32 protein-coding genes and 2 tRNA genes (1 of these 34 cut by a window edge) are annotated in these 43,254 nt (G+C 69.2%); 18 read left to right on the forward strand and 16 right to left on the reverse strand.

Going from position 1 to position 43,254, the window contains the following annotated elements; genetic code table 11:
* From Q0672_RS05005 to Q0672_RS05030, 6 genes are all read left to right on the forward strand, one after another.
* Positions 1 to 76: the end of an ATP-binding protein gene (locus tag Q0672_RS05005; protein WP_298620387.1), read on the forward strand. The gene continues 1,835 nt to the left of window position 1, outside the view; only the last 76 of its 1,911 coding nucleotides appear in the window; its start codon lies beyond the left edge, outside the window; its stop codon occupies positions 74 to 76.
* Positions 73 to 966 (forward strand): hypothetical protein, encoded by an 894-nt coding sequence (locus tag Q0672_RS05010; protein WP_298620390.1) that lies wholly within the window; start codon positions 73 to 75, stop codon positions 964 to 966. The genes Q0672_RS05005 and Q0672_RS05010 overlap by 4 nt, the downstream gene beginning before the upstream one ends.
* A 75-nt stretch (positions 967 to 1,041) precedes the next feature.
* Complete coding sequence (locus Q0672_RS05015; RefSeq protein ID WP_298620392.1) at positions 1,042 to 5,952, forward strand: polymorphic toxin type 4 domain-containing protein; 4,911 nt, start codon at positions 1,042 to 1,044, stop codon at positions 5,950 to 5,952.
* A gap of 23 nt (positions 5,953 to 5,975) precedes the next feature.
* Complete coding sequence (locus Q0672_RS05020) at positions 5,976 to 7,115, forward strand: DUF4157 domain-containing protein (RefSeq protein WP_298620394.1); 1,140 nt, start codon at positions 5,976 to 5,978, stop codon at positions 7,113 to 7,115.
* A 3-nt stretch (positions 7,116 to 7,118) separates the two neighbouring features.
* Complete coding sequence (locus Q0672_RS05025) at positions 7,119 to 12,776, forward strand: DUF4157 domain-containing protein (protein WP_298620395.1); 5,658 nt, start codon at positions 7,119 to 7,121, stop codon at positions 12,774 to 12,776.
* Positions 12,777 to 12,793: 17 nt separating this feature from the next.
* The gene (locus Q0672_RS05030; RefSeq protein ID WP_298620397.1) at positions 12,794 to 13,948 is read left to right on the forward strand and encodes a hypothetical protein; all 1,155 of its coding nucleotides are present in this window, start codon (positions 12,794 to 12,796) and stop codon (positions 13,946 to 13,948) included.
* A 76-nt stretch (positions 13,949 to 14,024) separates the two neighbouring features.
* Here the strand turns inward: Q0672_RS05030 and Q0672_RS05035 are convergent.
* Positions 14,025 to 14,101 (reverse strand) — tRNA-Pro (locus tag Q0672_RS05035).
* Positions 14,102 to 14,268: 167 nt separating this feature from the next.
* Positions 14,269 to 14,448, reverse strand: a complete 180-nt coding sequence (locus tag Q0672_RS05040) for a hypothetical protein (protein WP_284187665.1) — start codon at positions 14,446 to 14,448, stop codon at positions 14,269 to 14,271.
* Between the two features lie 250 nt (positions 14,449 to 14,698).
* On the opposite strand from Q0672_RS05040, the gene Q0672_RS05045 reads away from it, so the two are divergent.
* A complete protein-coding gene (locus Q0672_RS05045; protein WP_298620399.1) occupies positions 14,699 to 17,557 on the forward strand; it encodes a transporter substrate-binding domain-containing protein in 2,859 nt (952 codons plus the stop codon).
* A 9-nt stretch (positions 17,558 to 17,566) separates the two neighbouring features.
* Here Q0672_RS05045 and Q0672_RS05050 read toward each other — a convergent pair whose 3' ends face one another.
* The 4 genes from Q0672_RS05050 to Q0672_RS05065 all read right to left on the reverse strand — a co-directional run bounded on the left by Q0672_RS05050 (position 17,567) and on the right by Q0672_RS05065 (position 21,890).
* Positions 17,567 to 18,142, reverse strand: a complete 576-nt coding sequence (locus Q0672_RS05050) for a nucleotidyltransferase family protein (protein ID WP_298620401.1) — start codon at positions 18,140 to 18,142, stop codon at positions 17,567 to 17,569.
* Between the two features lie 3 nt (positions 18,143 to 18,145).
* A complete protein-coding gene (locus tag Q0672_RS05055) occupies positions 18,146 to 19,144 on the reverse strand; it encodes an XdhC family protein (RefSeq protein ID WP_153159600.1) in 999 nt (332 codons plus the stop codon).
* A 72-nt stretch (positions 19,145 to 19,216) separates the two neighbouring features.
* Entirely contained in the window at positions 19,217 to 21,421 is a 2,205-nt protein-coding gene (locus Q0672_RS05060; protein WP_298620403.1) for a xanthine dehydrogenase family protein molybdopterin-binding subunit, read from the reverse strand.
* 10 nt (positions 21,422 to 21,431) lie between these two features.
* Positions 21,432 to 21,890 carry a (2Fe-2S)-binding protein gene (locus tag Q0672_RS05065; RefSeq protein ID WP_298620405.1) on the reverse strand — a complete coding sequence of 153 codons (459 nt, stop codon included), beginning with the start codon at positions 21,888 to 21,890 and terminating at the stop codon, positions 21,432 to 21,434.
* A gap of 344 nt (positions 21,891 to 22,234) precedes the next feature.
* Between Q0672_RS05065 and Q0672_RS05070 the strand changes: the two genes are divergently transcribed.
* A complete protein-coding gene (locus tag Q0672_RS05070) occupies positions 22,235 to 23,155 on the forward strand; it encodes an AraC family transcriptional regulator (RefSeq protein WP_298620407.1) in 921 nt (306 codons plus the stop codon).
* Positions 23,156 to 23,296: 141 nt separating this feature from the next.
* On the opposite strand, the gene Q0672_RS05075 is transcribed toward Q0672_RS05070, so the two are convergent.
* From Q0672_RS05075 to Q0672_RS05090, 4 genes are all read right to left on the reverse strand, one after another.
* Positions 23,297 to 23,373: transfer RNA gene (locus Q0672_RS05075), tRNA-Pro, on the reverse strand.
* Positions 23,374 to 23,464: 91 nt separating this feature from the next.
* Complete coding sequence (ispB, locus tag Q0672_RS05080) at positions 23,465 to 24,433, reverse strand: octaprenyl diphosphate synthase (RefSeq protein WP_298620409.1); 969 nt, start codon at positions 24,431 to 24,433, stop codon at positions 23,465 to 23,467.
* 77 nt (positions 24,434 to 24,510) lie between these two features.
* Positions 24,511 to 25,266, reverse strand: coding sequence for a glycerophosphodiester phosphodiesterase (gene ugpQ / locus Q0672_RS05085; RefSeq protein ID WP_298620411.1), 756 nt, complete (start codon positions 25,264 to 25,266; stop codon positions 24,511 to 24,513).
* Positions 25,267 to 25,276: 10 nt separating this feature from the next.
* Positions 25,277 to 26,581 carry an extracellular solute-binding protein gene (locus Q0672_RS05090; protein ID WP_298620413.1) on the reverse strand — a complete coding sequence of 435 codons (1,305 nt, stop codon included), beginning with the start codon at positions 26,579 to 26,581 and terminating at the stop codon, positions 25,277 to 25,279.
* 145 nt (positions 26,582 to 26,726) lie between these two features.
* On the opposite strand from Q0672_RS05090, the gene Q0672_RS05095 reads away from it, so the two are divergent.
* Positions 26,727 to 27,194: a hypothetical protein gene (locus tag Q0672_RS05095; RefSeq protein ID WP_298620415.1), complete on the forward strand. Its 468-nt coding sequence runs from the start codon at positions 26,727 to 26,729 to the stop codon at positions 27,192 to 27,194.
* Here Q0672_RS05095 and Q0672_RS05100 read toward each other — a convergent pair.
* Genes Q0672_RS05100 through Q0672_RS05110 form a run of 3 tightly spaced genes read right to left on the reverse strand, consistent with a single transcriptional unit; the run spans position 27,182 to position 31,605 of the window.
* Positions 27,182 to 28,984, reverse strand: a complete 1,803-nt coding sequence (locus tag Q0672_RS05100) for a bifunctional diguanylate cyclase/phosphodiesterase (RefSeq protein WP_298620417.1) — start codon at positions 28,982 to 28,984, stop codon at positions 27,182 to 27,184. The genes Q0672_RS05095 and Q0672_RS05100 overlap by 13 nt on opposite strands.
* Positions 28,985 to 28,989: 5 nt before the next feature.
* On the reverse strand, positions 28,990 to 30,519 hold the full coding sequence (locus Q0672_RS05105; RefSeq protein ID WP_298620419.1) for an HD-GYP domain-containing protein: 1,530 nt from the start codon (positions 30,517 to 30,519) through the stop codon (positions 28,990 to 28,992).
* A 48-nt stretch (positions 30,520 to 30,567) separates the two neighbouring features.
* Complete coding sequence (locus Q0672_RS05110) at positions 30,568 to 31,605, reverse strand: aldo/keto reductase (RefSeq protein ID WP_153159609.1); 1,038 nt, start codon at positions 31,603 to 31,605, stop codon at positions 30,568 to 30,570.
* A gap of 190 nt (positions 31,606 to 31,795) precedes the next feature.
* Here Q0672_RS05110 and rlmM point away from each other — a divergent pair, with 190 nt between their 5' ends.
* Both rlmM and Q0672_RS05120 read left to right on the forward strand, forming a co-directional pair.
* Positions 31,796 to 32,884 carry a 23S rRNA (cytidine(2498)-2'-O)-methyltransferase RlmM gene (gene rlmM, locus Q0672_RS05115; protein ID WP_298620422.1) on the forward strand — a complete coding sequence of 363 codons (1,089 nt, stop codon included), beginning with the start codon at positions 31,796 to 31,798 and terminating at the stop codon, positions 32,882 to 32,884.
* 80 nt (positions 32,885 to 32,964) lie between these two features.
* Positions 32,965 to 34,476 carry a DEAD/DEAH box helicase gene (locus Q0672_RS05120; RefSeq protein WP_298620424.1) on the forward strand — a complete coding sequence of 504 codons (1,512 nt, stop codon included), beginning with the start codon at positions 32,965 to 32,967 and terminating at the stop codon, positions 34,474 to 34,476.
* 102 nt (positions 34,477 to 34,578) lie between these two features.
* Here the strand turns inward: Q0672_RS05120 and Q0672_RS05125 are convergent, their stop codons facing one another.
* Entirely contained in the window at positions 34,579 to 35,886 is a 1,308-nt protein-coding gene (locus Q0672_RS05125; protein WP_298620426.1) for a magnesium and cobalt transport protein CorA, read from the reverse strand.
* A gap of 136 nt (positions 35,887 to 36,022) precedes the next feature.
* Between Q0672_RS05125 and Q0672_RS05130 the strand changes: the two genes are divergently transcribed.
* From Q0672_RS05130 to Q0672_RS05150, 5 genes are all read left to right on the forward strand, one after another.
* Complete coding sequence (locus Q0672_RS05130; protein ID WP_298620428.1) at positions 36,023 to 36,859, forward strand: UDP-2,3-diacylglucosamine diphosphatase; 837 nt, start codon at positions 36,023 to 36,025, stop codon at positions 36,857 to 36,859.
* Complete coding sequence (locus Q0672_RS05135) at positions 36,859 to 38,058, forward strand: glycosyltransferase (protein ID WP_298620444.1); 1,200 nt, start codon at positions 36,859 to 36,861, stop codon at positions 38,056 to 38,058. Before Q0672_RS05130 ends, Q0672_RS05135 begins: the two co-directional genes overlap by 1 nt.
* Positions 38,059 to 38,107: 49 nt before the next feature.
* Positions 38,108 to 38,365, forward strand: a complete 258-nt coding sequence (locus tag Q0672_RS05140) for a hypothetical protein (RefSeq protein ID WP_298620430.1) — start codon at positions 38,108 to 38,110, stop codon at positions 38,363 to 38,365.
* Positions 38,366 to 38,417: 52 nt separating this feature from the next.
* Positions 38,418 to 38,576, forward strand: a complete 159-nt coding sequence (locus Q0672_RS05145) for a hypothetical protein (protein ID WP_298620431.1) — start codon at positions 38,418 to 38,420, stop codon at positions 38,574 to 38,576.
* A 344-nt stretch (positions 38,577 to 38,920) separates the two neighbouring features.
* Positions 38,921 to 39,688 (forward strand): hypothetical protein, encoded by a 768-nt coding sequence (locus Q0672_RS05150; protein ID WP_298620433.1) that lies wholly within the window; start codon positions 38,921 to 38,923, stop codon positions 39,686 to 39,688.
* A gap of 19 nt (positions 39,689 to 39,707) precedes the next feature.
* On the opposite strand, the gene Q0672_RS05155 is transcribed toward Q0672_RS05150, so the two are convergent.
* Positions 39,708 to 40,775, reverse strand: a complete 1,068-nt coding sequence (locus Q0672_RS05155) for an ATP-binding protein (protein WP_298620435.1) — start codon at positions 40,773 to 40,775, stop codon at positions 39,708 to 39,710.
* Complete coding sequence (locus Q0672_RS05160; protein ID WP_153159619.1) at positions 40,775 to 41,509, reverse strand: response regulator; 735 nt, start codon at positions 41,507 to 41,509, stop codon at positions 40,775 to 40,777. The genes Q0672_RS05155 and Q0672_RS05160 overlap by 1 nt, the downstream gene beginning before the upstream one ends.
* Positions 41,510 to 41,764: 255 nt before the next feature.
* On the opposite strand from Q0672_RS05160, the gene Q0672_RS05165 reads away from it, so the two are divergent.
* Positions 41,765 to 42,799, forward strand: a complete 1,035-nt coding sequence (locus Q0672_RS05165; RefSeq protein WP_298620439.1) for an efflux RND transporter periplasmic adaptor subunit — start codon at positions 41,765 to 41,767, stop codon at positions 42,797 to 42,799.
* 13 nt (positions 42,800 to 42,812) lie between these two features.
* Positions 42,813 to 43,254: efflux RND transporter permease subunit (locus Q0672_RS05170; protein ID WP_298620441.1), on the forward strand; the 442-nt coding region annotated here is incomplete at its 3' end.

The following is a 43,254-nucleotide window of genomic DNA, read 5'->3' on the forward strand; positions in this document are numbered from 1 at the left end:
GATCGACGCCGCCGTGGCCGAAGAGTTCAGCAAACTGGGCCGGCCGTTCCCGCGCCGGCAGGGAGCCTTTTCATGACCGACATCGCCACCACCCTGAGCCAGGCCAGGGCCAAGCTCTCCACCTGGCAGGCCGAAGCCGCCACCGCCGCCGCCAGCGGCGCCTCCCAGGCCCAGTCCGCGGACGCCGCCTGGGACGCGGTGGCCGCCATCGAGGCCGCCACCGCCCAGGCCGAGGGCCTGCGCGGGCAGATCCTCGCCCGCGACGACACCCTCGCCGCCGCCCTCGCGGCCCGGGCAGCCACCCTCTCCGAAGCCGAAAAGGCCCGCAGCGACGGCGCCACCCCGCCCCTGGCCGACGCCTCCGCCACCGCCCTGCGCGCCGCGGTGGCCACCGCCGCCGGCGTCACCCCGGCCACCAAGCTCGACGGGGCCGACTACAAGACCGCCGTGAGCACGGTGGACACCGCCATCGCCGCGCTGGACGACACCGCCATCAGCGATCTGGCCGCCGCCCTCGTCACCCTCGAAGCCAAGCTGCAGGATTACGAAGACAAGGAAGCCCTGGCCGAAGCCGCCCTCGCGGCCGCCGAATCGTCCTCGGCCATCATCGCCGACGATCTCTCCAAGGCCCTCATCCAGCGCGAAGCCGCTGCCAGGCTGGCCACCGCCGGCAACAAACCCGGCGCAATCCTCGCGTATGTGGATTACCAGGCTGCCCGGGCCCGGCTCACCGCCGCAGCCGCCGGCGCCGCCGCCACCAAGCTGCAGACCGACTGGAACACCGCCCGCGACGCCCAGCTCTCGGCCGCTGCCGATCTCCTCGCCGCCCAGGTGGCGGTGATCCAGGGCCAGCTCGCCCTGGCCCGCAAGCGCGCCGAGATGACCGCCAAGCTCGCCACCCGGGATGCCGTGGTCACCGCCGCCGTGGATGCCGTGCTCAACCCGCCGCCCGCCCCGGGCCCCTGACGCCCGCCGCGGCACCGCCACCACCGTCCGGCGCCACCACGCCGGACGCCGTCGCGCCCGCGCCGACGCATCGCCATGAGCCGCGCCCTCGCACCCGCGCCCCCAGCCCGCCCGGCCTCCGCCCGGCAGGAAAAACACGCCACGCCGCCCAGCCCTGCGCCTCCCGCTACGGTCGACCGGGCGCCAGCTGCGGCGCCCGCCCGTGCGCCTGCGGCCGCCCAGCCCCCACCGCCAGCAGACGCACCGGCCTATTTCCAGCGCCGTCTGGGCACCGGGGCGTCGCTTCCCCGGCGCAGCGAGCTCGAAAGCCTCGTCGGCGCGGATCTAGGCCATCTTGACGTGGCGCTGGGCGTCCCCGCGCCTGGCGGACGACCGGACGCGCTGGCCGCCACCCGCGGGTCGCGCCTCGAGTTTGCCGACACCCGCCCCTCCCGGCGCCTGCTCGCCCACGAGACCATCCACGCCCTGCAGGCCCGGCGTGGCGCCAGCGGCGCAGTGGACGGGCGCGCCCAGCTCGAAGCCGAAGCCCACGGCCTCGCCGCCCGCGCCCAACTCGGGCAACCCATCCGTCCCCTCGGCCGCGCTCCCCAGACTTGGCTCTACGACGCCCCGCCGCCCGACGCCACGGCCCTGCGCGCAGCGCTCCACCCCGAGGGCGACAACGGCGTCTCCACCACCCGGGTGCTGGCCATCCTGCGGGCCAACGCCGCTCCCGCCGACATGGCCCAGCTGCGCGCCAGCTACGGCCCCGACTTCTTCCGCGATCTCGACCGCTGCTTCGGCGACACCAGCTGGGGCGAAGCGCGCGGCTACCTGGGCAACCAGCTCACCCTGGCCGAGAACCTGCAAACCCGCACCGGCATCCTCGTGCGCGATCAGGCAGGCATCCTCGACACCCTGCGGCGCTGGCCCGACGACGACGTGCTGCGCATGATCGAAGAGGCCAACGGAACCCCAGCCGCCGCCGCGCCCGCCCCCCTCTCCACCCCGGCCAGCCCGCCCGCGCCCCGCCCGGCCTCCGCCACCTGGGCCGACGTACAGCGGGCCTTGAACGATGCCCTCGCCGCGGAAGACGCCTTTCGGGCCACCCAGCTGCTGCTCGACAAGGCCGAGCGCGCCCGGGCCACGCGCCCGGCGCCGCCCCCGGGCACCGCCGCAGCCCGTCCGGACGCCGTCTCCGCGCAGCGGGTGGCGGTGGCCTATTCGCGCATCGCCGCCGCCGAATCGGCCGACCGTCCCGGCGACGCCTTCCTCGCCATCGCCGACCTCAACGGCCCCCAGCGGGCCGCCCTCGCGCCCCGGCTGGCCGGCGGCAGCTGGCCCAACATGGGCGCCGACATGGCCCAGCTGCGTGCCATCGCCGCCGACAGCGACGACGCCCGCGCCCTGGAACGCGCCATGCGCGAAGCCGGCAACCGCACGAGCGATGTCTCGCCGGCCATGCTCGAGAACGCCGCCACCCGCGCCAGCGAACTCATCAACCGCGCCCGCGAACGCCTCGCCGCCCTGCCCCCTGCGTCCAGCGAGGAGCGCACCCGGCGTGAAGCCGAGCTGGCCGCTCTGCAGGCCCGCTTCCACGAGCGCACGCTGGTGCAGGCGATGTACTTCGCATCCCACGAAACCGGCGCCGCCACCCTCGAAGCCCTCGGCGTTCCGCCGGAACGCTCGGCCGAGTTCCTCATCAATCAGGTCAGCACCTTCGACGAACTCATCACCTTCATCCGTCGCGTGCCGGTGCGGGCCCGGCTCGAGCTCACCCACTCCCCCTGGTACCAGGCCAAGCTCACCCAGATCCTCGGCATCAACCCCAGCCCCGCCCGCGAGGCGCTGCTGCTGGCGGCGCTCTACGAGGGGCACCCCGACCTGACCGGCAGCGCGTTCCTGATCAGCCAGCAGGCCCTCCTCGACGCCAACGACATCGAAAGCGCGTGGCGGGCCGGCAACCAGAGCCGCGTCTGGATCGCCCTGTCGCGGATGGCCGAACCCCGCCGCGCGGCCCTGGCCCAGCTCGTCGAGCATCCGCCGGCACCGCCCGCCGACGCCCATCCCCGCCCGCCAACGCCGCCGCTGGTCGAGCTGCTGCGCAGCCTGGAGCGGGGCACAATGCGCGAGCGCCTCGACGCCTCACGCCTGCGGCGCGGGCTGGCCGGCGAAGCCGAAGCCCTGATGCGCGGCGACGCGGTGGAGCTGGTGGTGCGCGGCGGACGGATCACCCAGCGCATCGAAGACCCGCGCGCCTTCATCGAGCTGGTGATGCGCACACCGGCCGCCCAGGCCGAGCTGCGCCGGGGCATGGTGATCCGCCGTCAGCTGCAGGCCAACCCCAACCAGTCCGTCAGCGAAACCGAACGCGCGCTGGCCGAACGCTACGATGCCGCAGTGGTCGCCGCCGAGCAGATCGGCGAGCGCGACCACGACCTGCGCCTCGCCTTCGAGACCGTGGCCTTTGGCGAACCCGACCTCAGCGGCGCCACGGGGCAGGACCCGGCGGTCGAGGCCGACTTCATGCACTACCGGCTGGAAGAACGGCTCGCGGCCATTCGCACCACCGGCTCCCGGGCGACCACCGACACCCTGAGCTGGGCCGGGCCCAACGTGGACGAGAACGCCGCGCGCTTCCGGGTGTATTTCGACCAGGTGCGCCTGCGCGGCATCGGCCGGGCCGAGCTAGCCCAGCTGGCCGATCTGTACTACCGCACGATGGCCGCACTGGACGCCTTCGCCCCGGCCAATCGCGCCTTCGCCTCAACCGCCGCACAGCTGGTGGCGGCCGTCGCCGCGACGGTGGTGGTGTCGGCGGCCAGCGGCGGCAGCATGGGGCCGGCAGCGGTCGTCGCGCTGGCCGCCTTCGCCGGTGGCGCAACGGCCGGCCTCACCGGCGCGGTGATCCGCGGCCGCTCCACCGACGCCGAGATCCTCACCGATGTGTCCACCGGCGCAGTGGAAGGCGCCGTCTCGGTGGTCGGCTCGGCACTCGCCGCGCGGGCCGTGCATGGCGCCACCGCCGGCCACGCGGCGGGCGAAGCGGCGCGGCTGGCGGGTGGCACCGCCGTCCGTCGGGCCACCGGCGGGGCCGGCGCAGCGATCGCCGAAAGCATCATCGACGGGGCCATCGGCGGCGCGGCGGGCGAGCTCTTCCAGACCGCAGTGGACGAAGCCACCTGGGACCGGGGCGTGGCCGCCGCCATCGCGGCGCTGATGGCCGCACTCACCCGCGGTGCCGCTTTCGGTGCGGTGGGCGGCCTGGTTGGCGGGGCGCTCTTCCAGGGCGCCAGCGCCGCCTGGCAACGGATCACCCGCCTCCACGGCCAGGATGCGGTGCGGGAGGTGATCGGCGCCTTCGACTCCATCGCGCTGGGGCATGCCCACACGATGGAGGGCTGGTCCGAGGCGCAGCTGGAGGGGCTCTTCCACGCCCGGCGGCTGGCCCTGGCCGGCGAGGACGAATCCGCCGCTGCGCTGCTCCGCCAGTTCGACGTGGTGCCCGAGGGCCGCGCGGGCGACCTGATCGCCGCCTTCCGAGCCCGGCGCGAACTGGTGGTACGCACCGCCGCCGAGATGGGCGTGCCGGTGGACGATCCGGGCATCGCCCAGCGGCTCGGGCTCGACAACGTGATGGTGGGTGGCGGGCTGGCCCCGGGCACCGCCGAGGTCCGCTACGCGATGGGGCTCGACGGCGTGCAGCGGCTCGAGCTGTGGGTCGGGCCGGGCACCCGCCTGGGCGACGTGAGCATCCACCAGGAAACCGTGCAGGCCCTGCGCCGCTGGGGCGACGAGACCGGCAACCTGCGCGGCATGCTGGAGCGGGTGCGAGCGTGGGCACGGGGTGGCACCCTGTCCAACGAGGAAGAGGTGATCCTCGAACTCCAGAAGCACGCCCGGATGATCGAGGCCCGCGAGCACGCCATGTCGGGCCTGGCGCCGGGCAGCGACACCGCCAACCGGCTGCGGCAGGAGATCGCCAACCTGCAGACCGCTGCCGACGCCATCCAGGCGCGGCTCACCGGCTGGGGCGTGCCCGAGGGCGTGATCGCCGGCGAGGGTGGCCGCGGCGGCAGGGTCGAGCCGGAGGTGAGCTTCCGGGGGTCCACCCGCGTGTCGTCCGAGCCGCCTTTCGATTACCGGGTGCGGCGCTTCAACGACATCTCCGAGCTGCCGCGCAACCTGGACGGCACCATCGCCCCGCTGCCCGAGGGCGTTGTGTACACCTTCCCGGACGGTACCCGGGTGTGGCGCGAAAACGGCTTCACCCGCCACGACACGGTGGTCCGCCGGGGCGTTGGCCGGCGCGAAACCGAGCTGGAATTCCTCAGCGCCGGCGAGCACGGCCGGCCGGAAGTGGCCGGCATGGAGCGCGCCCACACCCTCGGCCAGGGCACCGGCTTCGAGAGCCCCTTCGGCATCCTGATGGCGCCGGCCGAGGTGAACCAGATCATCCAGAACAACGGGATCGAGGAGCTGTTGCGCGGTTTCCGGGATGCCGCCCGCGGGGGCGAACGCTTCCACCTGTCCACCCTCACCCAGGCCCACTGGGGCACTTCGCGGCTCGCCGAGGTGCGCTACCGCGTATCGGTGTCGCGGGGCGGCGGCTCGCCCGAGTTCCTCTTCGAATACCGGATCACGGTGGGCCGCAACGCCCCCTTTGCGGTGGAGCACGGGCTCGCCAACATCACCGAGAGCCCCGACCTGTCGAACTACTTCGACCTGGTGGACGTGCCCGCACGGCTGCGCACCCGCTTTGCCATGCGGGCCGGGGGCGGCACGGCGCCCATCGTGCACGCCGAAAACTGGGCCAGCGTCGAACCCCTCATCGACACGCCGGTGGCGACGGCAGTGCTCCCGCCGGGCTACACCCGCGTCAGAAGCAGCGACGGCGGCTGGATCATCCGCCGGCGCGACCCCAACGACCTGCGCTTCCAGCGCCTCACCGTGCGGCCCGGCCCGGGCGGCGAGCCGGTGATCGCCGTCTGGCGACCCTTTGAATGACCTACCGTGGCGGAGACTTGACCATGGAAAACCCCACAAAACGGCAAAAAATGCCGCTCATCACCCGCGACAAGCCCGCCGAACATCGGGCCGACCGGGTTGCCCGGGGCGAGCGCCCCTCTCCCGCCAGCCGCGCCGCCCGCGATCCGGCCCCCGCCAGCCTGGGCCTCGGCCCGGGCCAGCCGCTGCCGCGGGCCGAACGCCGCTACTTCGAGAACCGCCTGGGCGCGAGGCTCGCCGACGTGCGCGTGCATCCCGATGCCACCGCCGCCGTCGAGCTGGGCGCCAACGCCTTTGCCGCCGGCCGTGACATCGGCTTCGCCCCCGGCCGCTGGCAGCCCGGCACCCACGAGGGCCGTCGCCTGCTGGGCCACGAGCTGGGCCATGTGCTGGAGCAAGGCGCGCGCCGCCAGCCGGCCATCCAGCTTGAGGAAGCCGCCAAGCCCGAAGACGGCGACAAGGCCGCCGAGGTGCTGACCGAAGGCGTCAAGACGGTCGTCGAACAGGCGAAGGAGAACGAAGGCGTCAAGCAGACCCTCCTCGACCCGGCCAAACGTTACGCCCTCGGCCAGTGGAACGCCCTCGGCACCGGCGAAAAGGTCGGCGTGGCCGGTTTTGGGGCCGGCACCTACGGCCTCGCCCTGGGCGCCGGGCTGGCCGACCCGGCCGGGCGCAAGCTGCTGTCGGATGTAAACCTCGTCGCCCCGCTGGGGCTGATCCCCTATTCCACCCTCACCGACTTCCGCTACATCCTCCCGGCCACCCCGGGCGGGCCCACGCAGCTCAAGGCCTCGTTCTCGGGCGACGACCTGCTCGGCCTCGCCCACCAGAAGCTGTCGTGGATGCCGCCCATGACCCTCAGCCTCGACCTGGGCTGGAGCCTCGACCCCTCCGGCGGCGTCAGCCTCAGCTCGGCCAAGGCCACCTGGGGGGTGATGCCGGGGGTGTCGCTGCAGGCCGGCAGCGGCGTCGGGCTCGACTGGAAGCCCACCGTCACCGGCCTCGACGGCCAGACCTCGACGGTCATGAAATCCCTGCCAGCCCCCGCCGGCGCGGGCGCCACGCCCGCCGGCACCGGCGTGTTCGTGACCATCGACCTGCTCAAGGCGCCCTTCGTGCCCGCCCCGATCCGCGCTGCGCTGGGTGGAGACGTGAAGAAGTAGGCCATGCCGGCAACCCACGCCGCGGTTGAGCCGAAGCACGGTAAAGACGCCAATTCGCGGGTGGGCGCGGCCCATGCGCCCGAAGAAGCAGCGGCAGACCACCTCGCCGAAACCCTGGTGGGCACATCGGCGCCGGTAAAGCTCGACTGCCCCGCTTGCGCAGCCGGCCCGAAGCCATGCCCCGCCTGCGCGGCGGCGGCAAACCAGATCCGGCGCAGCGCCACCGGCCCCGGCCCGACTGCAGCGCCGGGCTCGGTGGGCAAGGCCCTCGCCCAGCCCGGCGTGCCGCTGCCGGCCGGCCTGCGCGACCGCTTCGAACGCCGCCTGGGCACCGATCTCTCGCCGGTGCGGCTGCACACCGGCCAACCCGCCGCAACCGCCGCCCGGGACATCCAGGCCCGCGCCTTTGCCGCCGGCCCGTCCATCGTCCTCGGCGCCAGGGCCCCGGCGCCCGACACCCCGGCGGGCGAACGCCTCCTCGCCCACGAGGTGAGCCACATCGTGCTGGGCCACGGCGGTGTACGCCGCAATCCGGACGACGCCACCAGCGGCCCGGTGTGCGAGCCCCGCGTGGGCACCTTCGTCCTCGACCCGGCCCTGGCCAACGTCGAGGCGCCGTCGAACATGAGCATCTCGGTGAAGGTCGAGGGCCCCAACCTCACCGGCGCGCCGACGGTGCATCACGTGACGCTCGACCGGCACGTGCTGTCCACCCAGCGGCTGCAGGTGTTCCTCACGCCCGCAAGCGCCGTGTTCGAAACCTGGGTGGAGGCCCAGTCCCAGCCACCGATGACCTCCGCCGGGCCGGTGGCGCCGCGGGTCATCGACCCGCTGGCCCCGGCCTTCACGGCCAGCGGGCCGATCCAGGTGATCGAGCAACGCGGCGAGCACGTGCTGACCGTCACCGCCAACACCGAGACGGCCGCCGCCGGCACGGTGGTGCTGATCAACACCAGTGGCGGCACGGTGCTGCTCGACGCCGGCATGCAGTGCCTGTCGCCCGCCGACGCCCCGGCCCTCGGCGAGGCCGTGGCCGACCGGCTGGTGGGCCTGGTGGGCAGCACACCGATCTCCGAAGCGGTGCTCGCCCCGGGCGCCCCGTCGGGCCACCTGCTGCCCCATCTGGCCGGCAGCGTCGGGATTCTGTCGATCCGCGGCACGGCCGGCCAGGAGACCGACGGCAGCATCAACGCCGTGCTGGCCGCCCAGCAGGGCTACCGCAGCTGGTACGCAGGCGCGCTGCGGGACCAGCTGCAGGCGCAGCGCAGCGACTGGGAACGCACCCAGCCCCTGGCGCCAACCCAGGACGTGCGCGACCAGCGCTGGGCGGCCTACGTGCAGTCGGTGCTGGCCGCCGATCCGGTGCTCGGCGGCACCACAGTGGGCATCGCCCGCAACAGCGGTAGCGCCGCCAGCGCCGTGCTCGACGAGGCCTCCGAAACCCGCAGCCCACCTGCCGCCGACGCCAGCGGCGCACTGGACCTCACCGATTCGGCCTGGGAGCCCGACCCGACTCCGGGCCAGATGATCGTCTATGGCGGCGGGCGGATCACCACCTTCCCCGCCGCCGGCTTCGTACTGCGGCCAGCCGCCGCGCCGCTCCACGACCCGGTTCCGGGGCTTCACGCCGCTGGCCCCCAGGGGCTCGCCCCCGCCAGCCCGCGGGCCGTCACACCCTGGCTGGCCCTGCCGGCGGTGGGCAAGGAAGGGCTCACCCAGGCACGGCTCGGCATCGGCCTGTCGATCCTCATCGACGCCGGCGGGCCGCGGGCCATCACCATGGCCGCCGTGGCGCAGATGCAGACCCAGCTGGGCGTCACCAACATCCAGCAGATCCTGCTGACCCATGTCCACGATGACCACACCCGCCAGCTGGTCGAGCTCATCAAGGCCCACAACATCCGGGCTGCCGATCTGGTCACCTCCAGCGGCTGGCGCCAGGCCGGCACGCTGCGGGAACTCACCACCACCACCGACCCGGTGCTGATGGGGCTGGGCTACGGCGCCGGCTGGAACCCGACCATCGCCGTGGGCGGCAGCGGGGTCCAGCACACCCGGGTCGGCACCGGCGCGGGCCAGATCGACGTGTACGCCCGGGCCTCGGCCCACCAGGATCTCGACGCTGCCTACACCGCCCGGGCGACCGGCGCCCGCCGCTCGGTGCCCTCGCCGATGGAGGACAGCGCGGGCTTCCTGTACGTGCATGGCAACGAGAGTTCGCCCACCCGCCACGCGGTGTTCGCCGACTTCCGGGGCGAGGACATCACCGGCCTGCGCGACGGCATGGGCGCCACCGGCTTTGCCGACGCGATGCGCAATGTGCGGGTCGTGTCGGGGCTCGGCCATCACCTGAGCAGCGCCGCCGGGCGCACGCCGGGCGACATCGAGGGCATGAACCTGCTGCTGGAGCAGACCCTGCAGCGCAACGGCGAGCTCACCCTGCTGATCCAGAGCCGCGAGGGCTTCGCCTTCGACGGCCCGTCCACCCGCACGGGCTCGGAGGGCGCGCTGCTCGACTACCTCCAGCGCCAGGGCGTGCGGGTCGTCTTTGCCGGTGCGCCGACCGGCACCAACAGCACCGACACCGCCACCCTCGACAGCAACCGCGGCCTCAACGCCCCGGCGCCCGGGGCCAGCGGCACCGGCATCCAGGTCTTCAACGCCGATCCCCAGCTGCAGGCTGCCTATCGCCGGCTCAACCTGCTGCGCGAAGCCCTGCGCACCGTCGGCGAGAGCCCGGAGTTCGCCGCCCAGGCGCTGGAGCAACCGGGCCAGACATCCGCCCAGCTCCAGACAGCCCTGCAGGCCGACATCACCCGCATCGAAACCCTGCTGGCCGAGCTGCGTGGCGTAGCGGCAGCCGATCTGCTGGATGCCCGTGCGCCCAACCCCGGCGGCCGCGACCAGACCTCTGCCACCAACCGGGCCGCATTCCGCAGCCGCATGTCGCCCGGCGGACGCAGCGCCACCGACATCCTGACCGACCTGGCCCAGGTGCAGCCGGCCGAGGCGGCCCTCAATCCCGCGGTCCAGGCGCGGCTGCAACTGGCCCTCGACCACGGCCGGGCCATCAGCCTGCCCACCGCCTTCGCGGCCATGCCCCGGGATCTGGCCACCGCCGCCGAAGCCCTGCCGCCCGCCCAGCGGGACGCCCTCGGCCGCCAGTACCGCGAACTGGCCGACCTGACCCGGGCGCTGGAATCCGGCCAGGTGCCGGCCGACCGGCGGGTGGACGTGCTCGCCCGGGCGATGGCCCTGCGCGACCAGCTGCAGCAGTGGCAGGGCAGCGCCGCCGAAGGCCAGCGGGCCACGATCGGGGGCGAGCTGGCCCGCGTGGAAGGCATCGTCAATACCCTCAAGGCCCAGGCCCACACCGACGTGATGACCGGCCGCGACGCCCAGGGCCGCATCACCCGCACCGAGTTCATCCGCATGGGCGGCACTGCGCCGGCCGGCGCCGATGCGGCGGTGCGCGGCTTCCACGCCGTCGGCCAGGCCATGGGCGCGATGATGGTGATCCATTCGGTGCAGGAGGCGGTCACCGCCGTCGCCGGTGGCCCGGACGGCAACGCCAGCGTGCCCGAGCGCCTGCTGCACACCGCCCACGCCGCCTACGGCATGCACATCGGCGTGAGCATGGCCACCGCCAGCCTGCGCCAGGCGGCCGCCGGCAGCGGCGGCGTGGCCACCTGGGAGTTTGCGGTGCTGGCGGTGTTCGAGGTGGGCGCCGCCGCCACGGCCGACTACCAGAGCGCCGAAGAACGCAACGCCGCGGTGGCGAGCTCCGCCATCCACGCCTCGGTGAACATGCTGTGCATGATGGCCGGCCAGAGCATCATGGTGGCCGGCGCCGAGATGCCCAGCCATCCGCTGATCAAGGCGGGGGTGATGGGCCTCGGCCTTGCGGTGACCATGGCCGGCGAGAAGATCCTCCGCCTGTTCGGGCTGGACGAGCGCGTCGAGCGCTGGGCATCCTACCCGCCGGGCTCGGTGACCGAGGTCAATCAGAACATCAACCGCGTCCTGGGCGATTACCGCGCCCTCATCGGCAACCGCCGCCTGCAGGCACGCACCGACGAAGAGCTGCGCCAGCTCGGCGTGACCGACGTGAGCGCCTTCCGCGCCGCGGCCCAGCGCGACGCCGCCAAGCTGCGCGCCGATCTCAGCGCCAAGGAATCCGAACTCACCGGCCTGTTCGAATCGGCCTACGGCGACGCCAGGGGCGCCTGGGTCGGCCTGCCCGTGCTCGACCAGCAGGCCGCCGAATTCACCCGCCTGCGCGCCGAAGCCCGGGGCAACGACCCCGACCCGAACCGCGAGAGCCTCGACGCCCGCTGGCGGGCCATCGACGCAAAGCTCGACATGAGCCAGGCCGGCACCGGCGAGATCGACCGGCTCTCCCAGTGGGCCACCCTGGACGAGGAGCTGGACACCGTGGAGTCGCTCCTCAACACCACCCCGGTCGACCATGCCAAGCTGTTCACCCACCTCGAACGCGTTCATCTGACGCTTGAGAACGCCCGCTACCGCCTCGCCCCCCACGGCGGCCCGCGCAGCACCGCGATGCTGCCCGAAGGCAGCCCTGGCCGGGCCCGCTACGTGAATCTGCTGGAGAAGCGGGAGCGGCGCGACCTGAATCTCCAGGTGGCGCTCGCCAGCGCCTCGGGCCACGAGCTACCCGTCCAGGCCACCCTGTCGGACATCTCGCCACCCGCCGCCCTCGCCCGCCTGCGGGCCGTGCGCGCCGCCTACGACGCCAAGATCAACGAAGCGGCCGGTCAGCTCCCCAATCTTGGCAAGCGCGAGCTGTGGAACGACCTCGCCGCACTCACCCGGGCGGCGGAAGACGCCAACAACGCCCACCCCGACCTGTTCAACCAGCTGCGCATGGCCGAAGCCGCGCTCCAGGCCGCGGCAACCCAGGCCCGCAGCGCGCCGTCCCAGGTCCAGCCACCGCCCGCGCCCGACATCGGCCCGCCGGCACCGGCCTTCGTACCGGCCAATCTGCGTTTCGAGATCGACACCGAGGTGAACGCGGCCTTCCTGGCCATGGAGCAACGCCGGACCCACCATGGCCTGATCTTCCGCACCGAAATCGATGCGTTGGTCCTGCAGCAGAGTGCCCGGCAAGACACCCTGCTCGCCGCCCGCATCGACGCCGGTAACGCCGCGCCGGGCACCTCTCAGGCCCGCCCGTTCTCCGAAGAGGAAATCAACGCGCTGCGCCAGGGCGATCTGGCCGATCAGGGCAGCAGGCTCACCTCGACCGCGCACCAGCTCGGCGAACAACGCCGCCTGCTGATGCAACTTCGCAGCGACGAGGCGCGGACAATGGATTACACACGCATGAACCGCTCGATGGAGCGCCAGTTCGCGGGGGTCTCCAACCCCTACCGCTACCTGAGCACGGGCCTGTTCGACACCTACCCCGAGGCCAGCTACGACGCCAGCCTCAATCCTGTGGTGACGGGGGCCGGCAAATCAACCTGGGGCGCCAACGGCACCTTCGGCGGCCCGGCCATGTACACCGTCGTGATGCCCATCAACGCCGACGCGGTCAAAGCCTTCGGCCCGCAGCCCATCGCCATCCGGCACACTGACTTCAAGCGCCTGCGCCCCGAAGACGAGGCGCGCTACAACGCGCCCGTCCGCCAACCCTGAACCCACCTCGTCGCCCCATGAACCCAGCCGCCACGCCCAACCCCGCCACCACAGCCGCCTGGAAGATGCTCGAACTGGCCCGGGCCGGGTTCGCGCTGCCCGTGATCGACGTGGAAACCGCAGCCTGGGTACTCGGCCTGCACGGCGAGGTGACGCCCCCGCTGCCGGAGCCGGCCCACACCCACGCCCGGCTGGCGGCAGCCCTGGTCGCCGACGACGCCGCAAAAGCCACGGCGCTCCTCCACGACCGGCTGCCCCGCCCGGGCATGGAACGGCTGCTCATCCACGCCTGCCACCTGGGCGGCCACCGGCATGCCGACGCCCTGCTCGACGTGGCGCTGGCCCATCCCGCCGCGTGGTTCAACGGCGCGATGCTGGCTGGCACCAGCCGACCGGCCGAACTGCTGGCGCGCCTGGATGTTTCCCGCGGGCAGCCCCTGTCGATGCCCGACATCGTCACCATCGCCGAACTCGTCCTGCGCGGCCTGGACGCCGGCCAGCCCTGCCCCGCGGCCGAAGCCCTGTGGCAGCCGCTGGCAGATGCCCCCGACGCCCTGGCCCGTCACCCGCAGTTCCGCACGGCCCACCTGCGCTTTCTCGCCCGACGCGATCCGGCATCCGCCCGCACCCAGCTGCTGCGCTACGCCGAAACCTACCCCCGGAGCGATCTGTATGTCGGCGCCGTGGCCGTGCTGGCCCGGCTGCTCGCCACCGATCCGGCAGCCGCGGTGGCGCTGGTGGCCGCGTCCGACGAAGAAGCCGATGTGTCCGTGTGGCTGCCCGCCCTGTGCTGGCGATTCGAACTGCCCGCCGCCGCCCACCCGCTCGTCACCCACCTGCTCGATTCCACCGACCCGGAAACCGGCCTCGATCTGGTGACGGCGCTGGCCCGCACGCCCGAAGTGACATGGCTACAGCGCGCATGGCAGAACACGGAAGGTCTGGCCGATCGGGACGAGCGCATCGTGAGGGCCATCGCCCCGGCCCTGATGCAGCTCCACGCGGCCGGGCTAACCGCTCAGGCCGATACATTGACCGGCCTTGCAGACAAATGGCTGGGGGACGCCCGGGTCATCGACGGCCAGCTGCCGGCCACCGGGCTGCTGCGGGTGCTGGGTGCGCCCGGCCTGCCGCCCCTCGTGCCCTGGGGCAAGGGATTCGCGCTGCCCTGAGCCCGCCGGGCCGGCACAAACCGGACGCACAAAATGAAAAAGCCACTCGTCTGAGTGGCTTTTTCACGGGAATTTATGGTCGGGGAAAGAGGATTCGAACCTCCGGCCCCTGCGTCCCGAACGCAGTGCTCTACCAGGCTGAGCTATTCCCCGACTCGACCCTGACTACCATGCATCTGCAAGGCTTCAAGGTATTTCGCGTAACGCCGTTATTACTTGTGGCGCCCTGGAAAGACCGCGATTATGTACGAACTCTGCAGAAGGTGCAAGAAGATCGACACATTTCTTCGAGTCGGCGGGATACCCTGCCGTGCCGGCCATCAGGCCAGCTTGGTGCCCGGGTGGGTTGCCTCGACTTCCTCGTGTTCCCATTCCTTCACGGTTTCGGACAGGAGACGGGCTTTTTCGTGGGCGTCCGGGGCGTGGTGATGTTCGCGCTCGAAAGCCTCCAGCGCATCGTGGCAGGCCTCGGCCTTCGAATGGGCATGGGTGTGGGGCATGATGAACCTTCCTTCTGGATGACTGAAACACGGCGATGCAAACAGTATGCTGCACCGCACAACGCAATTCTAGCCACCATTCCAGGACAATCGCAAGCACGTTTTGCACTGCAACAACGCGCATCGCCGCCGCCATCGTGACAAACTCGACACCCGACCCCTGCTAGTGCAATACCATCCCCAGCAACACTGACTCATCGAACCCGGTCGCCGGAGGCGGCACCATCTTCCACCGACCGACGAGGCAAAAATGTCCGTCTCAGCGCTCAGCCGGATCATCCTCAGGTTTATCGCTGTCGTTCTGGCCTGGCTGGCCGGCAATGCGCTGGCGGCCGATGCCGCGCCGCGCTCGCTCCATGTGGTGAGCGACGACAACTATCCGCCTTACCTCTTCCGCAACGCCGACGGCAAGGTCGAGGGCTATCTGGTGGATCTGTGGCAGCTTTGGCAGTCGCGCACCGGCATCGACGTGAACCTCACCACCACCAACTGGGCCGAGGCCCAGCGGATGATCGCCGACGGGCGCGCCGACGTGATCGACATGATCTACCGCACGCCCCAGCGGGAAGCCCTCTACGAGTTCTCCTCGCCCTACGCCGATCTGCCGGTGGCGATCTACACCCACACCACCATCGGCGGCATCAGCGGCGTCAGCACCCTCAAGGGTTTCGAGATCGGCGTTCAGTCGGGCGACGCGTGCATCCACCGGCTCAACGCAAGCGGCATCACCACCCTCGTCGAGTACCCCAACTACACCGAACTGATCGCCGCCGCCCAGCGCCAGGAGATCAAGCTGTTCTGCCTCGACGAGATTCCGGCCAACTTCTACCTCTACAAGGCCCAAGCCCAGGCCGACTTCCGCAAGGCCTTCGACCTGTACCAGGGCCAGTTCCGGCGGGCCACCCGCAAGGGCAACATCGCCACGCTGCAGATCGTCGAGAAGGGCATGGCCGCCATCACCCCGGCCGAAGACGCGGCCCTGCGCAAGAAGTGGTTCGGCACACCGCTGGATCTCGGCAGCTACGGCCGTTACATCATCTGGGGGCTGATCGCGGCGGGCGGCATCGGCCTGCTCCTGATCGTCTGGAACATGACCCTGCGGCGTCAGGTTGCCAGCAAGACGCAAACCCTCAACGCCACGCTGAACGAACTGCGGCAGGCCCACGCCGCCGCCAGCGAGGCCGAGCAAAGCCTCGCCGCCACCCTGCAGGCGATCCCCGACCTGCTCTTCGAGTTCGACACGGGCGGGCATTACCTCAACGTGTTCAGCAACCAGGACGAGCTGCTGGCGGCCTCGCGCAGCAACCTCATCGGCCTGCACGTCTCGACCGTACTGCCGGCCCCGGAGGCCTGCACGGTGGTCGAGGCGATCCAGGCTGCGGCCGCCAACGGCCAGGACTACGGTCGCACCATCCGGCTCGACCTGGGTGGCAGCGACCACTGGTTCGAGCTTTCCGCCGCCCGCAAGCACACCGAAGGCGGCGAGCCGCGGGTGCTGATCCTGTCCCGGGACATCACCGAGCGCCGCGACGCCGAGCGCGCCCTCCTCGCCGCCAAGGAATCGGTGCTCATCGCCCAGAGCACCCGCCACTTCCAGGCCCTGTTCAACGCCGCGCCGGTCGCCTTGGCCTACTGCAAGGGCGAGCACATCGAGTCGATCAATCAGCGCTTCATCGAGCTGTTCGGCTACCAGCCGTCCGACATTCCCACCCTTGCCGACTGGTGGCAGCGCGCATACCCCAACCCGGCCTACCGCAGGCAGGTTCAGGAGACCTGGAACGCCGCCCTCGACCGGGCCGCCGCTGCCGGAGGCATGCTGGACAGCATCGAATATCAGGTCACCAGCAAGGATGCCCAGGTGCGCAACCTGCTGATCGGTGGCCAGCTGCTGGACGGCGGCTTCGTCGCCACATTCACCGACATCACCCTGATCCGCGAAGCCGAGGCAGCCCTCAAAGCGGCCAAGGACGCCGCCGACGCCGCCAACGTGGCCAAGAGCTCCTTCCTGGCCAACATGAGCCACGAGATCCGCACGCCGATGAACGCCATCCTCGGCTACACCCATGCCCTGCGGCGCGGCCAGCTGCTGCCCGAACAGGCCGACCGGCTCGACAAGATCGAGGACGCCGGCCACCACCTGCTGGCGATCATCAACGACATCCTCGACATCTCGAAGATCGAGGCCGGCAAGCTGGTGCTGGAACACACGCCCTTCCACCTGGGCTCGATCGTCGATTACGTCCGCTCCCTGATCGCCGAATCGGCCGAGGCCAAGGGCCTGCAGCTGCGGGTGGATTACGACGACGTGCCGCCCCAGCTGGTGGGCGACCCGACCCGCCTGCGCCAGGGCCTGCTCAACTTCGCCAGCAACGCGGTCAAGTTCACCACCGGCGGCACCATCACCCTGCGCAGCCGGCTCGAAGCCCGCGACGGTGACCGCCTGCACGTGCGCTTCGAGGTGGAAGACACGGGCATCGGCATCCCCGCCGACAAGCTGCCCGACCTCTTCCAGCCCTTCCGGCAGGTGGACGCCTCCACCACCCGCAAGTACGGCGGCACCGGGCTCGGCCTCGCCATCACCCAGCGCCTGGCCCGGCTGATGGGCGGCGACGCCGGCGTGGAGAGCACCCCGGGTGTGGGCAGCCTGTTCTGGTTCTCCGCCAATCTCGAGGTCGGCACCGGGCATGTCAAACATCTGGCCCTCGCGCCCTCCGGCGCCGAGGCCGGGCTCCGCAGCCGCCACGCCGGCGCGCGCATCCTGCTAGTCGAAGACGATCTGGTGAATCAGGAAGTCGCGTTGGAGCTACTGAGTGAAACCGGGCTGGTGGTGGATCTGGCCGAAAACGGCCGGGTTGCCCTCGACAAAGCGTCTGAATCGGGCTACGCCGCCATCCTGATGGACATGCAGATGCCCGAAATGGGCGGCCTCGAGGCCACTACCCGCATCCGCGCCCTGCCCGCCCACCGCCTCACGCCCATCATCGCGATGACCGCCAACGCCTTCGACGAAGACCGGGAGCGCTGCAGCAAGGCCGGAATGAACGACTTCATCGCCAAGCCGGTGGAGCCGGAAATCCTCTTCGAAACGCTCTTACGCTGGCTGGGCTGACCCGGCGCCTCAGCCCAGCGCCGCCAGATCGGCCGGCGTATCCACGTCCTGCAGCACACCGGGGTCGTCCGTTCCGATGACGTGCAGCAAGCCAGCGTTGCGCCGGATGATCGAACGGGCGCCTTCGTCGCCCTCCAGCGCCATCAGCGCATCGCGCCAGCGCGCCGCAAAACCCACCGGATGCCCGCGCTGGCCGGCGTAGGTCGGCGCTGCCAGGGCGGCACCGTTGGCAATGGCATCTGCGACCGAGCGGAGCGTCGCCACGCGGATGCGCGGCATGTCGGCAAGCGCCACCAGCCAGCCGTCTGCATCCGGGCTTGCCGCCACACCAGCGGCCAGGCTGTAGCCCATGCCGTCATGGGCGGCGGCAGAGCGGATCACCGTCAGCCCCTCGGCTTCGATCAGCCCGGCGAGTTCATCCTGCTCCGGGCGCAGCACCACGATGCTCTCGGGGCACGCGGCATTCAGCGCGCGGGCGGCGGCCACCGCCACCGGCGTGCCGTCGGCCAGCGGCTGGCGCAGCTTGTCGGCCCCGAAGCGCCGCCCCTGACCGGCCGCCAGCAGCAGGCCGACGATCCGCGCCACCGGTTAGCCCAGCCCGCAGCCAGCGCTGGCCGGCGTGGCGGGTTCGGGGCGGATCACCGCCGCGCCGTTCTTCACCGCGGTCATCTCGGCGAGGATGGACACCGCGATCTCCGGCGGCGTGCGGCTGCCGATGGGCAGGCCGATGGGGCCGTGGAGCCGCCCGACCTCGCCTTCCGACAGGTCGAAATATTCCAGCAACCGCGCCCGCCGAGTCGCGTTATTGACCCGCGAGCCCAGCGCCCCCACGTAGAAAGCCGGCGACTTGAGCGCTTCGAGGAGCGCCATATCGTCCAGCTTGGGGTCGTGGGTGAGTGCGACGATGGCGGTGTGGGGATCGGGAAGCATCGCCGTCACCACGTCGTCGGGCATGCCGGGCACCAGCGGCGCGCCGGGCACGTCCCACTCGGCGGAGTACTCCTCCCGCGGGTCGCACACGCTCACTGCGTAATCCAGCGCCTGAGCCATCGGCGCCAGATAACGCCCGATCTGCCCGGCGCCGATGATGAGCAGCCGCCAGCGCGGGCCGTGGATCGTCGACAGGCGCCGCCCGTCCCAGACGAGCGCCTCGCCCCGGCAGGCATCGGCAACACTGACCGCGCCGGTGTCGATGTCCACGTCGCGCCGCACCAGCTGGCCGGCCTCGATGCGGGCCGCCAGATCGGCGAGCCGGGCCATCTCCAGCGCCGGCTCCACCACCAGCTCCAGCGTGCCGCCGCAGGGCAGGCCAAAGCGCGCCGCCTCGTCGCGGGTCACGCCGTAGGTGAGCACGAAAGGCTGGCTGCCGGCGATGCGGCCATCGAGCATTCGGGCGACGAGGTCGTCCTCGATGCAGCCGCCAGACACCGAGCCCTGCACCCGGCCATCATCCCGCAGGGCCATCCATGCCCCCGCCGGGCGCGGCGCCGAGCCCCAGGTGCGGGCCACGGTGACGAGCGCCGCCCGGTGGCCGCCCGCCGACCAGCGTCGCAGGGCCGCGAGCACCTGCAGATCCTGGCTATCCATGATTTGCCTCCTTTTGGCAAAGCGCGTGCTGTGGGCGACCGAGGCCGCCCACAGCACGCGCGGCAGTCATCGTCAGACCTTCAGCGCGTTGGCCTGGAAAGGCAGCCGGGTAAGCCACCGCCCGGTGGCCGCAGCGATCGCGTTGGCCACGGCCGGCGCCACCGGCGGCACGCCGGGTTCGCCGATGCCGGTGGGGTTCTCGGCAGACTGGACGATGTGCACCTCCACCTTCGGCATCTCGTTGATGCGGATCGGCGCGTACTCGCCAAAGTTGCCCTGCTCCACCACGCCGTCCTTCAGGGTGATCTCGCCGTGCAGCGCAGCCGACAGGGCAAAGCCCACCGAGCCTTCCACCTGGGCCCGCACGTTGTCCGGGTTGATCGCCATGCCGCAATCCACGGCCGAGACGACGCGATCCACCTTCACGCTGCCGTCGGCGGCCACCGTCACCTCGGCCACCTGGGCAACAAAGGAGTGGAAAGATTCATGCACCGCCACGCCGCGACCGCGCCGCTCGCCCGGCTTGCCCGCCGCCAGCGGCGTGCCCCAGCCGGCCTTCTCGGCCGCAAGCCGGAGCACCGCCGAATGGCGCGGATGCTTGGCCAGCAGCTTGAGGCGCATCGCGACGGGATCCTGCTTCGATTCGGCGGCCAGCCGGTCGAGGAAGGTTTCGGTGGAGTACGCCGTGTGGGTCGAGCCCACCGAGCGCCACCACAGCACCGGCACGCCGATGTCCTTAGGGGTGTGCAGCTCCACCTGCAGGTTGGGGATCGCGTAGGGCAGGTTCGCCGCGCCCTCCACCGACACCGCGTCGATGCCGTCCTTCACCATCACCGACTCGAAGGCCGAGCCGGTGATGATCGACTGGCCCACCAGCCGGTGGCGCCACGCGCGGATGCTGCCGTCGTCGTCCAGCGCGGCTTCGATGCGGTGGTGGAACATCGGGCGGTAGTAGCCGGCCTTCATGTCGTCCTCGCGCATCCACACCAGCTTGACCGGGGCCTTGGTGCCGCTGGCCTTGACGATGGACGCGGCCTCACGCAGGTAGTCGGACTGGGTGCACGCCCGCCGGCCGAAGCTGCCGCCGGCGTAGAGCATGTGGATCGTCACCTTCTCGGGGGGCAGGTCGAACATCGCCGCCAGCGTGGCCTGATCGACGGTCTGGAACTGCTCGCCGTTCCACACCTCCAGCCCGTCGGTAGTGCGCTGGACGACGCAGTTCATCGGCTCCATCGCCGCGTGGGCGAGGTAGGGGAAATCGTAGCTGGCAGTGACCACCTTGGCTGCGCCAGTGATGGCGCCAGGGGCGTCGCCCTGGGTGCGCGCCACAAGGCCCGGCTTGCCAGCCAGCTCGTGGTAGCGGGCGAGGATCTCGTCGGAGCCCAGCTTGAAGGCGGCGCTGTCATCCCATTCGACCACCAGCGCGTCGCGGCCCTTCTTGGCGCTCCAGGTGTCGCGGGCCAGCACGGCCACGCCGGCGGGCACCGTCACCACATCCACCACGCCCTTGATGGCCTTGGTCTTGCTGGCATCCACCGACTTCGCCTTGCCGCCAAAGCGCGGCGGGTGGGCGACCACCGCCACCAGCATGCCGGGCAGGTGCAGATCCTGGGTGAACTGGGCCGAGCCGTCGGTCTTGGCGGCGCTGTCCTTGCGCGGGGCGCGCTTGCCGATCAGGCGGAAATCCTTCGGGTCCTTGAGGGCGACCTGGGCCGGCACGGCTTCGAGGGCGGCGGCTTCGGCCAACTCGCCAAAGCTCGCCTTGCGGCCGCTGGCGGCGTGGCGCACCACGCCTTCGGCCACGCTGATCTCGGCGGCCGGCACGTTCCACTTCTTGGCTGCGGCGGAGACCAGCATCGCCCGGGCGGTGGCGCCGGTCTGGCGCATCTGCCCCCAGGAGTTGGCCATCGCGGTGCTGCCGCCGGTGCCCTGGGCAGCACCGAAGAACAGGTTGTTGTAGCGCTTGGCGTCGGCCGGGGCGCCCTCCACCTTCACCTGCGCCCAGCTGGCGTCGAGTTCTTCGGCGACGATGGTGGCGAGGCCGGTGTAGGTGCCCTGCCCCATCTCCAGGTGCTTGGAGATCACGGTGACGGAGTTGTCGGCGCCGATGCGCAGGAAGGGCGTCGGCGCAAAGCTGGCTGCCGCGGCGCCGGTCGTCGCAGTTTTGGCGGCGTGGCCGATGCCCGGCACGGCGAGGCCGAGGGTGAGGCCGGCAGCGCCCTGCAGGAAGCCGCGGCGGGAGAGGTTTTCGATGGGGATGTGGCGTTCGATCGTCATGCTGGGCTCCTTACGCCAGGGCCTTGGCGGCTTCGTGAATGGCAGCGCGGATGCGCACGTAGGTGCCGCAGCGGCACAGGTTGCCCGCCATCGCGGCGTCGATGTCGGCGTCGGTGGGCTTACGATTGGCTTCGAGCAGGCTGACCGCACTCATGATCTGGCCGGACTGGCAGTAGCCGCACTGAACCACGTCCAGCTTGCGCCACGCCTCCTGCACCGCCTTGCCCACGCGGGAGCCATCCACGGCCTCGATGGTGGTGACCTTCTTGCCCGCCACATCGGCCACGGGCGTGATGCACGAGCGCACCGGCTGGCCATTCACATGCACGGTACAGGCGCCGCACAGGCCGGCACCGCAGCCAAACTTGGTGCCGGTGAGAAGCAGGGAATCCCGCAGCGTCCATAGCAGCGGGGTGTCGGCGTCGACGTCGGCCTTGCGGGCCTTGCCGTTCACGGTGAGCTGGATCATTTTCAATCTCCGAAGGGGGTACGAGTAGTTCTTGTCTGGGTCTGGCTGGCGGGCAGTCGGGCGGGGATGAGTGAGGAGTAAGCAGGGAGGGGTCTTGACTGATCCCGTTGCGCTCGCCTGCGCCAGCGCGCTGAGTTTCAGCCCGGTCTCCTCACGCCTTACTCCTCACGCCTCTCCGCCGGATAATTCCCGACCGTCACCCTCGGAAATTTAGCCCACCTCAAGCTGGATGGCATTGCAGAATCCTGTGAGATTCTTGCCCGATTCTCCAGACTTGCTTCTGACGCGTGACCTGCCACCCCGCCCGGAGTTAATCTCCGGCGAGCTCACTACAAGGAAAAACCATGATCACATCAGGCTTTCCGCCACCCGCCGAGGCGGCCGCGCTCGACGCCGCACGCCAGGCGCTGGCTGACATCATTGAACGATATTGCACCGAAGACGGCCCCGTCGCGACGCCCGTGCCGGGCCTCAGCCTGTTCCGCGCCTCCAGCACCAGCACGCCGATCTGCGCGGTGTACCGGTCGGTGCTGGCGGTGGCCGTGCAGGGCAGCAAGCGCCTCGTGCTGGCCGATGAGCAGTTCCAGTACGACAGCCGCCACTACCTGATCACCTCGGTGGACCTGCCGGTGATGGGCCAGATCACCGAGGCCACGCCCGACAAGCCCTACCTGTGCGCGGTGTTCGACATGGACGCCCACAAGATCGCCGAGCTCGCCAGCACCCTGCAACTGGCCCCGCCCTCGCCGGGAAACGGGCAGCTCGGGCTGGGAGTGAGCGCGCTCACCCTGCCGGTGATGGACGCACTGCTGCGCCTCGCCCGGCTGCTGGATGCACCCCGCGACATCCCGGTGCTGGCACCGCTGCACGAGCGCGAGTTGCTGTACCGCCTGCTCACCGGCGAACAAGGCCTGCGCCTGCGGGCCATTGCCGCAGCCGACAGCCAGAGTCATCGCACCGCCCGGGCGGTGGCGTGGATCAAGGAGAATTTCGACCAGCCCCTGTCGATCGAGGCCCTGGCCGATGCGGCCAACATGAGCAAATCGACGCTGCACCAGCACTTCAAGGCGCTCACCGCCATGAGCCCGCTGCAATACCAGAAGCAGATCCGCCTGCAGGAAGCCCGCAAGTTGATGCTGCTCGAATCCCTCGACGCCGCCTCGGTGGCGCGCCGGGTGGGCTACGAGAGCCCGTCGCAGTTCAGCCGGGAATACCGCCGCCTGTTCGGCGCCCCACCCCTGCGGGATGTGGCGCGCATGCGCTGAAGACAGCGCCAGGAAGAACGGGGAAAGAGATCGGCCTGTATCGGCCCACGAAACCCGGGCGACACAAACAAAAATGGAGCATGGCCATAACGGCGATGCTCCATTTTGCTGCCAGACCCCGGCGGGCCCAGCGGGAATGAGTGGTCGGGGAAAGAGGATTCGAACCTCCGGCCCCTGCGTCCCGAACGCAGTGCTCTACCAGGCTGAGCTATTCCCCGACGCTTTTACTGCTCACGCTGGCAACAATCACCAGCGCTAAAACAAAACAGCCACACTTGACATCGAAATCCGGCGTACAGCTGCCGAACATCAATATTTCCGTGCGACTGCGAACTTTGACAATTCTACCAAGGAGTCCTTGAAAACGGAAGGGGGCAGCGCTTCAAGAGCATCCAGGGCCAGCTGGGCTTCGGCTTCGGCCACCTTGCGGGTCGCTTCGATCGCACCGCTCGCACGGATGGCGGTGAGCACCGCAGCGAAATCGTCACGGCCACCGTTTTCGATGGCGCTGCGCACACAGGCCGCGTGTTCCGGGCTGCCGTGCTTCATCACGTGGATGAGCGGCAGCGTGGGCTTGCCTTCGGCGAGGTCGTCGCCGATGTGCTTGCCGGTGTCGGCCTCGTCGCCGGAGTAATCGAGCACGTCGTCGATCAGCTGGAACGCCGTGCCGATGTGCATGCCGAAGGCCGCGACCTGCTCTTCCTTCTCGGCGGGCAGGCCACCGAGGATCGCGCCGAGACGCGCGGCGGCTTCAAAGAGCTTGGCGGTCTTGTAGCGGATCACGCGCAGGTAGTCTTCCACCTCGACATCGGCGTTGTGGCAGTTGAGCAGCTGCAGCACTTCGCCTTCGGCGATCACGTTGGTGGCGTCGGCCAGAACCTGCATCACGCGCATGTTCTGGACGCCGACCATCATCTGGAAGGCACGGGAATAGAGAAAATCGCCCACCAGCACCGAGGCGGCGTTGCCAAACATGGCATTGGCCGTCTTGTTGCCGCGGCGCAGGTCGGATTCATCGACCACGTCGTCGTGGAGCAGCGTGGCGGTGTGGATGAACTCGACAACCGCCGCGAGCTCGCGGTGGTTGCTACCCTGATATCCGGCGGCGCCAGCGGTGAACAACACCATGGCCGGACGCAGGCGCTTGCCTCCGCTGCCGATGATGTACTCGGCGACCTGGCGGATGAGAACGACGTCGGAGTAGAGACGATCCCGGATGACGGCATCGAGCGCCTTCATGTCTTCGGCGATCGGCGCGTAGAGCTGCGAGAGAGACAAGGCACTGCCCGGAATAGGAAAAACGCGATGTTAGGGGGGATGCTGCCATCGAGTCAAGCCGACCGGATCAAGGCCGATCAGGCAGGATTCTGGCTGGCTGAAACCGGAAGCAATAGATCGGGACGATCGGAAAACACGCCATCCACGCCCCACGCGTCGAGCCGGCGGGCTTCATCTGGCTGATTGACGGTGTACACAAGGCAGCGCAGATCGGCCTTCTTCACGGCCGCCACATGCGCGGACAAAAGCCCTTGCCGGGAGAGGTTGAGCGACTGGCAGCCAAGGGCGAGCGCGGTGTCGATGGCCGTGTCGTCAAAGGCTTCGACGAGAAAGGCACGGGGAATCTCCGGCACGCAGCCGGCCGCAATCCGGAGCGCATCCGCCGAGAAGGACGAGAGCAGCAGCACGGGGCGCTCTTCCGGCGCCATCGACGCCAGCAACATGCCCACCGCCCGGCCCGTCTCGATCTCGACGCCGGTCGCGGGCTTGATCTCGAGGTTGGCCGCCAGGCCCAGCGCCCGGCAGCGTGCCAGGGCGTCGATCAGGCGGGGAATGGTCTCGCCGCGAAACGCGGGATGAAACACGCTGCCCACGTCGGTGGCGAGCAGCGCGTCGGCGGGCATTTCGGCCACCCTGCCCGGCACGCCGGCGGTGCGATCGAGGGTTTCGTCGTGGATCAGGAGCGGCACGCCGTCGGCCGAGAGCATCGCGTCGAACTCGACCGCGACGCAGCCCAGCCGGGCGGCGATGCCGAGCCCGGCCAGGGTGTTTTCCGGCGCGAGCGCCCCGCCGCAGCGGTGGGCGATCACGCCGGGCCAACCCCAGTCGGACATGCCGGACAGCTCAGTCGACAGTACGCGAACGGGCCACCGCGGTGTCGAGGGCGAGCTTGGAAGGCTTGCGGTCTTCCCACACGGATTCCAGTTCTTCCTCGATGATGCGGCGCACGGCGGCGCGCTGCGGGTAGGAACTCGCCTTGGAGGCGGCCGTCACCGGCTTGTTGGTGAGCTGCTTCACGCCAACGTGGATGTTGACCAGATCGGCAGCCAGCAGGCGGCTCTCGGAAGCCAGCAGGCCCGCGCGGTTGAGGGGCAGGTAACCGGCGTTGCGCTGCCATTCGACCTGGCTTTCACCGGTCAGCCAGAAATTGACGAAGCGGGCGACAGCCTTGTACTCGGCGGGCTTCTTGCCGGCGGCAACCCACATGGCCGGGCCATCGGCGAGGGTGTTCTGGGGCGCGCCGTAGTATTCCTCGTGGTAAGGCAGCGTCGCGACGCCGACCTTGAAGCTGGCCTCACGCTGCAGGGTCGGCCACACGCCGGAGGCGGCGGTCAGCACCGCGCACTCGCCGTTCGAGAAGTGCTCGATGGCCTCTTCGTCACGACCGAAGAGCTGCAGGTAGCGGGCCTTGTACCAGGACGAGAGCATCGCCACGTGCTTGACTTCGAGCATGCCGTTGATGGCGAGGGAGGTCTTCTTGCCTTCGGTCACGACCGGCTCGTTGTGCCAGGCGCTCATGTTCTCGACGAGGATCCAGGCCGGCTGGGTGGTGGTGTAGGGGCAGGCCTGGCCGTTGGCGACAACCTTGCCGAGGGCGGCCTGGAGTTCCTGCCAGGTCTTGGGCGGGACTTCCGGATCGAGGCCGGCGGCCTTGAAGGCGTCCTTGTTGTAGAACATGACCGGGGTGGACAGACCCACCGGCAGGGCGATCAGGCGCTTCTGGGCGTCGAACGGGGTCGGCGTCATCATCGCCGGGGCGCGCAGGGTTTCCATCGCCACGCCGGCTTCCTTCATGACCTGATGGAGCGGACGATAGCGCTGCGGGCCGGACAGGAAGGCGGGCAGATCGCGCTCGCCGAGGATCATCAGGTGCGGCGTGGCGCCGGCGTTCCAGGCCCGGTCGCGGATGACGATCTTCGGGCCGTTCGGGTTGCCGGCGTTGTAGCGGTCGACCAGCTTCTGGAGCTGCGCGCCCTTGTCGGCGCCGAGGCTATGAACCAGCTCGATCTCGGTTGCCGCGACGTCGGCAACGGCCGCGGCCTTGGGCGCCTCGGCCTTGGCGGCGGGCTTCTTGGGGGCGGCGACGGCGGCATTGACGCACAGACCGGCGATGGCTGCGCACAGGGCGGTACGGCTGAATTTGATCATGGGAGTCGTGTCAGGGGATAAATCGGAACAACAGCGGATTATAAAGCCCGACCCGGGCATCTCGATGGCAACTTGCAAGCGAATGTTCAAGTCCTCATCACGGGCGCCGTTGACCTTGCAGCGCCTATTGATCGCATTTTCCGCCATGACCCGACCCGCCCTGCCCCTCGTTTTCGGACTCGTGATCGCCTCCGCCGCCCTAGCCGGCTGTGATCGCCTCGGCATACCCGACCCGGCCAAGACCGAGGCCCAGTCGGAGGAGGATGGCAAGGCCGTGGGCAGCGCCTGCCGGCATGCGGGGCGCGCCATCGAGGATTGCTTCACCCTCAACCCCACCGCCCAGCGGGCGGCAGTTTTTGCCGGCTGGAAGGAAATGAACGACTACATGGCCGAGAACAAGATCGCCGAGGTCGCGCCGCAGCTTCCCCCGCCTCCGCCGCCGGGCGCCGCCAAGCCGGCCAAGGCAAAGCACGCCAAGGGCGAAGGGGGCGACGAAGGGGAAAAGAAATCCGGCGCTGAGGGCGAATCCGCCGACGGTGGCCACGCCAAGGCCGATGAAGCGCCGGCCGCCGAAGCCGAAACACCCCGCAAGCGCCGCCGTCAGGCGGAGTGAGCGACGCCCTCCCCGGACGTCTTCCACCACATCACGAAATCATCCACCGACATCGCCGGCGCGTAGTGGTAGCCTTGGGCGCAGTTGCAGCCCATCTCCAGCAGCACTGCCTCGGTCTCGGCCGTCTCGACGCCTTCGGCCACCACCTCCAGCCCAAAGGTGTGGGCGATGCGCACCATCAGCTCGACGATCGCCCGATCGTTGTCGGACGCGGTGATGCGCTCGACGAAGGATTTGTCGAGCTTGACCTCGCTCACCGGCAGGCGCCGCAGGTAGTCCATCGACGAGTAGCCGGTGCCGAAATCATCCAGCGCCAGCCGACCGCCGCCCTGGCGCAGGGCCTCGAGGGTGCGCACCGACATGCCCTCGCCCGACACCAGCCCGCCTTCGGTGATCTCGAAACACAGCCGTGACGGCGCCACGCGCCAGGTGTCGCAAGTCTGGCGGATGAAGATCGGCAGTTCGGAATCCCGCAGGTCTTCGGCCACGATGTTCACCGATACCCGCACACCGCAACCGGCCGTGGCCAGCGCGGCGAGGATCTGCGCCGCCTGCTGGATCGCCCAGCGGGACAGCACCGGCATCAGGCCGATGCGCTCGACCACCCGCAGGATCTCGGGCGGCGGCACCGCGCGGCCATCCGCCCTCGACCAGCGCAGCAGCGCCTCTGCGCCGACCACCCTGCGGGACGGGAGTTCGACCTGGGGTTGCAGGTAGAGCTGGAAATGCTGGGCTTCGAGGGCCCGGGCGACTTCCATCTCGAAATTGGCGTCGTTTTCGGCACGCACCACCACTTCGCCGCCGTAGACGTCGCAGGGCTGACCGGTGGAGCGGGCCACCACCAGCGCGGCGCGGGCAGCCTGCTCGAGGCCGAGGGGGTCGCCGGCGTGTTCGGGCGCCCAGGCGCCGCCGGAATAAAAACGCCCGCGCAGGGCCGGGAAGTTGTTGGAGCGCAGCACCTCGCAGGCGTCCACCAGCTTGTGGCCGGCCAGGGAAACCTGGGCCGGGTGATGCAGATCGGGCAGGATCGCCGCCCACGCGTCGTCGCCCAGGGCGCACAGGATGTCGCTAGGGCGCAGCATCGAGCGCATCACCTCAGACAGGGCGAGGCGCAGCTGGTCGCGCTCGTCGAGGGCCAGCACGTCGGCCGAACGGCCCCACTCCACCTGCACGATCACCAGCCCGAGCTGCCGCCCGGCGCCGATCCTGTCGAGGCGGTCGGAGAGCAGCATCAGGAAGCGCCGACGGTTGGGAATCCCCAGCACCGGGTCGCCATCTTCGGCCGACAGGCGGAAGGACTGTTCGTGCTCGATGGCCACGTCGGACAGCAGGCCGCCCAGACACCAGCCGAGGCGCACCAGCGCGTTGAGGATGTCGAGCTCCAGCCGATAGACCATCGCCCGCTCGCCAAACAGGCGCTGCTGGCACAGGGCGATGAGCGCCTCGATGGCGACGAACGGGAACTCCGCCACCGCGCCCGCCAGATAGCACTCGGCCCAGCGGGCGGCGAGACCCGCCGGCCAGCCCGGAGTGAAATCCCATTCGGAGATGCGCGCCAGATCCCTGCAGAAATCCCGCAGGGCCGGCTCGACCGTGCCGTCGGAAATGCCCGCATCGGCCAGATGGAGCCGCTCCAGCAGCGCCTGAGCCATGTCGGATGCGTCGACGATGCGACCGAAGGCCCGGACCGCCGCCTGCTCGCCCTGGCCGAGGCCGTAGCGGAGGAGCAGACGCTTCAGCACGTCATCATCGACGACGTAACTGTAATGGCGGTCAAAGGGCGAAACCATGCGTGCTACGCCAGGTAGAACTCGGAAGGCTCGACGCCATAGGCGCCGGGCGGCAGGGCCCGGATGATGGCGTAGGGCTCGCCGGTTGCGGAAGGCAGATCGTAGAGCAGGTCGAGGGTGTGGGGGTAAGGGTTGGGTTTCTTGTCGGGCCCGAGCAGGATCATCACCCGCGGCTTGAGGCGCCGGATGCGGTTCTGGGCGACGACCACCGCCACCTCGCCGGAGTTGAGCTCGACCAGCGTGCCCACCGGATAAAGGCCGATGCACTGGACGAACTGATCCACGGTGCTCTCGGAGAAGCACGTACCCCGCTGGGCGCGCACCGCGTCGAGGGCCGACTGGGAGCTCGCCGCCTCGCCATAGGGCCGCTCGCGGGTCATCGCGCAGTAGATGTCGCAGATGCCGGCGATCTCGCCCATCAGCCCGACCTCGTTGCCCTTCAGGCCATGGGGATAGCCGCTGCCGTCGCAGCGTTCGTGGTGGCGGGCGACGATCTCGAGCACCTGGGGCGTGGCGTGGGGCGAATCCGCCAGAACCTGCAGCGAATACTCCACGTGGGTCTTGAAGATCTCGTATTCCCGCGGCGACACCGGCCCGGCCTTCTGCAGCAGGCGCACCGGCAGACGCAGCTTGCCCACGTCCTGCAGCATGCCCGCCATGCCCAGCGCGGCGATGGATTCTTCTCCGAGACCCAGGTAGCGACCGAAGATCATCACGTGGGCTGACACATCGAGGGAGTGGTCGTAACTGTACTGGTCGGTCTGCCGGAGCCGGGACAGCCACACCAGCGCGTCCGGGTTGCGGGCGACGCTCAGCACCAGCTCGGAAACCACGCCGCGCAGCCGTTCGAGATCCGGATTGAGGCTGCGCTGGACATCCTGGGCCACCTGCTCCAGCAGCATGTGAGCCTCGTCGACCAGCGGCAAGGCGGCCACGATCTCTTCTTCGACCGGCACGGTGGGTGCGGTGTGGACCATGCCGACTCCACCGACGCCCGGACCACGACCGTCGTCCTCGACCGTCAGGCGGGCGCTGCCACGCCGGCCCGGCCCACTGCTGCCAGTGATGAAGGGGCGGCCGGAAGCACTGGCGAGATAATCGTCGGGCCGGGATTCGGCCACGCCCTGGGGACGCGCCGCCGGGGCATCGGGATAGATGTGACACCAGGGCGCCGACGAGGTACCGCCTTCGTCGGCCGCCTGCTCACGGTTCGCGGCCCGCAGGGAACGCAGCAACGCGAAGAAGTCGGTCGGACGGCGACGCACTTCCGACGGCACCTGAAAGGAGGCCAGCGAGGGATTGCGCTCGGGCTTATCGGCATCCGCCTCGGGCGCAGGCGCACGCCAGGCATCGCCGGCCGACCGGGCCCGATCCACATAGACAAAGCGGCAGACACTGCGCAACTGGTCCAGCGTCGCCTGATCCTCGACCAGGAAGCCCTGGAGCAGGAACGGCGACTCCAGCCACGGACGATCCAGCTCGGAAACGAACATGCCAATCCGCACGTCCTGAGCCGCCACAATTTCCTTCAACACACCCTCCCCAAAATGGGCGCCCACACACACACGCGGGCGACCCGGCATTTACGGCGCTGGATTCGTAAACTTGAGATGCAGAGCATCAATTTCGGCAACCACCTCGGGATCAAGCTTGCGGGCGCAGGCTTTCAGGTTGGCCTCCAGCTGGGCAAGCGTGGTCGCGCCGACGATGGTGCTGCCCACGAACGGCCGGCTCGCCACGAAGGCCACCGCCAGTTCGGCGGGCGTCATCCCGTATCGATGAGCCAGCGCGGCGTAGGCGGCTACCGCCGGCGCCACGCCGGGTTTGTCGTAGCGCTGGCCGAAGCCCGGAAAGAGCGTCATCCGGCCATCGGACGGCGGATTGTCGAGATATTTGCCCGACAGCAACCCGAAGGCCAGCACCGAATACGGCAGCAGGCTCACGTTCTCGCGGAAGCACACTTCCGCCAGGGTCTGCTCGAAGACCCGGTTCATCAGGTTGTAGGCGTTCTGCACCGACACCACGCGGGCGAGACCCTGCTCGTCGGCAGCGCGGAGGAATTCCATCACCCCCCACGGATGCTCGTTGGAGAGCCCGACGTGGCGGATCTTGCCCTCCTTCACCAACTCGCCGAGGGTCGCCATCTGCTCGCGGATCGGCGTGCACTCGCGCTCGGTACCCTGATCGAAGCGCCACTGGCCGAACATCGGCTGGTTACGGTCGGGCCAGTGGATCTGGTATAGATCGATGTAATCGGTGCCCAGGCGGCGCAGACTGCCCTCCACCGCGTCGCGGATGGTCTCGCGGCCGTTGGACAGCGGGCCGCCGCGGATCCATCCAAGGGCGCGGCCGGCGGAAGTGAACTTGGTGGCCAGCACCACGGAGTCGCGGGCGCGGCCCTTGAGCCAGCTACCGACGATCTTCTCGGTCGCACCGCTGGTCTCGGCCTTCGGCGGCACGGGGTACATCTCGGCGGTATCGATGAAATTGACGCCCGCGGCAAAGGCAGCATCCAGCTGGGCATGGGCCTCGGCTTCGGAATTCTGCTGCCCGAAGGTCATCGTGCCGAGGCACACGGACGACACCAGCAGATCACTGGCGCCAAGCTTGCGGTACTCCATCAGACAAATCTCCACAAAAACGGCGGCAAAGGCGGGGCGCACGGGAGGGTACGCGATGATCGGTTATCATCCGGGCCAAGCGCCGTCCGGCGCACGAACAGTCCGGATGCCGGTTGGGTCTGCATGTTCCGGATCGCCCACCCCTGATATTACACCCGACACCGCCGCCCTCCGCCCCGGTTACAAATCCATGACGTCCGCCCCCTCGCCCTGCGCCGCCCTCGGCATTCTGGTGCAATGCCGCCCCGGCTTCGAAGCCGACGCCAGCGCCGAACTCACTGCCGCCGCCCGCGCCGCGCGCTTCACCGGCGAAACCGACACCCAGCCGAATAGCGGTTTCGTGATCTTCGAGCTGACCGCGCCCGAAGCCCACGACGTCATCCGCCGCCGCCTTGACCTGACCCGGCTGATCTTCAGCCGCCAGGCTTTCCAGGTGCTCGCGGTGCTCGACGACCTGCCTGACCGCGACCGCCTCACCCCGCTGCGCGAGGCCATCGCCGCCACCGGCGAGCGCTTCTCGGCGCTGCTGCCCGAAACCCCGGACACCAACGACGGCAAGGAGCAGTCCGGCTTCCTGCGCCGCTTCGGCCCGCTGCTCGAAGACGCCCTCGCCAAGGACGGCCTGCTGCGCCCGGATTCGCCCCACCTGCCGCGCCTGCACGTGTTCTTCGAAGGCCCCCGGCGCGCCTGGCTGGGCGTCAGCCTCGCCAGCGAGGGCTCCGCCTGGCCGATGGGCATCCCGCGCCTGCGCATGCCCAAGGAGGCGCCGAGCCGCTCGACCCTCAAGCTGGCCGAAGCCTTCCTCACGCTGCTTACCGCCGACGAACAGAAATCCACCCTGCGCCCGGGCCTCACCGCGGTCGACCTGGGCGCCGCGCCCGGCGGCTGGAGCTGGCAGCTCGCCAGCCGCGGGATCCGCGTCACCGCCATCGACAACGGCCCGCTCGCCCCGTCGGCCATCGCCACCGGCCTGATCGAACACCTGCGCGCCGACGGCTTCACCTGGAAGCCCAAGAAGGCCGTGGACTGGCTGGTCTGCGACATGGTCGAGCAGCCCTCCCGGATCGCCCCGCTGATCGCCGACTGGTTTGCCACCGGGCGTTGCCGGCGCAGCATCTTCAACCTCAAGCTGCCCATGAAGCGCCGCCACGAGGAAGTGGAACGCTGCCGCGCCCTGATCGACGCCCGCCTGTCCGCCGCCGGGATCAAATACATTTTGCGAATCAAGCACCTTTATCATGATCGCGAAGAGGTCACGTGCTATCTCACGCGGCGCTAGGGCGTGCGCGATGTATAATGTCTGACTGTTTTTATGGTGCACCGCAGTAAAGTGGCGGCACCCACAACGTGACCACACCCATGTCGTTCTCCGAACTCGGCCTCATTCCCGAAATCCTGCAAGCCGTCACCGATGCCGGCTACACCACGCCGACGCCCATCCAGCATCAGGCGATCCCGGTCGTCCTTGCCGGTCATGACGTCATGGGCGGCGCCCAGACGGGCACCGGCAAGACCGCAGGTTTCACCCTGCCGCTGCTCAACCGTCTTGCCCGCCACGCCAGCACCTCGACCAGCCCCGCCCGCCACCCGGTGCGCGCCCTGATCCTGGCCCCGACGCGCGAGCTTGCGATGCAGGTCTACGAGTCGGTCAAGATGTATTCCAAGCATGTCCCCCTGCGCAGCACCTGCATCTACGGTGGCGTGGACATGAACCCCCAGATCCAGGAACTGCGCCGCGGCATCGAGATCGTGGTGGCCACCCCCGGCCGCCTGCTCGACCACGTGCAGCAGAAGACCATCGCCCTCGGGCAGGTCGAGTTCCTGATCCTCGACGAAGCCGACCGCATGCTCGACATGGGCTTCATCCCGGACATCCGCCGCATCCTCGCGCTGCTGCCGGCCAACCGCCAGAGCCTGCTGTTCTCCGCCACCTTCTCGGACGAGATCAAGAAGCTCGCCGACCAGATGCTGAAGAACCCGCAGCTCATCGAGGTCGCCCGCCGCAACATGGTCAGCGAGACCATCGACCACGTGGTGCACCCGGTGTCCAGCGGCCTCAAGCGCAACCTGCTGGCCCACATCGTCCGCCACGAAGACGAAACCAACCAGGTGCTGGTCTTCGTCGATACCAAATTCGCCTGCAGCCGCCTCGCCCACTTCCTCGAACGCCACGGCATTTCGGCCGATTCGATCCACGGCGACAAGAGCCAGCAGGCCCGCACCGAAACCCTCGAAAACTTCAAGAGCGGCAAGGTACGCGTGCTGGTAGCCACCGACGTGGCCGCTCGTGGCCTCGACATCGAGGATCTGCCCTCGGTCATCAACTTCGAATTGCCCCACACCGCCGAAGACTACGTCCACCGCATTGGCCGCACCGGCCGGGCCGGCAAGAAGGGCAAGGCCGTGTCGCTGGTGAGCTCCGAAGAGCGCCACCGCCTCGCCGACATCCAGAAGCTCATCAAGCTGGAGATCCGCCAGGAAGTCGTCCCCGGCTACGATCCCGAGCCCGACTTCTTCGACGCCGAAGGCGGCAAGCGCCGTCGCAGCAGCAGCAGCAGCAGCAGTAGTGCTCCGTCGCCATCCGCCGCACCCCGTGCCGCCGAAGGCAGCAGCGAGCGCCGCAAGCGCAGCGAACGCGAACCGCGGGAAGCCCGTGAAACCCGCGAACCCCGTGAGCGCGGCCACCGCTCGCGTCAGCCCTCGCACATCGCCCCGGACGGCTTCGACTTCAGCAAGCCCTACGAGCAGCGCAACCCCGCCGGTGAAGCCGGCAGCACCGAAGGCGATTCCGCCATCGCCGAGCTGCGCAGCGGCCAGAAGCCCCAGCGGCCGATCGCCTTCCTCCTCGGCGGCCTGGGCCGCAAGCACTAAGCATCACCCTCCCCGCCCGGCCCCGCCGGGCGGTGTCCGCCAGAAATCCCTCTTCGCATCAAAAGCATTGCCACCGAGCACTACCTGGCGGCAAGCGCACCCTTACGCCTTCCGCCCGGCGTCCTTCGCCTTCCGCACCTCCAGGTACTGGAGCAGCCGGTAGGTGCCCCAGCCGATCAGCCCCGCCCCCATCACGAACCCCCCGTAGGCGATCGGCCACGGGATGCCCTCGGTCATCATCGAGAACTCCGACATCCCGCCAATCCCCGCCAGAATGTTGATCGGCATGAACACCATGCCCAGCACCGTCAGCTGGGACACCCGCTGGTTCTGGTTGATGTTGATGAAGCCGATCGTCGCGTCCATCAGAAAGTTGATCTTGTCGAACAGGAAGGCCGTGTGGCTGTTGAGGGATTCGATGTCCCGCAATATCTGCCGGGTGTCGTCCTGCTGGCCCGGCGACAGCACCCTGCCGCGCATCAGGAAGGACAGCGCCCGCTGGGTATCGAGGATGTTGCTGCGGATACGCCCGTTGATGTCCTCCTCCTCGGCGATCACCGCCAACGTTGCCGCCGCCTCGCCGTCGCTCATGGTCGCGCCCAGCACCTGCCGGCCCACCTCGCCGAGCTTGGCGTAGATGTTCTCCAGCGCGTCGGCGCAGTACTCCACGTCGGCCCCGTAGAGGTCGATCAGCAGATCGAGACAGTCCGTCACGTAGCCCGGCTGGGCGTGGGTGCGCCGGCGCTGCAGGCGGAAGACGGGTAGTTCCTCATTGCGCACCGTAAACAACACGCCGGCGTGGAGGATGAACAGCACCGGCACGCTGCGCGCGTCCCCGTCCCGGTCGAGCAGGAAATTGGAATGCAGGTGGATGTCGCCGTCCTCCTCCACCTGAAAGCGCGAGCTCACCTCCAGGTCGGTCGCCTCGCCCGGATCGGGCAGGCGCACGCCGAAGCGCTCGCCGACGTAGGCGCGCTCGGCCGGCGTCGGATTGACCAGATCCACCCACATGGGCGTGATCCCGTCCATGTCCTGCCGGCCGGTGATCGGCCGCTGGCGCAGGCGGCCCTCCACCAGCTCGAAGGCATTGAGCTGGCTGTCCGACACCGCCGCCTCGGGGCTGCCGGCCAGCCGGGCCCGCAGCGGTTCGGCCACCTCCCACAGCACCGCCTGCCGGCGGCTCGCCGCGAGCTGCTTCCACAGCAGCTCCGCATCGTCCGGCGCCAGCGCGTCGAACAGCCGGCCGATCTCGCCCGCCGGCAAGCGCGCCAGCAGGGTCTGGATCTCGGCGAGGTGCTTGCGGTGGACCATCACCTCCACCAGCTGGCGGCGAGGCATGTTCTGGTTATGCACCACATCCTCCACCAGCCGATGTTTTCGCAGCAGCTCCTCGATGTTGTTGGCGGACATGTCTTCCTTTGCTGTTGGCCGGGCCCGGCAGCCAGCTTAAGGCCTGCCTGTAACGCCCGCGTGACAGCCGCCTCAGCCATCAAAGCTCAACATATCCATCACGGCGCGTTCATCTTGCGCCGCTACGGTTGCGGGCATGCAGCAAGTGCGCTCCCTCTTCCTCTCCGACATCCACCTCGGCACGCGGGCCTGCCAGGCGGACCATCTGCTGGAATTCCTGCGTGACTACCAGGCCGAGCAGACCTACCTCATCGGCGACATCGTCGACTTCTGGGCCATGCACCGCAGCATCTGCTGGCTGCCCAGCCACAACACCGTCGTCCAGAAGCTCCTGCGCCGGGCCCGCCACGGGGAGCGCATCGTGTTCATCCCGGGCAACCACGACGAGGTGCTGCGCGACTACGTAGGCAACGCCTTCGGCGGCGTCGAGGTGCTACCCGAGGCGATCCACGAGACCGCCGACGGCAAGCGCCTGCTGCTGATCCACGGCGACATCTTCGACCAGGTGACGCGCCACCACCGCTGGGTCGCGGTGCTCGGCGACGTGGCCTACAACCAGCTGGTGCGCCTCAACCTGTGGCTGTCGTGGGTGCGCCGCAAGCTCGGCTGCTCGGGCTACTGGTCGCTGGCCGGCTACGCCAAGCGACGCATCAAGACGGCCCTCAACTTCATCTTCGATTTCGAGGATTCGGCCATCCACCACGCCCGCGAGCGCGGCCTCGACGGCGTGGTCTGCGGCCATATCCACTGGGCCACGATCAAGGAGATCGGCGGCCTGCTCTACGTGAATTGCGGCGACTGGGTCGATTCGTGCACCGCCATCGTCGAACACTTCGACGGCCGGCTGGAGCTGGTGGTGTGGGGTGCCGGCCGGCCCCTCGCGCTTCCGGCCGCGGTCGAAGACGACGCGCCCCAGGCCATCCCATCCCCCGCCGCCGAAGCTGCCGGCATTGCCATGAAAGCCTCCCGATGATGCGTGTGCTGATGGTTTCGGACGTGTATTTCCCGCGCATCAACGGCGTGTCCACCTCGATGGAAACCTTCCGCCGGGCGCTGGCCGGCGAAGGCGTCGAGGTGCGCCTGGTGGTGCCCCGCTACGGCGACGAGCCCGACGAGCCAGGCATCGTCCGCGTGCCCGGCAGGCGCCTGCCCAACGACCCGGAAGACCGGCTGGTGTCGTGGCACGGCATGCACCGCCGGGTGCTGGAAGCCGCCGCCGACTGCGACCTGATCCACATCCAGACACCCTTCATCGCCCACTACGCCGGCCTCGCCGCCGCGCGTCACCTGGGCATGCCGGTGGTCGTCACCTACCACACGCTGTTCGAGGAATACCTCCAGCACTACGTGCCCTTCCTCCCTGCCAGCTGGCTGCGCGGGCTGGCCCGGCGCTTCTCGCGGCGCCAGTGCAACGGGGTGGATGCGGTGGTCGTGCCCTCGTCGGCCATGGCCGGTCGGCTTGGCGGCTACGGCGTGACGACGCCGATGGAGATCCTGCCCACTGGCATTCCCTTGGCGCGGTTCGCGACCGGCGACGGCAGTGCCTTCCGCCAGCGCCACGGCATCAGCGCCGACCGCCCGCTGGCGCTCTACGTGGGCCGCGTCGCCCACGAGAAGAACATCGGCTTCCTGATCGAGGCTTTTGCCGAGGCGATCCGCCACTGCCCGGACGCCCTCCTCCTCGTCACCGGCGAAGGCCCGGCGATGGACGACCTGCGCCGTCAGGCCGCGCGGCTCGGGCTGGAGGCCTCGGTACGCTTCCTCGGCTATCTCGACCGGGAGCGCGACCTGCCTGACTGCTACGCCGCTGCCACTTTGTTCGTCTTCGCGTCCCGCACCGAAACCCAGGGGCTGGTGCTGATCGAAGCCCTGGCTGCCGGCACGCCGGTGGTAGCGCTGGCGGCGATGGGCACCGCCGACATCCTGGCCGACGCGCCGGGCTGCGTCTCCGCACCGGATGAGCCCGGCGCCTTCGGCCGGATAGTCGGCACCCTGCTGGCTGATCCGCCGGCCTGCCAAGCGCTGGCCGAGCAGGCACCGATCACGGCTGCGGGATGGTCCGATATGGCGATGGCCGGTCGCCTGGCCGACTTCTACCGCAAGACCCTGGCACGCCATCCGGCCCACCGCCGTGTCGTCCAGCCCGCGGAGGGCCCGGAAGCCGTGTCCTGAGCATCCGCCCAAGCCCGAATCACCGTCGAAACCCGGAGGAGCCCCTGCGATGAACAGCGTCTATTGCTACCACTGCATGACCTACCATCCACCGGAAGCGATGCAGAAGATCGTCAGCGGGGGCCGCACCCGCTGGCGCTGCATCCGCTCCATCGAGGCCAGCCGGCGCCCGGTGAGCGAGCGCGACGCCTTCGGCCAGCAACAATCCCAGCGCAACCTGGCCCAGTCCCAATCCCTGCGGACGCAAGCCTTCCGCGTCACCGGAAGCAGAAAACCGCTTCCAATCGGCATGACGTCATCAAACTGAAGCCCGGCGCGTGAATACTGCAGCGCTTCGCCACTTGAACCGGAGCGCCCTCATGCATGAACTCGATGGCCTGCCCGCCTGGCTGTGCCACGTGCTCCGCTGGATCACGGAAACCACCCGTGCGTCGCGGCTCGCCCGCCTGTCCACCCTCGGTCTGCAGATTCCCCGCGACAGCGCACCTCAGGCCGAGCGCTGGCTCCACGAACGCTGAACCAGCCAGTCAGGCCCCCGCCCCTCGTCGGATCACCCGCACCCGAGCGGGCCGGGGCCTCAGGTGCTCGTCGACATCACGTGTCGATGGAAAGACCCGCAGCCCACGCGCGTCGAGTGTCAGCCCATGTTGGCGCCAGCCATCGCGCATTTCAGTCCGATCCCTTCAGCCGACCCCGCTCGCAGATTCACGATGGGCGACATGCGGCTCCAGGTCGGCTGCGCTGCCCGGTTAGCGTCGCCGGCATTCCTGCGACATGGGCTCGGGCACGCTTTCTGCTGCTTGCCACGGGTAATCCCCCAAACCCAACCCAGCGGCAATTCTTGCCGCAAAGGAGGCAAGCAATGGCTATTCGAGAAGTCGGCACGCCGATGACGGCAAGCCAGCGCCGCAGTTACCGCGAAGCCCCGGACAGCAGCTTCCAGGAGACCTATCGGGCAGCCTTCCAAGCCCGGATGGCGGCGGGCAGCGATGGACAGGCGAGCGCCGAGATGCGCACACTCGAGCACCTTCTCGGCACGACGCATACGGAGCTGTCGGCGCTGCGTGGCGTCAGCGACGCAAGCCAGGCTGCTTACGCGGCGATCCTGAACAAGGCCTACGACGCAGGCGATCTGGGTGATGCCCGCCAGTTTCTGGCGACGCTGTCAGCCCTTGAGCTGGACGCGGTGCGCCAGAATCATGGCCTCGCAGACCCCATCGATACTGCCACGCTCAGTGAAGAAGGCGCGGCCAACCTGCTCCTGCCCGAGGGCTATAGCGTTGATCTGAACCATGACGGAATCGACGAAATGGGCGCCGCGCGCACCGCCCACTTCCCACCCCGGGACGCCCCCGCCGAATTCCGCGAAGCGTGGTTCCAGGCCACGGCAGGCATGGACGAGGGCAGCATGATGACCTACGGCCTGATGATGCACGGCGCCATCTATGGCATGCAGATCGACGGCCAAAGCCAGGGGCCGCGGTACGCACCAGACAGCATGGACAGCTATCGCCGGATCGTCAGCGACTACCTGGCTTCGCTGGAGGCTCAGAAGGCCTTTCTGGCCGACGGGCAGTATGAACGCGACAAACGTTTCTTTACCCAGATGGAGGCGTTGCTGAACACCTGAAGCCCTGGCCGTTCATCGACTATCGATGACAGGGGATCGAGAACGTGAAGCGGGTGCCCCCGCGCTTGCCGGCGGCACATCCGACGCTCCCACCGTGGGCTTGGACGATGGCGCGGACGATGGCCAGACCCAATCCGCTGCCACTACGGTTGCGCGCTCGGGAGTCGTCACCGCGGACGAAGGCCTCGAAGATGTGGGCCGCCACCGCTTCGGGTATCCCCGGCCCCTCGTCCTCGATGCCGAGCGTGAACGCCTCGCCATCGCATTCGCCTTCAACGCACAACACCCCGGGCTTTGCATAACGCCGCGCGTTTTCCAGCAACGCAATCACGACCTGCCGGATACGCGCCACATCGCACTCGACCTGGCAGGACGGCAGGCGCACGTCGAGGGCAAGCTGGGCGGCCCGCAGATCCGGTTCGACAAGCTCGACAGTGGCACGGATCTCCGCCGCCAGATCGACGACATCAGTACGCAGGCTCAGATGGCCGCTATCGGCCAGGCTCAACACGCGCAGATCCTCGATCAGGCGGGACAAGCCCTCGACCTGCACGAGCAGACTGCGGAACAAAGCCTCGTCGGGCGGGAACACGCCTTCGGCCAATCCCTGCAGACGCCCACGCAAAATGGTGACTGGCGTTCTGAGTTCGTGAGCAATGGCCGCATTCCAGATGACAAGCTCGCCGGTCATGCGCTGCAGGCGCTCGGCCATGGAGTTGAAGTCCTCCACCAGCGCAGAGGCTTCGCCCGGCGAGTGATCCTCGGCATGGGCCCGGGCGTCGAGGTCACCGTGGGCAAGCCGCCGCACGCTCTCCGTCACCGAGTTGAGGGGCTGGATGATGCGCCGGGAAAAGCGGGTCGCCGTGTGTACCGCGAGCGCCAGGCCCAGGAGCGTGATCGCTGCGATCAGGATCCACTCCGAGGTGGTCGGCGGCCAGCTATCCGCGGTCGGAGAGACCAGGGACGGATTGAGCCGCATTGCGATGGCGTAGAACACGTAGAAGCTGACATGCAGCAGCAACATCACGCTCAGGGCCATCGCCGACATGGACAGCACAAGCTGGCGACTCAGGCCAGACTTGCTCATCAGGCGGTCTCCTCGAGGCGGTAGCCGACACCCCGCAGACTCACGGGCACGCCCTCGACGCCCACATCCTCCAGCTTTCGGCGCAGCTTGCTGATGTGGCTATCGACCGTCCGCTCCAGCACCTCCCCTTCCGGCAGGCAGGCAGCGATCAGCTCGGCCCGGCTGAAAACCCGACGCGGAGCCCGGGCCAGGTGGGCCAGAAGACGGAACTCGGTCAAGGTCAGGTTCAGGACGTGACGCGAGGCATCGTCACGCACCACGGCCACCCTGAACGCCTCGAGATCGATCTCCAGCGAGCCCACGCGCAGCACCTCGCGACTTTCAAAGTCGACGCGACGCGTCCGTCTCAGCACGGCACGCACCCGGGCAGCCACCTCGGCCGGATTGAAGGGCTTCACCACGTAGTCGTCCGCGCCGATCCTGAGGGCCATCAGCTTGTCGATGTCCTGATCGTGGGCGGTCACCATGATGACGGGCGTCTGCCCCCGCGCCCGGACCTCGGACAGAACCTGCCAGCCATCCACGCAGGGCATCCGCACGTCCAGCAACATCAGATCAGGCTTCAGGGCGAGGTGCATGTCGAGCGCAGCCCGACCATCCGCGGCCCACACGGCACGTATTCCCTCCCGCGCCAGATAGGCCTTGAGGATGTCCACGATCTCCGGTTCGTCCTCTGCGATCAGCACCAGCGCCTGGGCGTCGCCACCGGCAGGTCGCTCAAAACCATGATTCATCCGCATCCTCACTGGAGATTGATGCCCGTCTCCATCGTTTCTCCATCCTTCTCCCGCTGAAGCCCAACACTGCGCGCCTAAGCTCGCGGTTTTGTGTTCGGCCCGCGTCGCGTCAAGCCCGGCCAGCCCCGATCTTCCATGAGACATACAACGCTTCTTCGCAGCATTTCGCTGCTTGGGCTCTCCGTGGCACTTTCGGCCTGCACTTCCGGGGAGCCGCCGGCGCAAGCTCCCGAGCCGCCGCTCGTCTCCACCATGCAGGTCGCGCGCACTTCCGTCCGCCTGCAGGACGAACTGCCGGGGCGAGTTGCCGCCGTGCGAAGCGCAGAGATCCGCCCCCAGGTTGGCGGCATCGTACTACGCCGTCTTTTCGAGCAGGGCGCAGAGGTGCGCGAGGGGCAGGCATTGTTTCAGATCAACCCGGCCCCCTTCAAGGCAGAGGTCGAGAGTTCGGAGGCGGCCCTCAAGCGTGCCGTGGCGGCACTCGAACGCGTCAGGTTGCAGGTCGAACGCCTCGAACCCCTGGTCGAGGCCGACGCGGTGAGCCGTCAGCTCTACGATGACGCGGTATCCCAGCGCAATCAGGCTGCGGCCGATGTCGCCCAGGCCCGCGCAACGCAGGCACGCAAGCAGCTGGATCTCGGCTTCGCCACCATCCGGGCACCGATCTCGGGACGTATCGGCGAGGAGATGGTGACCGAAGGCGCCCTGGTGGGTACCACCGATACGGCACCGATGGCGCGCATCCAGCAGATTGATCAGGTGTATGTGGATGTCCGTCAGCCGGCGTCGCGGCTCGAAGTCCTGCGTCGATCGGCGGGCCGGCCCCACGGGCCCGACGGCCAGGCCACGATTCTCGACGCCCAGGGCAATCCCTATCCGGTCAAGGGTCAAATCCTGTTCTCGGGCATCAACGTGGACGCGGGAACCGGCGACGTGGTGCTGCGGATTCGCGTCGAGAACACCGAGCGCCAGCTGCTCCCGGGCATGTACGTCCGCGCCCGGGTTCCCCAGGGTGGGGCGACCGAGGGGATGCTGGTTCCGCAGCAGTCGATACTCCGGGCCGGCGACGGGCTGGCCCGCGTCTGGGTCATCGACGGATCGGGCAAGGCACACCAGAAGGCTGTCCAGCTCGGCCAGCTGGTGGATGGGCACTACCTTGTTTCCGGTGGCCTGAAGACAGGCGACAAGCTCGTCGTGGAGGGGCTGGATCGCCTCAAGGACGGCGATGCCGTGACCGAGCAACCGTGGAAGGGCGCGCCGCCCTCGCCCGACATGGCGAAGCACTGAGAAAGGATCGAGCATGCCCGCCTTTTTCATCAGCCGACCCGTCTTTGCGTGGGTCGTGGCGCTCTTCATCATCCTGCTAGGTCTCATCGCGATCCCGAAACTCCCGATCGCCCGCTATCCCAGCGTCGCACCGCCCGCGGTCAGCATCTACGCGGCGTATCCCGGCGCCACACCCCAGACCATGAACGACGCGGTTGTCGGTCTCATCGAGCGGGAGCTGTCCAGCGTCAAGAACCTGCTCTACTTCGAATCGTCCACCGACACCTCCGGCTCGGCGGAGATCCGGATCACCTTCAAACCCGGTACCCATCCCGAGCTCGCGCAGGTGGACGTGCAGAACCGCATCAAGACCGTCGAACCGAGGCTTCCGGCCGTGGTCCGCCAGAACGGACTCAAGTTTGAATCCGCGGCCTCGTCCTTCCTGATGATCGTGGGGCTGAAGGCCACCGACGGGC

The sequence above is a fragment of the uncultured Zoogloea sp. genome (assembly GCF_937894855.1).
Lineage (GTDB): Bacteria > Pseudomonadota > Gammaproteobacteria > Burkholderiales > Rhodocyclaceae > Zoogloea > Zoogloea oryzae.

What these genes read in the sequence shown, in the direction of transcription:
- Q0672_RS05010 (WP_298620390.1), top strand. Translation starts at nt 73, where the DNA reads ATGACCGACATCGCCACCACCCTGAGCCAGGCCAGGGCCAAGCTCTCC.
- Q0672_RS05015 (WP_298620392.1), top strand. Translation starts at nt 1,042, where the DNA reads ATGAGCCGCGCCCTCGCACCCGCGCCCCCAGCCCGCCCGGCCTCCGCC.
- Q0672_RS05020 (WP_298620394.1), top strand. Translation starts at nt 5,976, where the DNA reads ATGGAAAACCCCACAAAACGGCAAAAAATGCCGCTCATCACCCGCGAC.
- Q0672_RS05025 (WP_298620395.1), top strand. Translation starts at nt 7,119, where the DNA reads ATGCCGGCAACCCACGCCGCGGTTGAGCCGAAGCACGGTAAAGACGCC.
- Q0672_RS05030 (WP_298620397.1), top strand. Translation starts at nt 12,794, where the DNA reads ATGAACCCAGCCGCCACGCCCAACCCCGCCACCACAGCCGCCTGGAAG.
- Q0672_RS05040 (WP_284187665.1), bottom strand. Translation starts at nt 14,448, where the DNA reads ATGCCCCACACCCATGCCCATTCGAAGGCCGAGGCCTGCCACGATGCG.
- Q0672_RS05045 (WP_298620399.1), top strand. Translation starts at nt 14,699, where the DNA reads ATGTCCGTCTCAGCGCTCAGCCGGATCATCCTCAGGTTTATCGCTGTC.
- Q0672_RS05055 (WP_153159600.1), bottom strand. Translation starts at nt 19,144, where the DNA reads ATGGATAGCCAGGATCTGCAGGTGCTCGCGGCCCTGCGACGCTGGTCG.
- Q0672_RS05060 (WP_298620403.1), bottom strand. Translation starts at nt 21,421, where the DNA reads ATGACGATCGAACGCCACATCCCCATCGAAAACCTCTCCCGCCGCGGC.
- Q0672_RS05065 (WP_298620405.1), bottom strand. Translation starts at nt 21,890, where the DNA reads ATGATCCAGCTCACCGTGAACGGCAAGGCCCGCAAGGCCGACGTCGAC.
- Q0672_RS05070 (WP_298620407.1), top strand. Translation starts at nt 22,235, where the DNA reads ATGATCACATCAGGCTTTCCGCCACCCGCCGAGGCGGCCGCGCTCGAC.
- ugpQ (WP_298620411.1), bottom strand. Translation starts at nt 25,266, where the DNA reads ATGTCCGACTGGGGTTGGCCCGGCGTGATCGCCCACCGCTGCGGCGGG.
- Q0672_RS05090 (WP_298620413.1), bottom strand. Translation starts at nt 26,581, where the DNA reads ATGATCAAATTCAGCCGTACCGCCCTGTGCGCAGCCATCGCCGGTCTG.
- Q0672_RS05095 (WP_298620415.1), top strand. Translation starts at nt 26,727, where the DNA reads ATGACCCGACCCGCCCTGCCCCTCGTTTTCGGACTCGTGATCGCCTCC.
- Q0672_RS05100 (WP_298620417.1), bottom strand. Translation starts at nt 28,984, where the DNA reads ATGGTTTCGCCCTTTGACCGCCATTACAGTTACGTCGTCGATGATGAC.
- Q0672_RS05110 (WP_153159609.1), bottom strand. Translation starts at nt 31,605, where the DNA reads ATGGAGTACCGCAAGCTTGGCGCCAGTGATCTGCTGGTGTCGTCCGTG.
- rlmM (WP_298620422.1), top strand. Translation starts at nt 31,796, where the DNA reads ATGACGTCCGCCCCCTCGCCCTGCGCCGCCCTCGGCATTCTGGTGCAA.
- Q0672_RS05120 (WP_298620424.1), top strand. Translation starts at nt 32,965, where the DNA reads ATGTCGTTCTCCGAACTCGGCCTCATTCCCGAAATCCTGCAAGCCGTC.
- Q0672_RS05125 (WP_298620426.1), bottom strand. Translation starts at nt 35,886, where the DNA reads ATGTCCGCCAACAACATCGAGGAGCTGCTGCGAAAACATCGGCTGGTG.
- Q0672_RS05130 (WP_298620428.1), top strand. Translation starts at nt 36,023, where the DNA reads ATGCAGCAAGTGCGCTCCCTCTTCCTCTCCGACATCCACCTCGGCACG.
- Q0672_RS05135 (WP_298620444.1), top strand. Translation starts at nt 36,859, where the DNA reads ATGCGTGTGCTGATGGTTTCGGACGTGTATTTCCCGCGCATCAACGGC.
- Q0672_RS05140 (WP_298620430.1), top strand. Translation starts at nt 38,108, where the DNA reads ATGAACAGCGTCTATTGCTACCACTGCATGACCTACCATCCACCGGAA.
- Q0672_RS05145 (WP_298620431.1), top strand. Translation starts at nt 38,418, where the DNA reads ATGCATGAACTCGATGGCCTGCCCGCCTGGCTGTGCCACGTGCTCCGC.
- Q0672_RS05150 (WP_298620433.1), top strand. Translation starts at nt 38,921, where the DNA reads ATGGCTATTCGAGAAGTCGGCACGCCGATGACGGCAAGCCAGCGCCGC.
- Q0672_RS05155 (WP_298620435.1), bottom strand. Translation starts at nt 40,775, where the DNA reads ATGAGCAAGTCTGGCCTGAGTCGCCAGCTTGTGCTGTCCATGTCGGCG.
- Q0672_RS05160 (WP_153159619.1), bottom strand. Translation starts at nt 41,509, where the DNA reads ATGAATCATGGTTTTGAGCGACCTGCCGGTGGCGACGCCCAGGCGCTG.
- Q0672_RS05165 (WP_298620439.1), top strand. Translation starts at nt 41,765, where the DNA reads ATGCAGGTCGCGCGCACTTCCGTCCGCCTGCAGGACGAACTGCCGGGG.